Genomic DNA, 55939 nt, shown 5'->3' on the forward strand with positions numbered 1-55939 from the left:
CGGCAGGGGCCTGCGCGGCGGCACGCCCGGGGCGCCGCGGTCCTCGTCAGGAGGCATAGGCCTCCAGGCCGATCGTCACGACGGTGGCGATGTCGTCGCCCACGCTGGCGCGGAATTCGGCCTCGGCCTGTGCCACGGCCTTGCGGAAGGCTTCCAGCCAGGCCAGGCCGTCGGCGGTGAACAGCACCCGGCGCGCCCGCGCGTCGAGCGGGTCGGGACCGCGCGTGACCAGGCCCCAGGCCTCGCACTGGTCGACCAGCGTGCCCATCGCCTGCTTGGTCATGCCCGCGCGCGCGGCCAGCTCGGTCAGGCGCGAGCCACCACGTTCGAGGTGTCGCGTGATGTGGATGTGGGCGGCGCTGACCTGCGAGCGCGCGGCGAGGTTGGACAGCGCCAGCGGCACGTCGACGTCGTGCGCCATGAGCGTCAGCACGCGCTCGTCGAAGCGACGCATCGCATGGCCGAGCAGGCGGCCCAGGTGGGTCTGGCGCCAGTCGTCGGCGGCGTCGAAAAGCGGCGTTTCGGTCATCGGAAAATGGTCATCCAAACTGACCAAAAAACGCTCTTGTTCTTTGGCACACCGTCTTAAACTACTGTTCAAGCATCCAGCCAGCCACCTGCAGACACCGGATGCGAACATCACAACCCGTTGATTTTAAAGGATTTCTCATGGACGCACTCGTCAAGGGCACCAGCATCTCCGTCGCCGGCAGCGAAAAGGCCAAGGCCCTCCAGGCCGCGCTCGCACAGATCGAAAAGCAGTTCGGCAAGGGCACGATCATGCGTCTGGGAGAAGGCGAGGCGCTGGAGGACATCCAGGTGGTGTCGACCGGCTCGCTCGGCCTGGACATCGCATTGGGTGTCGGCGGCCTGCCGCGCGGCCGCGTGATCGAGATCTACGGCCCGGAATCGTCGGGCAAGACCACGCTCACGCTGCAGGTCATCGCCGAAATGCAGAAGCAGGCCGGCACCTGCGCCTTCGTCGACGCCGAGCACGCGCTCGACGTGCAATACGCCCAGAAGCTCGGCGTCAACCTGTCCGACCTGCTCATCAGCCAGCCCGACACCGGCGAACAGGCCCTGGAGATCGTCGACTCCCTGGTGCGCTCGGGCGCCGTGGACCTGATCGTGGTCGACTCGGTCGCCGCGCTCACGCCCAAGGCCGAGATCGAGGGCGAGATGGGCGATTCGCTGCCCGGCCTGCAGGCCCGCCTGATGAGCCAGGCGCTGCGCAAGCTGACCGCCACGATCAAGAAGACCAACTGCATGGTCATCTTCATCAACCAGATCCGCATGAAGATCGGCGTGATGTTCGGCTCGCCCGAGACCACCACCGGCGGCAACGCGCTGAAGTTCTACGCCTCCGTGCGCCTGGACATCCGCCGCATCGGCACCATCAAGAAGGGCGACGAGGCGATCGGCAACGAGACCAAGGTCAAGGTCGTGAAGAACAAGGTCAGCCCGCCGTTCAAGACGGCCGAGTTCGACATCCTGTTCGGCGAGGGCATCAGCCGCGAGGGCGAGATCATCGACATGGGCGTGACGGCCAAGATCGTCGACAAGTCCGGCGCCTGGTACGCCTACATGGGCGAGAAGATCGGGCAGGGCCGCGACAACGCGCGCGAGTTCCTGCGCGAGAACCCGTCGCTGTCGCGCGAGATCGAGAACAAGGTGCGCGAGTCGCTGGGCATCCCGATGCTGGCGGCGGATGCGGGCGCGGCCGACGCCGCGGTCGCCTCGAAGGCGGACAAGGCCGACAAGGCCGACAAGGCGGAAGCGAAGGCCGACAAGGCCGCCAAGCAGCCGCAGTCCCAGCCGCAGCCGCAGCAGCCGCCACTGGCGTCCTGATCGCCCCTCCCCGGTGCCGCCAAGGCGCCCGCGCTTCTGGCGGCGGGCGCCTTTTTTCTTTCATCGCCGCCCCCGCGCCGCGTCTTCCCGAGGATCGATCCCGCCATGGCCTTCGCCGCTCCGTCCCTCAAGGGCCGCGCCCTGCGCCTGCTGAGCCAGCGCGAGCACTCGCGCGCCGAACTCGCGCGCAAGCTGGCGAAGTACGAAGAAGTGCCCGGCACGCTGGCCCTGGCCCTGGACGAGCTCGAGGCCAAGGACTTCATCAGCGAGGCGAGGGTGGTGCAGTCGGTGGTCCACCAGCGCGCGCCGCGCATGGGCGCGATGCGGGTGCGCCAGGAACTGCAGAAGAAGGGCATCGCGCCCGAGGCGATCGGCGAGGCCGTGGCCGGCCTCAAGGACACCGAACTCGCCCGCGCCCTCGACGTGTGGCGGCGCCGCTTCGACGCACCGGGCGCCGATCAGAAGGCGCGTGCCCGGCAGGCGCGCTTCCTGATGGCGCGCGGCTTCTCGGGCGCGGTGGTCGCGAAGGTACTGCGCGGCGCGGCCGACCCGAAGACCGAACCGGCGCCCGATTTCGACGCCTGAGCAGGTGCCGTGCTTCGCCGATGCGCTGGCCCAGCGTGCCCAGCGCTGGCCCGGACGGGGGCCCTATGCGCTCACGTTGTCGGACGCGGCTTCGGCCCGATGCGAGCCGGTGTCGCGTATGTTCTTCTGCACCGCGACCGAGCCGAACAAGGCCAACAGGAAAGCCATGGCATAGAAACCCTTCTCACTGCTGGCAAGCGTGGCGTTGAACAGCCCGATGGCCAGCAACGCCACGGCCAGCACGAGCGACAACCAGCACAGGCCGTAGTAGATGCCGGTCACGGCGATGCCCTCGAGCCGGTCGCGCACGGATTTCTGCAGCGAGACAGCGGCGAAGAGGCCGTATGCCAGCACCACGAAGTAGTAGCCCTTTTCGTTGAGCTGCATCGAGGCGTTCCACAAGCCGAGCATGTACACGGTGCCGCCCGCCAGGAGCGCGACCCACGATGCTGCGGTGAACGCACCCGTGGGTTTCTGGATTGAGACTGACATGACTTCTCCCTGGTTAAAAGGGTTCGGATCATGGTCATCTCGAACACATCGAATGTGGCGAAAAGACGCGCTGTGCTTGAGGACCTTGCTATCAAATCTGAAGCAAATCTGAACTCGGCGACGGGCGTGCGTCGAGCCAGCGCGTTGGGCTCAGAGCTTGAGCATCAGCTTCAGGTTCTGCACCGCGGCGCCGCTCGCGCCTTTGCCCAGGTTGTCCAGCCGCGCGATCACGACCGCGTGCCGGTGATCCTCGTTGGGGTACACGCGCAGTTCGAGTTCGTTGGTGTCGTTGAGCGCGGTGGGTTCGAGCTTGCCGTCGGCCGTGGGCGGCAGCACCTTCACGAAGCGCCCGGGGGTGTTGCTCTTGTCGTAATGCGCCGCCAGCGCCTCGTGCAGGTCGGCCGCGCGGGGCTTGCCCGGCAGGTCGTCGAGGTGCAGCGGCAACTGCACCAGCATGCCCTGCCTGAAGTTGCCCACCGACGGCACGAACATCGGCCGGCGCGCGAGACCGGTGTATTTCATGATCTCGGGAATGTGCTTGTGCTTCAGGCCGAGCGCATAGACCTCGTGGGGCGGCGCTTCGCCCTTCTCGTAGGCCTCGATCATGGGCCGCCCGCCGCCCGAATAACCGCTGACCGAGGGCAGGGCCAGCGGAAAATCCTTCGGGATCAGCCCCGCGTCGATCAATGGCCGCACGATGGCGATGGCGCCGGTCGCGTAGCAGCCCGGGTTGGCCACCCGGTCGGCCGCGGACACCGCCTCCCAGTGTCCCGCCACCAGTTCCGGAAAGCCGAAGACCCAGCGCGCGTCGGTGCGGTGCGCCGTCGAGGCGTCGATGATCTTCGGCCTGGCGCCAGGCAGCTGGTCGATCAGCGCCACCGACTCGATGGCCGCGTCGTCGTGCAGGCACAGCACGACGAGGTCGACGCCGGCCATCAGGTCGCGCTTGGCGTTCGTGTCCTTGCGCAGTTCCGGTGCGATGCTCACCAGCTCGATCTGCGGCATGGACTGGAGCCGTTCGCGGATCTGCAGGCCGGTGGTACCGGCTTCGCCATCGATGAAGACTTTGGGCATGATTGAAATGGGTAAATCCGTTAAAACCAAAGATCTAACGTCAAGCCACGGGCTCGCGTTGGTGCAGCGCACCATGATACATTTCCACGGTTAATCGCCGCCCCCGTCCCCGAGGCGCCGCGGCCCGCGATCGACATCCTTTTCATCGCCTGTTCTCAACCTCCGTCCCGAGAGACCCCTCATGAAGATTCACGAGTACCAAGGCAAGGAAATCCTTGCCAAATTTGGCGTGCCCGTGCCGCGCGGCATCGCGGCCTACACGGTCCAGGAGGCGGTCGAGGCCGCCCAGAAACTCGGCGGCCCCGTCTGGGTCGTCAAGGCGCAGATCCACGCGGGTGGCCGCGGCAAGGGCGGCGGCGTCAAGGTCGCCAAGACCATCGAGGACGTCAAGCGCATCGCCGGCGAGATCCTGGGCATGCAGCTCAAGACGCACCAGACCGGCCCCGAGGGCCAGAAGGTCCGTCGCCTCTACATCGAGGACGGCGCCGACATCAACAAGGAATACTACGTCTCGGCCGTGACCGACCGCGCGACGCAGAAGATCGCTTTCATCGCCTCCAGCGAAGGCGGCATGGACATCGAGGAAGTGGCCCATTCCTCGCCCGAGAAGATCATCACCGTCTACGCCGATCCCAAGGAAGGCCTGACCGACGCGCAGGCCAAGGAGATCGCCGACGGCATCGGCATGCCGGCGGACTCCACCGCGCAGACGGTCGACATCCTGAAGAAGCTCTACACCTGCTACATGGAGACGGATGCCGCGCTGGTCGAGATCAATCCGCTCAACCGCGACAGCAAGGGCAACGTGATGGCGCTGGACGCCAAGTTCAACTTCGACAGCAACGCGCTGTTCCGCCACCCCGAGATCGTCGCCCTGCGCGACCTCGACGAGGAAGACGCGGCCGAGGTCGAGGCCTCCAAGTTCGACCTGGCCTACATCAGCCTGGACGGCAACATCGGCTGCCTGGTCAACGGCGCCGGCCTGGCCATGGCCACCATGGACACCATCAAGCTGTTCGGCGGCGAGCCGGCCAACTTCCTCGACGTGGGCGGCGGCGCCACCCCCGAGAAGGTGACCGAGGCCTTCAAGATCATGCTGAAGAACAAGAACGTGGAAGCCATCCTCGTGAACATCTTCGGCGGCATCATGAAGTGCGACACCATCGCCACCGGCGTCATCGCCGCGTGCAAGGCGGTGAACCTGCAGGTGCCGCTGGTCGTGCGCATGAAGGGCACCAACGAGGTCGAAGGCAAGCAGTTGCTGGCCGATTCGGGCTTGCCCATCATCAGCGCCGACACCATGGCGGACGCGGCCCAGAAGGTCGTCGCAGCGGTCAAGAAGGCCTAAGGAACACAGTCATGTCGATCTACATCAACAAAGACACCAAAGTCATCACCCAAGGCATCACCGGCAAGACTGGCCAGTTCCACACGGAAAAGTGCCAGGAATACGCGAACGGCAAGAACTGCTTCGTCGCCGGCGTGAACCCGAAGAAGGCCGGCGAGTCGATCTTCGGCATCCCGATCTTCGGCTCGGTCAAGGAAGCGGCCAAGGACACCGGCGCGACCGTCTCGGTGATCTACGTGCCGCCGGCCGGCGCCGCCGCCGCGATCTGGGAAGCCGTCGAGGCCGACCTCGACCTGGCGATCTGCATCACCGAAGGCATCCCCGTGCGCGACATGCTCGAAGTGCGCAACAAGATGAAGGCCAAGGAAGCCGCCGGCGGCAAGAAGACCCTGCTGCTGGGTCCCAACTGCCCCGGCCTGATCACGCCCGACGAGATCAAGATCGGCATCATGCCCGGCCACATCCACCGCAAGGGACGCATCGGCGTGGTCTCGCGCTCGGGCACGCTGACCTATGAAGCGGTCGCGCAGCTCACCGAGATCGGCCTGGGCCAGTCGAGCGCCGTGGGCATCGGCGGCGACCCGATCAACGGCCTCAAGCACATCGACGTGATGAAGGCCTTCAACGACGATCCCGAGACCGACGCCGTCATCATGATCGGCGAGATCGGCGGCCCCGACGAAGCCGACGCGGCGCGCTGGTGCAAGGAACACATGAAGAAGCCGGTCGTGGGCTTCATCGCCGGCGTCACGGCGCCTCCGGGCAAGCGCATGGGCCACGCCGGCGCGCTGATCTCGGGCGGTGCCGACACGGCCGACGCCAAGCTCTCCATCATGGAAGAGTGCGGCTTCACCGTGACGCGCAACTTCTCCGAACTGGCCAAGCTGCTCAAGGCGCGCATCTAAGGCGCCTCGAGCGCAGGTCGCACCCAGGATTCGCGCACGTCAGAGTCAGACACGCCGACCGCGCGTCCTTCCAAACAGCCCAAAAACGAAAAGCGCTCGCAACCTCCATTGCGAGCGCTTTTTCAATACATAACAACGGGACACCCCATGGAATTCGTCAACAACTCCACCTTCTGGATCGGTCTGCTCGAGATCGTCTGGATCAACATCATCCTGTCGGGCGACAACGCGGTCGTGATCGCGCTGGCGGCCCGCTCGCTGCCGCCCGAACAGCAGCGCAAGGCCGTCCTGATCGGCTCGGGCGCGGCCGTCGTGCTGCGCATCGTGCTGACGATCGTCGCGGCCAAGCTGCTCGCGCTGCCCTACCTCCAGATCATCGGCGGCCTGCTGCTGCTGTGGATCGGCTTGCAACTGCTGGGCGAGGAAGAGGAAGGCGAGGGCCACGGCAAGCACCACGGCACCATGTTCTCGGCCGTGCGCACGATCCTGATCGCCGACCTGGTCATGAGCCTGGACAACGTGATCGCCGTCGCCGCCGCCGCCCACGGCAACTCCCTGCTGCTCATCCTCGGCCTCGCGATCAGCATCCCGCTGGTGATCTTCGGCAGCACCATCATGATCAAGATGATGGAGCGCTTCCCGATCATCGTGGTCCTCGGCGCGACGCTCATCGGCTGGGTCGCCGGCGAGACCATCATGAACGACGTGGCACTGCACGGCGTGCTGGAATCGCGGCCCTGGCTGCATTACGTCGGCCCCGCCGCCGGCGCGGCGTTCGTGCTGCTGGTGGGCAACTGGCTCAGGCACCGCACGCGCCGCAGCACCGCCGGCTAGTCCGGCGCACCGGCCGGCACGGCGTGCCGTTATAAACACGTCCCATGACGCACTTCGCACCTTCGAACGATGATGCAGCCGGCAAGGTGCCGTCATGGACCTTCGCGACGCTCACCGACCGGGGCCGCGTGCGCGCCAACAACGAGGACGCCGTCTTCGCCGATCCACGCCATCGCCTGGCGATCCTGGCCGACGGCATGGGCGGCTACAACGGCGGCGAAGTCGCCAGCGGGATGGCCATCGCCCTGCTGTCGGCCAGCTTCGGCCGATGGCTCGCCCACACCGACCTGTGCGACCAGACGCGCGCCGTCCGCCGGGCGCTGCAGGTCGGCACCGACGAGGCCAACCGCGCCATCCTCGAAGCCGGCGCCATCGACACGCAGCTCATGGGCATGGGCACCACGCTCGTGCTGGCGTTCTGCGGCACGCGGCGCATCGTCGTGGGCCACATCGGCGATTCGCGCTGCTACCGCCTGCGCAACCGTCGCCTGGAGCAGCTTACCCGCGACCATTCGCTGCTGCAGGACCAGCTCGACGCCGGCCTCATCACGCCCGCCGAGGCGGCGACGTCGCCGCACCGCAACCTGGTCACGCGCGCCCTGGGCATCGAGGCCCGCGTCACGCTGGAGACCAACGACTACGCCGTGGAACCCGGCGACCTCTACCTGCTGTGTTCGGACGGACTCAGCGAGATGGTGTCGGATGCGGATATCTGCACAGTTTTGTTACAAAAGAACGGACTTTCGGAGAAAGCAATACTTTTGGTTGCAATGGCGAATGACAATGGCGGCCGTGACAACATTTCAGTGATATTGGCCAAGGCCGAAGCGGCATCCTGATGCCGGCAAACGCACTGGAGCGCGGGCGAGGATTCCGGGAAAAGCAACGTTCCCGAGGAGCCCGTCGAATTCAACCTCGCAGATTCAGGAGTCGGCCATGCCGAAAATGATCGTTTCGATCGACGGTGTCGTCATCAAGGAAGTCGTGCTGGTCAAGGACCGCACGACGCTCGGGCGGCGGCCCTACAACGACATCGTGATCGACAACCTCGCCATCAGCGGCGAGCACGCCGTGCTGCACATGATCGACGGCGCCGTCTACCTGGAAGACCTGAACAGCACCAACGGCACCTACGTCAACGCCCGCGCCGTGCGGCGCCACATGCTCGAGCACAACGACGTGGTGGAGGTCGGCAAGTACAAGATCCGCTTCCTGGCCGGTCACCAGCCCTACGCCGCCTCGCGGCCCATGTCGATGCCGATGCCGCTCCAGGCGGCAACGCCGGCGCAGCCCCCGGCGGCGGCGCCGGCGGGCTACGCGGTCTCGGCCCCGATGGGCGGCGGCGTCGCGCCCGCGGCCATCCGCGTCCTCTCGGGCGCGGGCGCCGGCCGCGAACTCACCCTGGCCAAGGTCGTCACCACCATCGGCCGTCCCGGCGTGGCCGTGGCCGCGGTCACGCGGCGCCTGCACGGCTACGTCGTCGCGCCCATCGACGGCGGCACGCTCCTCAACGGCGAACAGCTCGGCCAGGAGGCCGTCGCGCTGCAGGATGGCGACGTCCTGGAACTGGGCGGAACGAAGATGCAGTTCATCCGCGTCTGAAACGCGCCGTCGCATAGTGCCAAAAAAGCCCTTGGATCGATCCGCGTCCAGCGTTTAGCCTCGACGCTGGTGCAACCCGCGATCCGGACGGGACACGATGTCGTCATCCGATCCGCCCGAGTCCATGCCAATCCAAGGATCCCCCCCGTCAATGCAGGTGCGTGTCCTGGGATGCTCCGGCGCCATCGCCAGGGACTGCCGCACCACCGCCTTCCTGATCGACGACGACCTGCTGGTGGACGCCGGCACCGGCGTCGGCGACCTCACCCTCGACGAGATGGCCGGCATCGACGACGTGGTGCTCACGCATTCCCACCTCGATCACATCGCCGCGCTGCCCCTGATGATCGACGCGGTGGCCAGCCGCCGCCGCCAGCCGTTGCGCGTGCACGCGCTCGCGCCCACCAACGACGCCTTGCGCGCGCACGTCTTCAACGACGTCGTCTGGCCGGACTTCGCGCGCATTCCGAGCCCGGAGCGGCCGTTCGTGAGCTTCCACGACATCGAGGTCGGCGCCACCCTGACGCTGGGCAGCCGGCGGCCCAAGGTGATCGAGGTGCTGCCCGCCGTCCACACGGTGCCGGCCTGCGGGTTCGCCGTGCGCACCGCCGCCGGCGGTCCGCACTGGGCGTTCAGCGGCGACACCGAGCGCAATCCCGCGTTCTGGGACTGCCTGAACGCGCTCGACGTCGCCATGCTGGTCATCGAGACGGCGTTCAGCGACCGCGACCAAGCGCTCGCGCAACGCAGCCTGCACCTGTCGCCCACTTCACTGGCCCGCGAGATCGCCTGCATCGCGCCGGACCGCCACTACCCGATCTACATCACGCACACCAAGCCGGCCGAAACCGGCGAGATCATGAGCGAGATCGCGTCCCTGGTTTCGGGCCGGACGATCGATCCGCTGCGGGCGCGGGACATCCGCTGGCTGCGAGCGGCCGAGATACTGACGTTTTGACTGACACTTTCGACCTGTTGACAAATTTGTCATAAGTCTTTTGTTTACGACGCGTCAATTTTGTCAGGCAATGTAAGACGATGTGATCTATCGATTTACACGCCTTCCCACGGCGGGCACGGTTCGGCGGTTGGCACGCCAGATGCAAGAAGAGAAGGCGCCGGGCTCGATTCCCGGGGTTTTCCAACCGCAATCTCTGGAGTTTTCAATGAACCGTCGTTCCATCGCACGCAATGTGCAAAAGGGTTTCACCCTGATCGAATTGATGATCGTCGTGGCGATCATCGGTATTCTGGCGGCCGTGGCGCTGCCGGCTTATCAGGATTACACGGTGCGTGCAAAGGTCACAGAAGGTTTAACTCTGGCGGCTTCGGCTAAAACCGCAGTTGCTGAAAATGCTGCAAATGGCTCACCTTTTAAGTCGGGATGGGTAGCTCCTGGCGCCACCAAAAATGTGGCGAGCGTTGGCATTGACGATACAACCGGTAAAATCACCATTACTTATGATTCCACTATTGATAGTGGTGCCACGCTTGTTCTGGTTCCTGTGGATGGGACAACTGCGGCTGGTACCGCACTTGCGGCCGGTACTGTACCTACCACTGGATCCATTACTTGGATCTGCGCCTCAACTGGCACCACAACTGCAAATGCAGTTGCGAAAGCTGCAAAGGGAAGTATCAAGGACAAATATGTTCCAGCATCTTGCCGCACTTAATTTTTGAGATAATAAAAAGCCGCCTTTTTGGCGGTTTTTTTTTAACTACTTTTTCATGAAAATTCTCCACGTCATCCCCAGCATGGACCCCGCCCAGGGCGGCGTCGCCCAGGCCGTTCGCAACATGGTCCCGGCGCTGGCGCAGATCGACGTGCACAACGAGGTCCTGAGCTTCGACGCGGCCGATGCGGGCTTCCTCGGCCGTGACGGATTTCCCGTCCACGCCATCGGTCCGGCCAAGGGCGGCTACGGGTACTGCGCGGCGCTCGGGCCCTGGCTCGCCGCCAACCTGCAGCGCTTCGACGTGGTGATCGCGCACGGCCTGTGGCAGCACCATTGCGCCGGCACCTGGCGCGCCGTCGTGAAGCATCGACGCGCCCACGCCGCGTCGGCCGGATCGCCGCGCTTCTACGTCATGCCGCACGGCATGCTTGATCCCTACTTCCAGAAGGCGCCCGGCCGCCGCCTGAAGGCATTGCGCAACACGGTGTTCTGGAAGTTCATCGAGGCGAAGCCGGTGAACGGCGCCGACGGCGTGCTGTTCACGTGCGCCGAGGAACTGACGCTGGCGCGCGAGCCCTTCACGCCCTACCGGCCACGGCGCGAACTCGAGGTCGGCCTGGGCATCGAGGCGCCGCCGCCGCGCCGCCCCGCCATGGCGCCCGCCTTCGCCGAGCGCTGTCCGCAGGTCGCGGGCCGCCCCTACCTGCTGTTCCTGAGCCGGCTGCACGAGAAGAAGGGCACCGACCTGCTGATCCGCGCCTACGTCGAACTGCAGGCGCGGTGGCACCGCGACGGCAAGGGCCCCGCACTGCCCGCGCTGGTCGTGGCCGGGCCCGGCCTGGACACCGAGTACGGCCGTTCGCTGCAGCAACTGGCCGCGCCGCAGCCGGGCGGCCCAGGCCCGGCCCCCGACGTCCATTTCCCCGGCATGCTCAGTGGCGATGCCAAGTGGGGCGCGCTGTACGGGTGCGAGGCCTTCGTGCTGCCGAGCCACCAGGAGAACTTCGGCATCGCGGTGGTCGAGGCGATGGCCTGCGGCCGGCCGGTGCTGATCAGCCGGCAGGTCAACATCTGGCGCGAATGCGAACCCGGCGGCATCGTCGCCGACGACACGCAGGCGGGCACGCTGGAATTGCTCACGCGATGGCTGGCATTGACCCCACAACAGCAGGCGATGCTCGGTGATGAGGCCCACGCGGCATATCAGCGACACTTCGAGGTTGACCAAGCCGCCAGACGCCTGAAGGAAGCACTCCAACCCGGAACATCCCCCGTTTCAGTGAGGCTGCCGACAGCATCGACAGTCCCATGAAACTCGTATTCTTCACGCACCCCCCCTTCCTGGCGATCTCCAGCATGACGCGCTATGCGTCGTGGCTCGTCGACGACATGCGGCGGCGTGGCCACGAGGTGCGGATCTGGACGCCCGACGCCGTCTTCCACCGGCTGCCGGTGCCCGAGCGCCTGAAGAAATGGATGGGCTACCTCGACCAGTTCCTGGTGTTCCCGGCGCAGGTGAAATGGCGTTTGCTGCGCCAGCCGCGCGACACGCTGTACGTCTTCGCCGACCACGCGCTCGGCCCCTGGGTGCCACTGGTCGCGAAGCGGCCCCACGTCGTGCACTGCCACGACTTCCTGGCCCAGGACTCGGCCCTCGGACGCATCCCCCACAACCCCGTGAGCCAGACCGGCCGGCTCTACCAGCGCTACATCCGCAACGGCTTCCGCCAGGCGCACGCCTTCATCGCCATCTCGCGGAAGACGCGGGACGACCTGATGGACGTGGTCGATCCGACGAGCCGCTGCGACGTGGTCTACAACGGCGTCAATCCGCGCTTCCGGCCCGCCGCCGACGTGCCGGCGCAGCGCGAGGCACTGGGGCGGGCGCTGGGCATCGACCTGTCGCGCGGCTTCGTGATGCACGTGGGCGTGAACACCTGGTACAAGAACCGCCAGGGCGTGCTGGCCGCCTACGGGGCCTGGCGCGGCGCCCTGGAAGCCCGGGCCGCCGGCGACGCGGCGCCCACGACCGACGCCATCCCGCTGCTGATGATCGGCCCGCCGGCCACCGACTCGCTGGAGGCCCTGCGCCTGCGGCTTCCGGGCACCGCCGACGTCCACTTCCTCTCCAGCGTGTCGGACGATCAACTGGCCGCGCTCTACGGCGCGGCCACGGTGTTCCTGTTCCCGTCCATCGCCGAGGGCTTCGGCTGGCCGATCGTCGAGGCGATGGCCTCGGGCTGCCCGGTCATCACCACTGGCGAGGCGCCGATGACCGAGGTCGCCGGCAGCGCAGCGGTGCTGATCCCGGTCTCCACGCTGCAGGACACCGACGCGCCCGCGCCGTGGACCACGCCGTGGGCGACCCGTGCCGGCGCGGCGCTGGCGCAGGTGGCGGGCCTGTCGGCGCCGGAGCGCCAGGCGATGGTCGCGCGCGGCCTCGCGCAGGCGAAGCATTTCGACTCGGCCAAGGCGCTCGACCGGATCGAGGCCATCTACGCGTCGCTGCTGAAGAAGGTCTCGGCGCGCTAGGCGCCGGCCGCCGCCTCCGGCTCAATCGGTGGCGGTGAGGGTGCAGGTGGTGTCGGTCGAGGGCTTGCAGACACGGGCGCGGCCCGTGCGGGCGACGATGACGCGCCGCGTCTCCTCGCCGACGCTGGCGCCCGACAGGTCGCTGCGGGCGATGCTCAGCGTGAGCGGGCCGAAGCCGCCGGCCTTCGTCTTGCTGTAGCCCGAGGCGTCGAACATCATGTAGGGCACCGCTTCGGCGGCCGTTCCGCTGGCGCTGACGGCGAAGTAGCCCGCCAGCGCGGGCTGCTGCTGCACGACGATGTCGCTCGCGTCCAGGGTGCCGTTGCGCGCCGTGCCGGTGTCGACGAAGACGGTCCAGCCGTTGCGCCAGCTGGCCGCGTCGGTGGGCACCACCACCGCGTTCAGCCCGCGCTTCATGGCCTCGCCGCGCGCCGCGTTGATGCCCGCCACCAGCGCGTTGGCCGCCGCCGTGAGTTCGGAATTGCGCTGCATCGTGACGAAGCTGGGCGCCGCCACCATCAGCAGGATCGCCGCGATGGCGATGGTCACCATCAGTTCGATGAGGGTGAAGCCATCGGCCCGTGAGGACCGGCCAGGGCGGCGATGGCGGGTCATGGCCAGCAGAGCTTTTTGTTGGTGATGGTGCCAGTGCAATCCTTGACGCCGGTGCTGGTGAGGGTCAGTGCGTTGACCGCGGGGTCGGCCGTCACAGGCTGCGGTGTCGCCACGACCTGGATGCAATCGGTCAGAGGCTGTGCCGAGCCGCCGGACGTGGTGGCAGGGCACAACGTGGCAGACAACAGGTATTTGGCATCGGCCCTGGAATCACCTGAAAAGACCTTGAAGGTCGTGCCGGCCGTCGCGTCGCCGGGCGTGTCGAAACGCAGGTAGGCCCCGCGCTGCGTCATGAACCGCTCCTGCTGCTGCATCAGTTCGAGCAGTGCGGTGCGGGCCTCGGCGCGCCGGCCCTTGAGGACGGAATCGCGGTACGACGGGTAGGCGATGGTCGCGAGGATGCCGACGATCGCCACCACGATCATCAGTTCGATCAGGGTGAAGCCGCGTTGCCGCGCGACGCGTCCGGCGGGGCGGTGGGGGGTCATGGCGTGCTGCCTTTCAGGTCCTGGTAGTTGTTGATCTGGCGCCAGCTCAGGCGCCCGGCGTAGAACTGCTGCTTGATCGCGGTGGTCTGGCCGGTGCCCTTGTCGCCCACGGAGATGACCGGGTTGGTGATGCTGCGCAGGCGCCGGCCCGTGCCGGTGCTGATCTGGTCAACGGCGGGCAGGCTCAGCACGATGGACGGCCCGAGGATGCCGACCTTGGAGATGAACGTGTTGGCGTCCCCGGTGTCGACGTTGAAGAAATAGCTGGTGCCGGTGCCCCCGCCCACGCCGCAGACGGCGGCGGTGCCCGCGCTGCCGGGCACGAGGCTGGGCACGATCAGGGTGTCGCCCCGGAGCTGCGCGCCGCTGACCTGGCGCTCGCCGCCGGTCGGGTAGTTGAAATACCAGCCCGAGCGCTGCGTCGTGTCGCCGTCGCTGGTCGCGCGGCCGGGCACGAAGGGCGGGGCCTGGACGGTGTTCTCGCCCGCCGTGGTGGTGATCTGGTCGTTGTAGGCCCCGGCGGCGGTGAAGACGCCCTGCGCCAGGCGCGCGCGGCCGCTGACGGCCGCGGTGCCGCCGGGGGTGTCGAGCGTGGCGGTCGTGTTGTCGTAGATGGCGTAGAAGCTCTGCTGCTGCACCGAGACGCGGTCGTCGGACTCCAGGAACTTGCCGGTGCCGAACGCCACGTAGGCCGACGCGCTGCCGCGCAGGGCGGCCACGATGGAAGGCGACATGGTGATGGGCTGGACGTTGTTCGACGCGTCGCGGGCGATGAACAGCGGCAACGGCGTGGTGCCCGAGACGAAGGCCGACAGCTTGCCGATCGTCCAGTCGGCCGTGCCCCAGGGCCGGAAGTCGAGCTTCCACAGGTTGCCGTGCAGGTCGCCGGCGTAGAGCAGCGTGACCTGGCCCTGGGCGCCGTTGACGGCCTCGAAGTTGATGATGCCCGGTGCCGTCGTGGCCGCGAGCACCGTGTTCACCGGAAACTCGATCTTGTAGTAGTTGGCGTTCAGCGTCCAGGCCGTGGAGGCCGGCTTGGCCAGGTCGAGCAGGAACAGCGAGGGCCGGCCGGTGGCGCTGAACACGCCGCCCTGGCTGACGTAGTTGTTGACGCCGCTGGCCACCACGGCGAACCACTTGTAGGTGGCGGTGGTGGCGTTCGCCGCGCTCGTGCGCAGCTTCAGGACCTGCGGGCGGCCGACGACGAAGCCCATGTCGCGGTCGTCGTTCTGCGTAAACTCCCACAGCACCTTGGAGGCGTCGAAGGTGCCGGGCTGCGTCACGTCGAGGGCGAACACGCCGCGCCCGCCCGCCCCGGTGCCCGAGACCAGCACCGTGCGCCAGTCGGCCTTGGTGTTGGCGGTGCCGACCTCGGCCTGCGCCACCACCGGCGTGCCGTCCACGTAGCTCTGGTGCGCGCTCAAGTAGGTTGGACTCGTCAGCGCCGCCAGCTTCGGTCCCATCCAGCTCGGGATGTAGGCGAAGACTTCGCCGCCGGTGGTGGCGTCGAAGGCGTGCAGCATGCCGTCGTTGGCGCCGGCGAAGACGACCGGCGTGCGGGCGAGGTTGTCGCTGCGGAAGCCGGCGTAGGTGGTCGAGGTGAGGGTGGGCGGGGGCGGACCCGAATACACGGCGCCCGAATTGAGCACGTCGCCCAGGAACTTGTTGTTGCGCGCCCGGAAGACGGTGCCTTCCCGGACGGCCGAGCCGCGCAGGTAGTTCAGGCGGTCGTTCGCCAGGGCGTCGGTGGTGATCGGGGTGGGGCGGCCGAGCTGGGCCTTGAGGTCGGCGGAGATGGCGTCCCAGGTGAACGGCGTGGCCGTCGACGTGGCGGTGGCGCCCACGCTCCCCACGACGATGTTGCGCGGGACGTTCGACGCGATGCGCGCCGCCAGCTGCGTGGTGGCGCTCCAGACCGGGGCCGTCGAATTGACGCTGGCGTTGCCGGTGGCGTCCACCACGATCGGCAGGGCCTTGACGTCGCCGCTCCAGTCGGAGGTGTCGAACGAGCCCTGGTAGACGAAATTGCCCTGCGTCGTGGAACTGCCCGCGAGCGCGGTGCCGGCGATGTTGCTCGCGCGCGTGACGGCGTTGCTGAAGATGCTCTCGAACGCCGCGAGCACCCCGCGTGCGTCGCTCTGCAGGAAATAGCTGCCGGCCTCGCCGGGCGTGTTGGTGTTCTGCCAGACGTTGTTGTCGGGCGTGCCGTCGGTGCGGCGGAACGGATTGCCGTAGGTGTTGAAGGACTGGGAGGTGTTGGAGATCGACTCGAAGCCGCCGTACTTGGCGGCGGTGAAGAACTGGTTGTTGTAGCGCCGCTGGTTGGCGTCGTTGCCGGCCCCGTACTCGTTAACGTCGAACACGAAGGTCTTCACGCGCAGGCCGGGACGCTGCAACGCCTCTCCCCCCGTCCACGCCTTGCCGCGGATGTCCTGGGTGTGGGCCCAGTAGGCGTAGCCGACGATGGCGTCGCCGCGCGGCGAGGTGTCGATGTAGCCGCTGGGATTGCTCGTCGTGCGCGCCACGCCCTGGCCGTCGGTGTAGCCGCGCGCACCGCCGTTCTCGAAGCTCTGGACCACGCTGGTCCAGGCGGCGCGGTCGGGGATGTTGGCCGCCGGGTTGGCGGCCGGGAAGGCGTTGATGTTGTCGTGCGTGTTGATGTCGCCCACCACCACCACGTTGCTCTTGAGGCAGGAATAGTCGCTCTCCCTGGAGCGTCCCGCGTAGGGGTCAAGGGTGGCCCAGTTGGTGAAGACGGGAAAGCCGTCGTACATCGTCTCGGTGATGTTGTTCACGGCCGCGGCGCTGGGCGGCAGGCCCTGCATGTAGCGCAGCGTCTCGTAGTAGAGCTCGCTGACCGGGTCGTAGATCTTGTAGAGGCCCTTGGTGCCGGTGCGGCCGAACTTGTTGAGGTAGTTGATGACGCCGCTGATGCCGCGCTGATTGGCATCCGGGTTGGGATTGAAGACGCCGGTGTCGGCGTTCCATTCGGCGTTGGGGTTGCCGGTGACGGGGGTGTTGTCCTGGCCGAAGACGTCGAAGGTCTTGTTGCCGACGTACTTCATGGGCGCGCGCAGCACGCCGCCGTAGCGGCCGCCGTCGGGGCTGCGGGTCTGGTCGAGCAGGTAGCCGAAGGCGGCCAGGCGCAACTGGTCGCTGTACTTCTGGATCACGCCGGTGGGCTTGAAGTTGCCGCTCGCGTAGCGGGTGCAGAACGTGCTGCCGTTGAGATAGACACGGGTGTCGGCGAGGTCGGTGCCGGTCTTGTTGCAGACCTGGACGCGGGCGTAGAAGAAGCCGTCGGGGTTGAGCTGGGTGGTGGACGCCGGCGGTTGCCAAGTGCCGCTGTAGGGTCGGATGTAGCAATTCTTGACGATTCCTGGAATCGGATCGCCGAGAACGGCGTTCGTGCAGGCCGTGCCATTGCTCGCCGGCGCGACCCTCCAGAACGTGCCGGCGCCATACCAGACCTCGCGCACACCGCCAAAACTGCAGGTTCCGCCTTCACCGGCACACAGTGTTGCGTCCGCGGGCAGTACGGTCAGCAGCCGGGTGCCGATGGGACCCAACGCCGGTGCCGCAGAGGTCAGCGTGTAGGCACCGGTGTTGCCGCAGCCGCCGGTCCTGGACGTGCCGAAATAGATCCGGTCGAGCGTGTTGGCCACCCAGATGTCGCTGGTGCCGGCCGCCGTGGCCATCGCGTTGGGCACGGCACCCCAGTAGGTGCCCGCGCCGCCGCCGTTGCGCGTGAGCTGCTTGGCGGGGAAGTTGCTGCTGTTCCACATGCACGTCGGGTCGCCGTTGGGGATCACGGCGCGCTGCAGGACGGTGAGCTGGGGGGTGTCGATGTAGCGGTCGCCGCCCGACAGGGCCAGGCGCAGCATGTCGATGGCGGAGCTGCTCGCCCAGTTCAGGAAGTTGCCGCTGAAGGCGTTGCTGCACGACCGCACGGTCGTCGACGTGGTGGCGCCGACGCGGTCGAAGCGCCGGTAGTCCGACGCGGTCAGTCCGGCCGCCGGCGCCTCCGTCGGGTTCTGGTTGTAGGTGTAGCAGCTGTTGGCGTCGTAGTAGCCGAGGTACTCGTTGGTGTTGCTGTAGGTGCTGTCGGTGTCGCCGCCGGGCGTGTACTGCGCGCCCACGGTCGGGTACTCGACCGACAGCGACAGCGCCATCGCCGGCTTGTCCCCGGTGGTGGTGGCGTAGAGCGGATCGCTCGCCAGGGCGACCGCCCTGAACGCCGGCGCCGCGCTCTGGCCGATGGCGCCGAAGGAGGCCAGCAGGACGAGCGCGGTGACGGGAAGCGCCACCCAGGCCCAGGCGCGGCGGGGAAGTCGGCGGAGGAGGTTCGTCGTCATGGCGGTCGGGGAAGGGGCGAGGGCTCGGTGCGGTGGCGTGGCTGCGCGCGTGCCGCGCTCAGTCACGGTAGAGGATCTGGTTGATGGCCTGGATGTCCGCGCGCGGACCGAAGCCCATGGCGGTGACGCGGTAGATGAACGTCGGCGCCTTGTTGGCGCCGGCCTTGCCGCCGACCCCGAGTTCGCGGTCCAGCGGATCGGGGATGGGCTCGATGATGTAGCGCGGCGCCTTGGCGGGCTGCACGCCCGCCGCCTGGCCCCCGGCGGCCGACGCGAAGCTCCGGCCCGTGAACGTGCCGAAGGCCGTGGTGGGCGCGTTCGCCGTGTCGAGCGTGAAGTCGACGCTCAGCCAGGCCGGCTTGCCGGTGGTCGCCAGCTGGCACAGGCCCCGGTTCTTATCGGTGACGCTGGTGCCGCAGCCGGACAGGAAGGCGTTGGTGTCGTGCTGGTCGCCGAACACCGCGCGCCGGTTGACCGCGGCGTTGTTGGGGCCGTGGATGTCGAACTCGGCGTCCATCAGCGCCGCCTCGGACGACTGCCACGCGACCTGCATGTCGCGGTCGTTGCGCGAGCCGCGCTCGGCCATCAGGGCGATCTGCGCGCCGCCCACGCCCAGCACCGACACCACCACCAGGATCAGCAGGACGACGATCAGCGAGACGCCGCGCTCGGAGGGGTCAGAGGGTCTGGTCATTGCGCAGGTGAAACGTGAACGTGACGCTCTGGCGCAGCCGGCCGTCGGGCGTCGGCGTGAAGTTGGTGCCGGTGTCGCGGTTTTCCGGGGGGGCGAGGGCGGCGCTCACGTTGCCCGAGGCATCCTTCACCCCGCCGAACGGAAAGAAGGTCTGCGTGTTGCGGTCCTGCGCCGCGCCGGGCGGCGTGCGCAGCACCATGCCGATGCGCACGCTGCGCACGCGCCGCCAGTTGGCGCGGGTGTCGTTGGCCGCGCCGGCCACGTCCATCTGGCCGGCGCGCAGGTAGCGGTCCGGCACGTCCGGCGCGCTGGCGGCGACGGCCGGCGGCAGGACCGCGTTGGCGACGACGCCGTCGGCGCCGTAGAGCACCTGGAAGTTCTCCACGCCCTGCACCAGCGGCACCGTGGTCCAGGTGCCCGCCGCGCCCGTGGGCGAGTAGGTGCACATCAGCGTCGGCTCGCCGTTGTTCAGGGCGACGTGGAAGATGCTGACGATGCGGCTGTCGGTCGCCGCGTCGGCGGTGCGGGGATCGGCCACGGTGGCGACGTTGTTGCCCGCGCAGTCGATCATCGACTTGTCCGACACCGTCGCCAGCAGCGGGTCCTCGGTGTTGGGGTAGAGCTGCGAGGCCTGGTAGCGCAGGATCAGGATGTCGCTGCCGTAGCCGGCCACGCCGGCGGTGCGGGTGGTCGCCGCGGTCGTGGGCGTCGCCGCGTTGAGCAGCGAATTGTCGAATCCCGCGATGCTCGGCTCGCGCGTGGCGTCGGTGGAGACGAAGCCGGCGGCGATGCCGAAGTCGCGGTAGCCGGCCTGCTCGCCGATGCGCTGGATCAGGTCGGCGGCGAAGCGGCCGTTGTCGCGCAACTGGGAGGCGGCGTCCACGGTGGTGAAGCCGCGCCGCGCCACGGTCAGCGCCGCGACCGAGGCCAGCACGATCACCAGGCCGATGACCATCGCCACCATCAGTTCGATCAGCGTCAGGCCCGAGGCGGACCGGCGCGCGCCGGGGCGCTGGCGGGGGGTCATTTCGTGCTGCCCGGCGTCACGGGAATGACCACCGACGGCACGTCGGCGTACTTGAGCGCTCCGGCCGCGTCGTCGACCGAGGTCGCCCGCCGGAACGAGGGGCGCGTCCAGCCGATCTTGATGACCACCCCGGCGGGGGGCGCGGTGGCGGCGGCGGCGGCCGGAGCGACACAAGGCCAGACCGGCAGGCCGGTCGGGCCGAAAGGCGTGCCGTCGGCGCAGATCGACACGCGCGCGCCGGGCAGTTGCTCGTTGACGCGGCCGAGCCACTCGGTCAGCTGGGCGCGGGCGACATCCTCCTTGGTCGGGCACGGCGCCGCGCCGACGTTCAGGCAATAGGACGTCGTGGGCGGTACCAATGCATTGACGGCGAATTCGCCGAGGTAAGGATTGTTGGCACTCCGAAGCGACACTTCCTTGTTGCCTCGCATCATCTCCGCCAGTTCCCGCGCCAGGAGAATGGCGGTCGACTGCAGCCGTGCGTCGCGGTTGGCCTGCAGCGACGCCGCCTGCAGGCCCACCATGCCGAGCAACCCGAAGGACAGCACCACGATCGCGACCAGCACCTCGATCAGAGTGAATCCCGAGTGCCGGGGCCGGGACCGGAGCCTCGACTGGCCGGATCGTGTGCTCATCGTCGAACGCGCCCAAATATTGCCAAACGTTAAGAGTGTGGATACTAACCTTCGACGTACCTCATCGCTGACCGCTTATCGCAACATGAATACCGTCAGGCTACAGACTTCACTCCACGACTCCGAGACCGAACTTTCGACTGACAGGGAAAGCGCGTACGGGGTCGACCGGAGGGCGTTCGGGGTCGCGCCCGCCGCCGTGCTGGTCGCCTTTCCGTTCCTGTCGCCCTTCGTCGCCGGGCCATCGGTCAATGTCTGGCAGCTGCTGGGCGCCTGGGTCTGCGTGGCGGCGCTGGTGCTGTCGGCCGGGCCGCGGCGTCCCGGCCTGCCGGGGGGGGCGCTGCTGTGCTGGCTCGGCGTGGCGCTGGCGGCGATCGCGTGGCGCCCCGGACGCGACCCGGCGCTGTTCCTGGGCGCGGGGGGCGCGGTCGTGGCGGTCGCGCTCGCCGCCTGCGTGGGCGCGGGCTGGGCCCGGGCGCCGCGCACGCGGCCGGCGGCGCTGGCCTGGGGCCTGATCGCGGCCGGCCTCGCGAGCGCGGTGCTGGGACTGTGCCAGTACTACGGCGCCGCCGCCGCCCTGACGCCCTGGACCACCGCGCCGGAGGTCGGCCAGGCCTATGGCAACCTGCGCCAGCGCAACCAGTTCGCCACCCTGATCGCCATGGCGCTGGCGGCGGCCCTGTGGCTGCACGCCGGGCGCGCCGCGCGCGGCACGCCGGGCCGCGCGGCCGCGCTGGCGACCACGGCGGCGATCGTCCTGCTGACGCTGGCGGCGGCGGCGTCGACCTCGCGCACCGGCCTTCTGCAGTGGGTGTCGATCAGCCTCGCCGCCGCCGCGCTGGCCTGGGGCGAGCGGCGTGGTCCCGGTCCGCGCCGCCTGCCGCACCCGGGCCTGCTGCTGGCCCTGATCCCGGCCTACTTCGTGGCCGCCTGGGCCCTGCCGCTGGCCGCCGGCCCGGACGTCGAGGGCATGCTGCGGCGCCTGCGCGACGGCCTGCCCGAAGGCCACGGCCGGATGCTGCTGTGGCGCAACGTGGTCGAACTCATCGCGCGCCATCCGTGGGCGGGATGGGGCTGGGGCGAGCTGAGCTTCGCGCACTTCGACACGCGCTACGCCGGCGCGCGCTTCGTCGAGATCCTGGACAACGCGCACAACCTGCCGCTGCACCTGGCCGTGGAACTGGGCGTGCCGGCCTCGCTGGCGATCTGCGGCGGCTTCGCGATGCTGGCGCTGGCGGCACGGCCCTGGCGCGAGCGCGAACCGGCGCGCCTGCTGGCCTGGGCCGCGCTGGGCGCGATCGTGCTGCACAGCCTGCTCGAATACCCGCTCTGGTACGGCCCGTTCCAGCTGGTCTTCGGCCTGTGCCTGGGGTTGCTGTGGCCGGGTGCCGCCGGCGCGGGCGCCAGCGCCGAAGCCGACACGGGTGCCGAAGCCGGTGCCGGCCGGGCGCCGCGCCGCACGTCCGTGGCGACGGCGCTGCCGCGCGCGGCGGCGGTGCTGCTGCTCGCGGGGGTCGCCTACGCCGCCTGGGACTACACCCGCATCAGCCAGCTCTACCTCGCGCGCGCCGATCGTCTGGCGCCCTGGCGCGACGACACGCCGGACAAGCTGCGCGCGTCGTGGCTGTTCGCGAGCCAGGTGCGCTTCGCCGAACTCTCGATGACGGCGGTGACCCCGGCCGACGCGGCGGCGGTGCACGCCCTGGCGCAGCGCATGCTGCACTTCTCGCCCGAGCCGCGCGTCATCGCCCGGCTGATCGACAGCGCCCGGCTGCTGGGCCGCGACGACGAGGCCGCCGCGCTCGCGGCGCGTTTCGAGGCCGCCTTCCCGGTCGAACACGCCCGCTGGCGACGCGACCGGTCCCCGCCGCCGGCGCCGTGAGCCGTCACGCGCGCCGTGCGAAGGCCCGGCTGAGGAAGCGCGAGCCCCGTTCGCCGAAGCGCCAGGGCACGTCGACGGCCTTGGAGATGCCGATGCGGGGACCGACCTCGACCACGACCTCGGGATGGTCGTGCGGCGCGGCGATCAGCGCGAAGGGCGGCGCGTCCAGCCGCAGGCCGTTGAAGCTCGCGTCCACCGCCAGCGCCTGACCGACGCGACCCGGCCCGGCGCACAGCAGGCGCGCCTCCTGCAGACCGCGCCGTTCGCGCATCCGCGCCAGTCCCAGGGTCGGCTCGATGGCGCGGATCAGCACCCCCGCGCCGTGCCCGGCCTCGCGGCAGACGACGTTCAGGCACCAGTGGATGCCGTAGGAGCGGTACACGTAGGCCCGCCCGGGCGGGCCGAACATGGCGGCGTTGCGCGGCGTCGGGCCGTTGAAGCTGTGCGAGGCCGGATCGTCGCGGTCGTAGGCCTCCGTCTCCACGATCCGGCCGCCGACGCCGTCGACCAGCAGCGTCACGCCGATCAGCCGGCGCGCCACCTCGTGGGACGGCGCGTCGAAGTCGATGCCGCCGATCACGGTGGTGGTTGTCGTGGCCGCAGTGGTGGGCGTGGTCGGCGGTGGCGTCGCCGGATCGGGGGAAGGGCGCGCGGCGGCGTGGCGGTGGGGGGATCGTGAAGCCATGGCCGCCACGCTAGCGCCGAACGCGGCGCGTCCGCGCCGGACGACGCCGCCCGATCCGGCGCGAGGCACGGCATCAGGTCGGGTGCCGGCGAGGTGCGGCGCCCATCGTCCCGCCAGCGCGACACCGTGTCCCCGGCGCGCGTCTTTTGCGCCCCGGCATCGGCCCCATGTGAAGACGATGCCGTGCCGGGCCTTCCGCGCGGCCGGCCCTCACCGCGAAGGACAGCTCCATGGTCGACCCCCTCCACGCCACCCCGCCCGCCGGCACGCCGGACGCCCCGGACGCCATCGTCGCCGTCCGGCCGCTGGGATTTCCCTGGCCGACGATCGATCCGTTCCTGTTCTGCGCCTACCACGACGACGGCTATCCGCAGGCCAATGCCGACCTGGGGCCGGCCGCCCCGCTCGCCGGCCGCGCGATCGGCCAGGACTTCAGCCGCAAGGACGGCTGGAGCATGTACCACGGCGAGACCGTGCCGGGCTTTCCCGGCCATCCGCACCGTGGCTTCGAGACCGTGACGATCGTGCGCAAGGGCCTGATCGACCATGCCGATTCGCTCGGCGCGGCGGCGCGCTTCGGCGGCGGCGACGTGCAGTGGGTGACCGCCGGGCGCGGCATCGTGCATTCGGAGATGTTCCCGCTGCTCGACGCCGACGCCGGCAACCCGCTGGAGCTGTTCCAGATCTGGCTCAACCTGCCCGCGCGCAACAAGCTGGCGGAGCCGCACTTCACGATGTTCTGGTCCGGGGACATCCCGCGCGTCACGACGACCGACGGCGCGGGCCGCACGACCGAGGTGGCCTGCGTGGCCGGGCGCCTGGGGCCGGCGACGGCGTCCGGCGCGGCACCGGACGGGCCGGCCGCCACGCGCCCGGCCGCCGCCGAGCCCCTGGCCCCGCCCCCGGACTCGTGGGCCGCGCAGGCCGACGCCGACGTCGCCATCTGGACGCTGAAGCTCGCGCCGGGCGCGCGCTTCGCGCTGCCCGCCGCCACGGGCGCCGGCACGCGCCGCAGCCTGTACTTCTTCAAGGGCACGCGCGCGTCGATCGGCGGGCGGACCGTGGCCGACCATGCCGCCATCGAGCTGCGCGCCGGCCAGCCGGTGGAACTGGTCAACGCGGGCGACGGGCCGGCCGAGTTCCTGCTGCTGCAGGGCCGCCCGATCGGCGAGCCGGTGGCGCAGTACGGGCCGTTCGTGATGAACACCCAGGCCGAGATCGCCCAGGCGATGCAGGACTACCGCCGCACCGGCTTCGGCGGCTGGCCGTGGGCGGACGAGGCGCCGGTGCACGGCCGCGACCCGGCGCGCTTCGCCCGGCACCCGGACGGCCGCGAGGAACGGCCGGCGGCTTTGGCGGTGGCGGCCGGGACGGCGCCGGCGGCCCGGTGACGATCGGGCCGTGGGTGGCCGTGCGGGGCGGCGGCGGCCGGACCGGGCGGCCCGCCTTGTCGCTGATCGGACGCGCCGACCCACGTCGCTGGCCGTAGATTCGGGCCTTCCTTCCACTCCCGAGCGTTCCACCCATGATCCACGTCGTCGCCGTCATCACCGCCAAGCCCGGCCTGCGCGCCCAGGTGCTCGCGCATTTCGCCGCCAACCGCCCGACCGTGCTGGCCGAGGACGGCTGCATCGAGTACGTCGCCACCGTCGACGCCCAGGGCATGCCGGCCTCGAAGGGCACCTTCGGCGACGACACCTTCGTCGTCGTCGAGAAGTGGGCCAGCCTGGCCGCCCTGCAGGCCCACGCCGCCGCCGCGCACATGGCGGCCTACGGCGCGAAGACCAAGGACCTGCTCGCCAGCCGCGTGATCCACGTGCTGGAACCGGTGGGCTGAAGGACCGGGCCCGGTCCGGCGTCACGCGGTCGTGTTGCGCGGGAACACCTCCTCCGCGGCGTTCCAGGGCGGTCGCGACGCCGGACGACTTCCTCGGTGCTCAGGTTCGATGCCATGCGCCGATTCTGGAAGTTCGAGCGCGCTCGAAGTCGAGGTTTTTCCACTGGCCGCGTCGACCCCGTCGAGGTCCGCTCGCGCGGGTTCGCGGCGATGTCCTCACCCCCGCCGGGCCGGCGCCTCGACATGGATGGCGAAGCCCGACGCGCCCGGATCGAGGTCGTCGCGCAACGTCAGTTCGGGCATCCGGTAGTCGCCGGCGTTCTGCTTCCGGAACGCGATCGGCGGGGTGGTCCAGAGCGTGTCCAGGCGCTTGCCCAGGGCCTCGCAGGCCTGCTCGAACCCCGCCGCGTCGACCTTGCCGGTGCGGTGGATCACGTGCGGCGGCAGCACGTCGAAGCCGGGATAGAACAGGATGCCGTGCTGGATCGGGAACAGCAGGTCGTCGATCGGGCCGTTGATGCCCCGGGGGGCGTAGTGCGAGGCCCAGCCCCCCGTCGTCACCACCAGCATGGCGCGCTTGCCGGCCAGGGTGCCTTCGCCGTAGCGGTCGCCCCAGTGCGTGTCGGAATGCGCGCCGACGCCATAGGCGAAGCCGCAGGCGTACACGCGGTCGACCCAGCCCTTGAGGATGGCGGGCATCGAGAACCACCACAGCGGGAACTGCAGGATGACGGCGTCGGCGCGGCGCAGCTTGTCCTGCTCGCGCGCGATGTCGTCGCCCTGCGTGCCGCCGTCGAAGGCGGCCTTCGAATGCACGGACGGATCGAACCGCGCCGATGGCGCCAGCGCGGGAGCGTCGTCGGCGTCCAGCGCGGACTTCCAGCGCATGGCGTACAGATCGGACACCTCGACGGCGTGGCCGGCCGCCGCCAGGCGGCGGACGGTGAAATCCTTGAGCGAGCCGTTCAGGGAGCGCGGCTCGGGGTGGGCGTGGACGAGAAGGACGTTCATGGAAGATCGATGCGGAGCACGGAGGGAAGCGGAGAGGACCGCACGATAGGTCTCGAGCGGCCATGTGGAAAATGAATTCCCCGCATGCCAGGTATTGCCATGAATGATTTCCTGCGCCGTCTCGACCTCAACCTGCTGGTCACGCTCGATGCCCTGTTGACCGAGCATCACGTGACCCGCGCCGCCGGGCGCCTGCACCTGTCGCAGCCGACGGTGAGCGTGCAGCTCGCGCGGCTGCGCGAGGTCTTCGGCGATCCGCTGCTGCTGCCGGGCCCGCGCGGCATGCGCCCCACGGCCCGGGCCGACGCGTTGCGCGAACCGCTGCGGCAGGCGCTGGAGACGCTGCGGCGGGCCGTCGCGCCATCCGCCGCGTTCGACCCCGCCCGGGCGACGCGGACGTGGCGCGTCATGGCGTCGGACTACGGCGCCTCGACGGTCGTGCTGCCGGCGCTCGCCGGACTGCGCTCGGCGGCTCCCGCCACGCGGCTGGCGGTCGTCGAGCTGAGCCCGCGCACCCTGGCGCGCCAGGCCGAACAGGGCGGCATCGACCTGGCCTTCCACATCGCCACCGACGCGCCGCCGGACCTGCGACGGCGCTCCCTGTTCACCGAGCGCTACGTGCTGGCCGGGCGCGCGGACCATCCCCGGCTGCGGCGCCGCCCGACGCTGGCGCAGTTCTGCCGGCTCGACCATGCGATCGTCTCGCCCGACGGCGGCGGCTTCCACGGCGCGGCCGACACGGCGCTGGCCGCGCGCGGCCTGACGCGGCACGTCGCGCTGTCGGTGCCGCATTTCCTGTTCCTCGAAGCGGCGCTCGCGGGCACGGACCTGGTCGCGCTGGTGCCGTCGCGGCTGGTGCGCGATCGCGCCGCGCTGCGGGTGATCGACCCGCCGCTGGAGGTGCCGGGCTTCGAGCTGCTCATGCTGTGGCACGAACGCGTGCATCGCGACCCGGCGCACCGCTGGCTGCGCGAGCACGTCGCGACGGCGGTCGGCGCGAACACCGCGGGCGATGCGGCGGCCCCATGAAAAAACGCGCCCGAAGGCGCGTTTCCTGTGCCGGGCCGGGCGAGGCGATCGCCCGGCGGGGACGTCGGGTTACTTCGAGACGACGCGGACCATCTCCAGGCACTTGTTCGAGTAGCCCCACTCGTTGTCGTACCAGGACACGAGCTTGACGAAGGTGCTGTCGAGCGCCAGGCCGGCCTCGGCGTCGAAGATCGAGGTGCGCGGGTCGCCGCGGAAGTCGGTGGCCACCACCTTGTCCTCCGTGTAGCCCAGCACGCCCTTGAGGGCGCCTTCGGACTGGGCCTTCATCTCGGCGCAGATCTCCTTGTAGCTGGCTTCCTTCTCCAGCTCGACCGTCAGGTCGACCACCGACACGTCGGAGGTCGGCACGCGGAAGCTCATGCCGGTGAGCTTCTTGTTGAGCTCGGGGATCACCACGCCGACGGCCTTGGCCGCGCCGGTCGACGACGGGATGATGTTCTCCAGGATGCCGCGGCCGCCGCGCCAGTCCTTGTTGCTCGGGCCGTCGACGGTCTTCTGCGTCGCCGTGGTGGCGTGCACGGTGGTCATCAGGCCGCGCTTGATGCCCCACTTGTCGTTGAGCACCTTGGCCAGCGGCGCGAGGGCGTTGGTGGTGCAGCTGGCGTTGCTGATGATGGCCTCGCCGGCGTACTTGGCGTCGTTCACGCCGTAGACGAACATCGGCGTGTCGTCCTTGCAGGGGGCCGACATGATGACCTTCTTGGCGCCCGCGTCGATGTGCTTCTGGCAGGTTTCCTTGGTGAGGAACAGGCCGGTGGCCTCGAGCACGATGTCCGCGCCGACCTCGTTCCACTTCAGGGCCGCCGGGTCGCGTTCCTGCGTCAGGCGGATCTTCTTGCCGTTGACGATCAGGGTGTTACCCTCGACCGAGACCTCGCCCTTGAAGCGGCCGTGCACCGAGTCGTACTGCAGCATGTAGGCCAGGTAGTCGGGCTCGAGCAGGTCGTTGATGGCGACGATCTCGATGTCGTTCTTGAAGTTCTGGACGGCGGCGCGCAGGACGTTGCGACCGATGCGGCCGAAGCCGTTGATACCGAGTTTGATAGCCATGTGAACTGAGCTCCTGGAGGTTGAAAGGAAAGGGGAGTGAGAAACCGGCCGGTTCAGCGCTCGAGCGCCTTCTCGACCGTCGCGGCGACGTTCTCCGGCGTGAAGCCGAAGTGCTTGAACAGCACGCCCGCGGGCGCCGATTCGCCGAAGGTGTCGAGGCCCACGACCGCGGCGCAGCCGTACTTCCACCAGCCGTCGGTCGAACCCATCTCCACCGCGATGCGCGGCAGGCCCTTGGGCAGCACGCGCTTCTTGTACGCCAGGTCCTGGCGGTCGAAGGTGGTGGTGGACGGCATCGAGACCACGCGCACGCCGATCTTGCGCGTCGCCAGCAGTTCCTGCGCGCGCAGCGCGAGCTGCACCTCGGAGCCGGTGGCGATGAGGACGGCCTTGGCCTTCTTGTTCTTGATGCCGACGCGCTCGGGCTCGGCCAGCACGTAGGCGCCCCGGGCGATGTCGCCGAGTTCGTTCTTGGCGGAGTAGGGCAGGTTCTGGCGCGACAGCAGCAGCGCGGTCGGGCGCGACGCGTTCTGCAGCGCGACCGCCCAGGCCACCGCCGTCTCGGCCGTGTCGCCCGGACGCCAGACGTCCAGGTTGGGGATCAGGCGCAGGCTGGCCGCGTGCTCGACCGACTGGTGCGTCGGGCCGTCCTCGCCCAGGCCGATGGAGTCGTGCGTGAAGACGTGGATCACGCGGCGCTTCATCAGCGCGGCCATGCGGATGGCGTTGCGGCTGTAGTCGCTGAAGGTCAGGAACGTGCCGCCGTAGGGGATGAACCCGCCGTGCAGCGCGACGCCGTTCATGATCGCGGCCATGCCGAACTCGCGCACGCCGTAGTTGATGTGGCGCCCGATCAGGCCGTGCGGCGCGGGAGCGGCATCGGCGCTGCTGGCGGGCTTCTTCTCGTCCTCGGCGCCCTGCGCGGCGGCCTTGGGCGCGTCGAGCGCGACGGCGCCGGTGGCGGCGTCGAAGCGCAGCGCGGGCGTGCTCTTGGTGTTGGTGAGGTTCGAGCCGGTCAGGTCGGCGCTGCCGCCGAGCAGTTCGGGCAGGGCGGCGGTGAAGGCTTCCAGGGCGATCTGCGAGGCCTTGCGGCTGGCCACGGTCTCGGCCTTGGCGTGCGCGGCGACGACGGCGTCGAACGCGGTCTGGTGGAAGTTCTTCGGCAGCTCGCCCTTCATGCGGCGCGTGAACTCGGCGGCCAGCTCCGGGAAGGCGCCGGCATAGGCGGCGAAGCGCTCCTTCCACTCGGCCTCGGTCCTCGCGCCGGCGGCCTTGGCGTCCCACGCGTCGTAGACCGCCTGGGGCAGCTCGAAGGGCGCATGCGTCCACTGGAGCGCGTCGCGCGTGAGGGCGATCTCGTCGGCGCCCAGCGGCTCGCCGTGGGCCTTGGCGGTGTTGGCGCGGTTGGGGCTGCCCTTGCCGATGTGCGTCTTGCACACGACGAGGGTCGGGCGGTTGCCCGCGACGCCCTGCAGCTTGGCCTCGCCGATGGCGCGCGAGACGGCCCCGGCGTCGTGGCCGTCGACCGGGCCGATCACGTTCCAGCCGCAGGCCTTGAAGCGCGCCGGCGTGTCGTCGATGAACCAGGGGTTCACCGGGCCGTCGATGCTGATGCCGTTGTCGTCGTACAGGGCGATCAGCTTGCCCAGGCGCCAGGCGCCGGCGAGCGCGGCGGCCTCGTGGCTGATGCCCTCCATCAGGCAACCGTCGCCCAGGAAGGCGTAGGTGTGGTGGTCGACCACGGCATGGCCGTCGCGGTTGAATTCCGCCGCCAGCAGCTTCTCGGCCAGCGCGAAGCCCACCGCGTTGGTGATGCCCTGGCCGAGCGGGCCGGTGGTGGTCTCCACGCCGGGGGTGACGTCGACTTCCGGGTGGCCGGCGGTCTTGCTGTGGAGCTGGCGGAAGTTCTTCAGTTCTTCGACCGGCAGGTCGTACCCCGAGAGGTGCAGCACCGCGTAGAGCAGCATCGAGGCATGGCCGTTGGAGAGCACGAAGCGGTCGCGATCGGCCCAGTGCGGGTTCGCCGGGTTGTGGCGCAGGTGGTCGCCCCAGAGCGCCGCGGCCATGTCGGCCATGCCCATGGGGGCGCCCGGATGACCGGAATTGGCGAGTTGAACGGCATCCATCGCCAGCGCGCGGATCGCGTTGGCCATCAAGGCTTGGTTGGCCATCTGTACAGGGCTTTCGGGGGAGGTGTAGGGGAAAAGCCCACAATTTTAACGGCCGGGTCCCGCCGGCGTGCGGTCGCGGGGGCGCTGCTAGAGTCGCGGCCCATGCACGGACCGTCCGACCGCCGCCATCCTCCACCGCCCTCCGGGCGCCGTGCCCGCGCCATGATCCTGGCGGCCGGCCGCGGCGAGCGCATGCGACCGCTCACCGACCATGCGCCCAAGCCGCTGCTCGAGGTGCGCGGCAAGCCCCTCATGCAATGGCCCCTCGAAGCGCTGGCCCGGGGCGGTTTCACGGACGTGGTGGTCAACACGGCCTGGCTCGGCGACCGGATCGAGGCGCGCTTCGGCGCCACGCACCGCACCGACGACGACGGCGCCGCGGCGGCGCCCGTCGCGACCTCCATCACCTACTCGCACGAGGGCCGCGACTTCGGCGGCGCGCTGGAGACCGCCGGCGGCATCGCGCGCGCGCTGCCGCTGCTCGACGACGTGTTCTGGGTCGTGGCGGGCGACGTGCACGCACCGGACTTCGCCTTCCCGCGCGCCGCCTTCGAACGCTTCGCCGCCGGCGACCGCCTCGCGCACCTGTGGCTGGTGCCCAACCCGGCGCACCATCCGCGTGGCGATTTCGGCCTGGCCGAACCCGGCGACGACGGCGTGGCCCTGGCGCTGGGCGACGCGCGCCCCGGTAGCGAACGCTTCACCTTCTCCACCATCGCGCTCTACCGGCGAGCCTTCTTCGAGGCGCCCCAGGGCGCGATCCCGCCGGGCAACGCGCAGGGCGTCGCCGCGCCGCTGGCGCCGATGCTGCGCGCGGCCATCGCCGCGGGCCGGGTGAGCGCCGAACTCCACGCCGGCGCCTGGACCGACGTCGGCACGCCCGAGCGGCTGGCCGCCCTCAACGCCTGAGGCCGCGACGGCCGCGCCACGCGCGGCGCCGCGAGCTGTGGCATCGTGGCGGCATGACCCCCAGCACCTCCCTCCACGCGCAGCGCCGCGCGCGACTCGCGGCGCAACTCGGTGCCGACGGCATCGCCCTGGTGCCGACCGCGCCGGAGCGCCAGCGCAATCGCGACAGCGACTTCCCCTACCGCCACGACAGCTATTTCTTCTACCTCACCGGTTTCAGCGAGCCCAACGCCTGGCTGGCGATCACGGGCGACGGGCGCTCGACGCTGTTCTGCGCGCCCAAGGACCTGGAGCGCGAGATCTGGGACGGCTACCGCCTCGGCCCGGAAGCCGCGCCCGAGGCGCTCGGCGTCGACGAGGCGCATTCGGTCGACGAACTCGACCGGCGCCTGCCACGCCTGCTGGAGGACCGCGACGCCGTCTGGTACCCGTTCGCCACGCACAAGGGCCTGGAGACGCGCGTCGACGGCTGGCTCGCGACCGTGCGCGCCCGCGTGCGCATGGGCGCGCTGTGCCCCGAGCAGCAGCGCGACCTGTGCGGCCCGCTCGACGAGATGCGGCTGTTCAAGGACGCCCACGAGCAGGACACGATGCGCCGCGCCGCGCGGATCAGCGCCGCCGCCCACGCGCGCGCCATGCGCACCAGCGCGCGGATGCTGCGCGAGGGCCGGGACGTGCGCGAATACCACCTCGAGGCCGAGCTGCTGCACGAATTCCGCCAGGGCGGCTCGCAGTTCCCGGCCTACGGCTCGATCGTCGCGGCCGGCGCCAACGCCTGCGTGCTGCACTACCGCGCCGACGCCGCGCCGGTGCGCGCCGGCGACCTGGTGCTGATCGACGCGGGCTGCGAACTCGACGGCTATGCGAGCGACATCACGCGCACCTTCCCGGCCGACGGCAGATTCACGGGGCCGCAGCGCGCGCTCTACGACCTGGTGCTCGCGAGCCAGTACGCCGCCGTCGCGGCCACGCGTCCCGGCGCGCGCTTCAGCGATCCGCACGACGCCACCGTGCGCGTGCTCTCGCAGGGCCTGCTCGACCTCGGCCTGCTCGACGCCGCCCGGGTCGGCGGGGTCGACGACGTGATCGAGCAGCGCGCGTACGTCCCGTTCTACATGCATCGCACGGGCCACTGGCTGGGCATGGACGTGCACGATTGCGGCAGCTATGTCGAGCCCACGCAGCGCGACGAGGTCAGCGAGCGCCGAGATCCGCTCTCGGGCGAGACCGTCAGGGACCGCCCGAGCCGCCTCCTGCGCCCGGGCATGGTGCTGACCATCGAGCCCGGCCTCTACGTGCGGCCGGGCGAGGGCGTGCCCGAGGCCTTCCACCACATCGGCATCCGCATCGAGGACGACGCCATCGTCGACGCCACCGGGTGCGAGCTGATCACGCGCGACGTGCCGGTGGACGGCGACGAGATCGAGGCACTCATGCGCGGCTGAACCGCCGGGGCGACGAACGCCGGTGCCGCGCGACGGCGAGGCGGGTTTCCCCGGGGCCGCGGGGCCGTGCGCACGGCCCGGCGCGGGCTTCCCCCGACCGGAGCGAGGTCTACAATCGCGCCCCCTACAACCCCCGTCGCACAGGCGCCGCCCCGAGTGCCCCGAGACGGCAGGAGCCCGCCGCCCATGTCCGATTCCGCCTCCCTGAGTACCTCCACACTGGCCACGCCGAGCGTCGAGGACAAGCGCGCCGAACTGCGCCGCGCCGCGCTCGCCTATCACGAGTTCCCGACGCCCGGCAAGATCGCCATCGCGGCCACCAAGCAGATGATCAACCAGCGCGACCTGGCGCTGGCCTACTCGCCGGGCGTCGCCGCGCCGTGCGAGGAAATCGTCAAGGACCCGGTCAACGCCTTCAAGTACACCGCGCGCGGCAACCTGGTGGGCGTCATCACCAACGGCACGGCCGTGCTCGGCCTGGGCGACATCGGCGCGCTGGCGTCCAAGCCGGTGATGGAGGGCAAGGGCGTCCTGTTCAAGAAGTTCGCCGGGGTCGACGTCTTCGACATCGAGATCGACGAGAAGGACCCGGCCAAGCTCGTCGAGATCATCGCCGCGCTGGAGCCGACCTTCGGCGCCATCAACCTCGAGGACATCAAGGCACCGGACTGCTTCTACGTGGAGCGCGAACTGCGCAAGCGCATGAAGATCCCGGTCTTCCACGACGACCAGCACGGCACGGCCATCACGGTCGCGGCGGCGTTGCTCAACGGCCTGAAGGTCGCGGGCAAGGACATCGGCGAGGTCAAGCTCGTGACCTCCGGCGCGGGCGCCGCGGCGCTGGCCTGCCTGAACCTGCTGCTCAAGGTCGGCCTGAAGCGCGAGAACGTGTTCGTCACCGACCTGGCCGGCGTGGTCTACGAAGGCCGCACCGAACTCATGGACGACGACAAGCGCCAGTACATGCAGAACACCGAGGCGCGCACCCTCACCGACGTCATGGAAGGCGCCGACGTGTTCCTGGGCCTGTCGGCCGGCGGCGTGCTCAAGCCGGCGATGGTGGCCAAGATGGCCGCGCGCCCGGTGATCTTCGCCCTGGCCAACCCCAACCCCGAGATCGCTCCCGAGGACGCCCACGCGGTGCGCGGCGACGTGATCATGGCCACGGGCCGCACCGACTACCCGAACCAGGTCAACAACGTCCTGTGTTTCCCCTACATCTTCCGCGGCGCGCTCGACTCCGGCGCGACGACCATCACCGACGAGATGGAGATCGCGGCGGTGCGCGCCATTGCCGAGCTGGCGCAGGCCGAGCAGAGCGAGGTCGTCGCGGCCGCCTACGTGGGCGAGAAGCTCACCTTCGGGCCGGAGTACCTGATCCCCAAGCCGTTCGATCCGCGCCTGATGATGAAGATCGCGCCGGCCGTGGCCAAGGCCGCCTTCGAGAGCGGCGTCGCGCTGCGTCCGATCGCCGACCTCGACGCCTACCGTGACCGGCTCCAGAGCTTCGTCTACGCCTCCGGCACGATCATGAAGCCCATCTTCGACGCCGCCAAGCGCGCGACCAAGAAGCGCGTGGCGTACGCCGAGGGCGAGGAGGAACGCGTGCTGCGCGCCGCGCAGATCGTGGTCGACGAGGGCCTGGCGCGTCCGACCCTCATCGGCCGCCCGGCCATCATCGCGCAGCGCATCGAGAAGTTCGGCCTGCGCCTGAAGGAGGAACTCGACTACGACATCGTCAACGTCGAGCAGGACCACCGCTACCGCGATTTCTGGCAGACCTACCACCGCATGACCGAACGCAAGGGCACGACGGTGCAGACGGCCAAGATCGAGATGCGCCGGCGCCTGACGCTGATCGGCTCGATGCTGCTGCACAAGGGCGAGGTCGACGGCCTGATCTGCGGCACCTGGGGCACGACCGCCATCCACCTGCACCACATCGACCAGGTGATCGGCAAGCGGCCGGGCGGCTGCGCGAGCACGCCGCAGGACCTGCCCATCTATGCCTGCATGAACGGCCTGCTGCTGCCGGGACGCCAGGTGTTCCTGGTCGACACCCACGTCAACTACGACCCGACGCCGGAACAGCTCACCGAGATCACCACCCTGGCCGCCGAGGAGATGGTGCGCTTCGGCCTGAAGCCGAAGGTGGCGCTGCTGTCGCACTCCAACTTCGGCAGCAGCAACGAGGCGAGCGCGCTCAAGATGCGGCGCACGCTCGAACTGCTGCGCGAACAGTCTCCCTGGCTGGAGGTGGACGGCGAGATGCACGGCGACGTGGCCCTCGACGGAAAGGAACGCGCGGCGGTCATGCCGCACAGCGCGCTCGCCGGCGATGCCAACCTGCTGGTGTTCCCCAACCTGGATTCGGCCAACATCGCCTACAACCTGCTGAAGACCGCCGCCGGCGGCAACATCGCCATCGGCCCGGTGCTGCTGGGCTCGGCCAAGCCGGTCCACATCCTGACGGCCAGCGCGACCGTGCGACGCATCGTCAACATGACGGCGTTGACCGTGGCCGACGCCAACGCCGACCGCTGAAGCCGGCAGCGCCGGCGGACGCCTTTCCGCCGACGTCCCAGAGGTCCTTGGAAGTCCCTTCGCGCCTGCCCAAAATTTGGGCAGGCGCTTGCTATTTGCGCGCCTCTGATGCACACTGCCCGGCTCGAATTCGAGGGTTAACCCTCCAGCCCAGCCCGGTTCGAGCCCCCGCTTCCTTCCTTCTGGTGCCTCATGGCGGCTTACGCCTTTATCACGTCTTTCTCATCCCGATTCGTCATGGCCGGCCTGGTGCTGGCAGGCATAGGGATTGGAACGGCAGGCCCGAGCGTCGCGCAGTTCCGCGACACCGACCGTCCGGCGCGGACCGCCCCCACGGCCATGCCATCGATCCCGCTGGCCGAGCTGCCAGCACAGGGCCAGCGCACCTACCGCGCCATTTTTCAGGGCGGCCCGTTCCGACATGACAAGGACGGCACGGTGTTCGGGAACCGCGAACGCCTGCTGCCATCCCAGAAGAGGGGCCATTACCGCGAATACACGGTCGACACCCCGGGCACATCCAATCGGGGTGCCCGGCGCATCGTCTGCGGTGGGGAACCCAGGACGGCACCGGACCTGTGCTGGTACACCGCGGACCACTACGCGAGTTTCAGGCAGATCGTGCCATGAACATTGGCGGTTCATCCTGCCGGATCGAGACAGCACGCTCCCGTGTACCGATCGAATGACGACGAAGACAACGACGACAACAACCATGGAAAGACCAGCGGAGATGACCTTATCCCTTCGTGCCGTGCGCCCCAATATCGTGCAGTCGATCCGCGCCTTCCGCGTGAACGACCTGCAGGAAGCGGCGCAAGAGGCAGGACAGCATTTCCTGTATGCGAACCTGGCCCAGGCCCAGAGCAAGCAGGATGTGCTGGACCTGATCGCACAGCAATTCACCTTTCCGGCGCATTTCGGCAAGAACTTCGACGCGCTCTACGACTGCATGACCGATCCCCTGCACAAGTCGGGACCCCAACCAGGCTTCGTCGTCGTGCTCGAGCAGATCCCGGCCAATGGCAAGTTCGACAAGGAAGCGCGCGAGCAGCTGCTCGACATCTTCCGCGACGCCTCGGACTACTGGGGGGACCGGAAGATACCGTTCAGGTGCTTCTATTCTTTTCTGTAGCCCGTTCTGCAAACACCAGCCAAGCAGAACGGGCGAACGAGGCTCAGCAGGGCGCAGGCCCCGCCACGGCGATTTCCGCCACCCCCGCCGGCATCGAGATCGCGACGGCCAACGAGGCCGGCGAGAAGATGCCGACGGACAAGCTCCTGGACGTTTCGCCCCTGGCGTTGCGCATGAGCAGTCCCTTCAACGCGGAATACTGGCTGGCCACCGCCTGAATTGCGCCGACCGGACCGAGGTCCGGCCGTCGAGGACCGCGAGAAGCCCGTTCCCTTTCCGGACGGGCTTCTTGCATTTCAGGCCGGTCGTCGCGTCGTCCCGTCCGGCGCTTCCAGGGGCGCCACGGCCTGCGCCAACGCCACGTACTCGGCCACCGGCACCTCCTCGGCACGACGCTGGATGTCGAACGTGCCGTCGAAACCGTGCTCGACGAGCCAGCGGCCCAGGGTATGGCGCAGGATCTTGCGGCGCTGGCTGAAGGCCACCTGCACGATCTCTCCGAGGCGCGCGGCGTCGAGCCTCGGCGGCTCGGCCAGCGGCACCATCCGCACGACCGCGCTGTCCACGCGGGGCGGTGGCGAGAAGCTCTCGGGCGGCACGAACAGGATGTCCTCCATGTCGTAGCGCCACTGCAGCATCACGCTCAGGCGGCTGTAGTCGGAGGTGGCCGGTCGCGCCACCATGCGGTCGACCACTTCCTTCTGCAGCATGAAGTGCTGGTCGGCCACCAGGGGCGCGAAGCCCAGCAGGTGGAACAGGATCGGCGTCGAGATGTTGTAGGGCAGGTTGCCGACCACGCGCAGACGCTTCGGGGCCTGGGCTCCCAGGGTGCGGGCCAGGGCCGCGAAGTCCACCTTCAGCACGTCCGATTCGACGACATCGAGCTGGCCGTGCCCGCGCAGCCGATGGGCCAGGTCGCGGTCGAGTTCGATGACGCAGAGGCGGCCGAGCCGCTCGACCAGCGGCTGCGTCAGCGCGGCGAGTCCGGGACCGATCTCGACCATCGCATCGCCCGGCTGCGGCGCGATGGCGTCCACGATCGCATCGATGATGCCGCCGTCGCACAGGAAATGCTGACCGAAGCGCTTGCGCGCGACGTGGTGGTGCGCTGCCATCAGGCCGGCGGCTGGCGGAATTCCACGTAGGCCCGGGCACGCACTTCCTGCGCCCAGGTCTCGTAGGCCTCGTCCATGCGCTTCTCGCGCAGGGCGGCACGGGCCGCCTCGCGCTGTTCGGCCGGTGTCAGCGCGGCCTCGCGCCGTCCGGTCACCTCGATCAGGTGGACCCCGAAGCGCGAGACCACCGGGTCGCTGATCTGGCCCGGCTGCAGCCGGTTCACCATCTCCTCGAATTCCGGGACGAACTGGCCGGCGCGGGTCCAGCCGAGGTCACCGCCGTCCTTGGCGCTGCCATCCTGCGAGTTGTCGCGCGCGAGGCCGGCGAAATCGGCCGTGCCGGCCTGCAGGCGGCGCTTGAATTCGGCGAGCTGGGCCACGGCCTGCGCCGTGCTGCGCTGGGCATCGGTGCGCAGCAGGATGTGGCGGACCTGCGTCTGCGTGGCGGCGACATCGGCGGCACCGGCCTGGTTGCGGGCCAGCACCTTGAGGACGTGGAAGCCGGCGCTCGAACGCACGGGCCCGGCGATGCCGTCGACGGGCGTCGACTGCGTGGCTTCCACGAAGAGCGTGGGGTAGCGCTGCGTGCTGCGCAGCCCCAGCGCGCCACCGCCCGCGCGGTCGGCCGCGTCGGAGTTGTCGCGTGCGAGGGCGGCGAAATTCTCGCCGGCGCGGGCGCGCCGGGCGAGCGCCTCGGCCTTCTGGGACAGGGTGGCGACCTGCGCGTCGCTCGCGTTCTCGGGCACCGCCACCAGCACCTGGGCCAGGTTGAGCTGCGTGGGCGCGGCGGTGCCGGCGCTGCCCTGGTCGCGCAGGTACTGCTCGACCTCGACGTCGCTGACCTTCACGCGGGCGTTGACCTCGCGCTCGCGCAACCGGGTCAGCAGCAGCTGGTTGCGCAGGTCGCTGCGGAACTCGCGCGCCGACATGCCCTCGGCGGCCACGCGGCGGCGCAGTTCCTCGCGGCTCACCTGGTTCTGGCGGGCCACCGTCTCCTCGGCCTGGTCGATCGTCACTTCGTCGACCCGGATGCCGTTCTCCTTGGCCAGTTGCAGCTGCGCGCGCTCCAGGATGATGCGCTCGAGCACCAGGCGCACGAGTTCGTCGCCCGGTGCGCGCCGGGCCTCGGCGTTCTCGGCCAAGATGCGGTTGACGCGCGTCTGCACCTCGGTGTTGGTGATCGGCTCGGAGTTGACCAGGGCGACGATGAACTCGGCCGCGCGCTGGCTCTGCGCCGGCGCGGCGGCGGACGCGGACGCGGGCGCGGGCGCGGGCGCGATGCCGCGTTGCGGGCTGCTCATGATGTCGGTGATGCCGCTGCTGCGCGCATTGCCGGGCCGCAGCCCGAGGCCCTGCGCCTGCGCGGCGCCGTGAGCGGCACCTAGCGCGAGAAGACAGGCCAGGGTGAGGGCGGAGGGGGTCGATGTGTTCATGGCGATGGGGGCGGGGCGGCCATGCGGCCGCAAACCCGGAATTCAATCGTATTGCGTGTAGCGGCTCGGTGTTTCCATCAGCCCCGGCTGGCGCAGGGGCTGGTAGCGCTGGATGTTCTGCGTCAGGGTCCGGATCGGGCTCGAACCGACGCTGGCGAAGCCGACGAATTCGAGCTGGAACATGATGCGGGTGTTGGCTGTGACCCGTCCCGTGGTCAGACGTTCCAGCACGACGCGGCCGATGTAGCAGCAACCGTCGTATTCGAAGCCGATCACGCCGTCGGTGAGCTTGCTGTCCTGCAGGTTGTAGTTCATGCGGCCCACGGCGTACCAGCGACCGCCGCCCTGGCCCCGGCCCGGACCGAGGTCGCGGCCCTGGTCGCCCCACAGGTCGTTGAGCGGCCACTGGAAGCCCACGTCGAGCGACTTGTTGCCGATCAGCGTCGGGGAGGCCGACTGGTAGCGGAACGCCGCATTGAGCGTGTGGTAGGGCGCCGGATGGTAGCGGGTGCTCAGCGCGATGCGCTCGGAGCGCTGCGTGTCGGGGTTGTACTGGACGGTGGTGTCCACGCTCAGGCGCGGCGTCCAGTTGACCTGCGCGCCCAGCAGCACGTCGCTCAGGCGGTCGGTCACGGGCAGTCCGCCCGGCAGCGTGACGTTCTGGTCGGCGAACCTCAGGCGCTGGGCGATGCCGAAGCGCGCCGCCTCGACACCGCTGTCGGGGTCGATCAGGCGCGTGCTGACGCCCAGCGTGAGCAGGTTGCTGTCGGAGACGCGGTCGTTGCCCGAGAACGCGTTCTCGGTGTAGACGGTGGCGAAGTTGAAGTCGTTGGCCGCACTGTCGTACACCGGCAGCCGGCTCTGGTCGCGATAGGGCGTGCGCACGTAGAAGGCGCGCGGCTCCAGCGTCTGGCGGAAGGCACGGCCGAAGTAGCTCGCGTCGCGCTCGAACACCATGCCGCTGTCCAGGCTCAGGGTCGGCACGGTGCGGCTCGCCGAGGTCTCGCCGCCGGCCAGGGGCGAGGCGAACTGGTAGGACGTGGCGTTGAGCATCAGCTTGGGGATCACGAAGGTGCCGGGCGTGAGCCAGGGCCGGCTGACCTGCAGGATGCCGAAGGCGCGCTCGCCGTTGGGCTGGACGATGCCGTTGAGGTTGGGCGCGTACTGCCGATCGGCGCTGAAGCGCGTGTAGTCCAGTGCGGTGACGACGTCGAAGCCGGCGACGTCGTACTTGGTGTTGTTGGCGGTGATCTGCGGCAGGCGGTCGTAGGGCGGCGTGATCGGCGAGAGGTCGTACTGCAGCGTCTGATAGGACAGCGCGCGCACCTGGCCGGTCCAGTCGTTCTTGCCCCAGTAGAGCGCCGCCTGGCTCTCCAGCAGGCGCGTGGAGAGCGTCGGCGTGCGCGAGAAGTCGCGCCAGTAGTTGCTGTCGCTCACGCGGTTGACGTTGAGCATTCCGGTGAGCGAATTCAGTCCGAAGGGCTGGGGGTCGAAGACCTGACGGTGCGTCGTCCAGAGGCCCCAGCGGTCGCGCTCGCGCAACTGGTCGGAGGGCATGAGGTCGGCGCGCACCATGCCGTTGTAGGTGTTCTCCAGGTAGCGGAATTCGCTGCCCACGTTGATGCCGCGCTTGCTCATGAGCGTCGGGTAGAGCGTCGCGTCCCGGTTGGGGGCGATGTTCCAGTAGTAGGGCTGGGTCAGCTCGATGCCGTTGACGCTGTCCACGCCGAAGAAGGGCGACAGCAGGCCGCTCTTCCTCTTCTCGTCGAGCGGGAAGCTGAACGACGGAAAGGCCGGCGTGCTCACGCCCATGAACTTCACGCGCGCGTTCGTCGCGATGCCCACGCCTTCGTCGGTGTCGGTGGTGAGGGTGGCCGCGCTCAGCAGCCACGCCGGCATCCAGCCGGGGTAGTCCTCGATGCGGCAGGTGGTGTAGGTGACGTTGCGGGCGACCGAGACGTTGGCGTCCACGAAGTCGATGCGCTCGGCCTCGCCGTGGCCGCCGTTGATGAGGAAGCGGTAGCGCACGCTGCGGAAGAAGCCCTCGAAGGTCTCCAGCTTGAGCTGCAGTTCCGGTCCTTCGTAGACGTTGCCCGCCTGGTTCACGCGCACGTTGCCCGTGGCGGTGGTCAGGTCGTCGGGCTGGTAGTACTCCAGCCGGTCGGCGTTGATGACGGTGTCGCCACGACGCACCGAGGCGTTGCCCACGATCACCGTCTCCAGGTCGGGGCGGCCCGTGATGCTGTCGCCGGCGACGAAGTTCGGCCGTTGCGAGCGCTCGGACGACGGGATCGCCTCCAGCAACTGGGCCGAGCGCCGCAGCACCAGCGGCGCGTCGGCCCAGGCGGCCGATTCCTGCCGCTGCGCCCAGGCGCCCTGGGCCTGGAGCAACGCCAGCGACAGCACGGCCAGGGGCAGCGGCGGACGGTGCCGCGACCTGCGGGATCGAGGGCGATTGGGTTCAGACATGGGCGGGAGACGTCACGGATCGGCGGGAGGGGAACACCGGCCGCTGCGGCGGGCGGTGGGCTGCGCGGCATCCGCGCGCGGCGGATTTGTAGAATCGATTATCCATGACCGCATCCCCGCCCACGCCCTCCGGCGGCGCCGCCATCGCACGGGCCGCCGCCGTTTCCCCCACCGATGCCGTCGCCCCGGCCACCCTCGTGACCTGGGCCGACCCGGCGCGCGAAGCCGCCTTCGCTGCCTGGCTGGCGCGTGTCGCGCCGGCCCACGACCTCGTCCCCGGCACGGTCCGCCTGGCCTCGGCCGATGCCAGCTTCCGCCGCTATTTCCGCGTCGACGCCACCGCCGCCGCGCCGACCCGCATCGTGATGGACGCCCCGCCGGCGCAGGAGGACAGCGAGCCCTTCGTGCGCATCGCGCAACTCCTGCACGATGCCAACGTGCGCGCGCCGCAGGTGCTCGACTGGGATCGCGAGCACGGCTTCCTGCTGCTCGACGACCTGGGCCGGCGCACGATGCTCGACGCCATCGATCCGGCCGACTCCGCGGCGGCGCTGCCGCTCTACGAGGCCGCGATCGACGAGCTGATCCGCTGGCAGCTGGCGTCCAGACCCGGCGTGCTGCCGCCCTGCGACCGCGCGCTGCTCGAGCGCGAGCTCGCGCTCTTTCCCGAGTGGTACATCGGGCGGCATCGCGGCGTGGCGATCGAGGGCCGGCTGCAGGAGCGGCTGGAACGCAGCTTCCGGCTGATCGTGGAGAACAACCTGTCGGTGCCCGCCGTCTACGTCCACCGCGACTTCATGCCGCGCAACCTGATGCTGCCCGACGCGCCCGGCGCGGCGCGCGACCGCCTGGGCGTGCTGGACTTCCAGGACGCCGTCCACGGCCCGATCACCTACGACATCGCCAGCCTGATGCGCGACGCCTTCCTCACCTGGGAGGAGGACTTCGTGATCGACGTGACGGTGCGCTACTGGCAGGCCGCGCGCAAGGCGGGACTGCCGGTCGACGCCGACTTCGGCACCTTCTACCGCACCGTCGAGTGGATGGGCCTGCAGCGCCATCTGAAGGTCGCGGGCATCTTCGCGCGCCTGACCCTGCGCGACGGCAAGCCGAAGTACCTGGCGGACGCGCCACGCTTCATCGCCTACATCCGCGCCACCGCGAGCCGCTACATGGAACTCACGCCGCTGCTGCGGGTGATCGACGAGGTGGAGGGCACGCAGGCGCGCTCGGGCTTCGCCTACGGCCGGGTCTGACGGCGTGCCGCGTTTCCACTGCGCCACCGCGCTGCATCCCGCCACCGAGCTGCTGCTGCCGGCCGGCGCCGCGCGCCACGTCCAGGTGCTGCGGCTGCAGCCGGGCGACGCCATCACCGTGTTCGACGGCGCGGGCGGCGAGTACGCCGCCGTCATCGAGCGCATGGGCCGCAGCGAGGTGGCGGTGCGCATCGGCGCGCACGATCGCGTCGAGCGCGAAGCCCCGCGCGCGGTGCACCTGGCCGCCGGCATGCCGGCCAACGAGCGCATGGACTGGCTCGTCGAGAAGGCGACCGAACTGGGCGTGGCCAGCATCCAGCCGCTGATGAGCGCCCACGGCGTGCTGCGGCTGGCCGGCGAGCGCGCCGACAAGAAGCGCGCGCACTGGGAAGCGATCGCCATCGCGGCCTGCGAGCAGTGCGGGCGCAACCGCGTGCCGGTGATCCATCCGGTCGTCGGCTTCGGCGACTGGATCGCGCGGCCCGACGACGACGCGGCGGCGCGGCGCCTGGTGCTGAGTCTGGCGGCGGGCACGCGCGACATCGCCGGCATCGCGGCCGGCGACGCCGGCCCGGACGCGCCCGGGGCGCCCGGCGCCTGGCGCGTCCTCAGCGGCCCCGAGGGGGGCCTGAGCGCGGCCGAGGAGCAGCAGGCGCTGCGGGCGGGTTTCGCGCCCGTCACGCTCGGCCCGCGCGTCCTGCGCGCCGAGACCGCCGCCCTCGCGGCGCTCGTGGCGCTGGCGGGGGCGCCGCCCGCATGAGGTGCCGCCGCCGCGCCCCGGCGGTGCTGGCCGGTCTCGCCGGCCTGTGCCTCGTGGGCGCGATGCGCATGGCGCAGGCGCAGGGCGCCGGCCTGGGGTCGTCGCCGTGGCCGGTCAGCCCGCAGGTCGAGCGCACCTACGTGCGGCTGCTGGCGGCGCCGGCGGTGCAGGCGGTGCTCGACGCCGTCGCCGCCGACCACGCGCGCTCCATCGACGACCTGCGCCGCCTGACCGAGATCGAGGCGCCGCCCTTCGGCGAGCAGGCCCGGGCCGCCGCCTTCCTGGCGCGCCTGAAGGCGCTCGGCCTGCCCGACGCCTACATCGACGCTGAGGGCAACGTCGTCGGCCTGCGCCGGGGCCGGCCCACGGCCACGGGCCACGAGGTGCCCCGGCTGGTGGTCACGGCGCACCTGGACACGGTCTTCCCGGCCGGCACCGACGTGCGCGTGAAGGCGCGTGGCGACCGGCTCTACGCACCGGGCATCTCCGACGACGCGCGTGGCCTGGCGGTGCTGCTGTCGTGGCTCAAGGTGCTGGAGGAGCGGCGACTGCGCACGGTGGGCGACCTGCTGTTCGTGGGCAGCGTGGGCGAGGAGGAGTTGGGCAACCTGCGCGGCATGAAGCACCTCTTCGCCACCCACCGCGACATCGACGGCTTGGTCGGACTCGAGCCCGCGCCCGACCAGCACGTGGTCGTCGCCGGCACCGCCAGCCGGCGTCACGAGGCCGTCTTCGAGGGTCCCGGCGGCCACAGTTCCAGCGCCTTCGGACGGGTGCCCAGCGCGGTGCACGGCATGGGACGCGCCATCGCGCGCATCGCCGACATCCGCACGCCGACCTATCCGCGCACCACGTTCACCGTCGGCACGGCCTCGGGCGGCAGCGCGGTCAACGCCATCGCCGCCGAGGCCCGCATGGCGGTCGACATCCGCTCGGACGACGCGGCGGTGCTCGACCAGGCCGAGCGCCGGGTGCTGGGCGCCGTGAAGGCGGCCGTCGCGGCGGAGAACCGGCGCTGGGGCGTCGACACGCTGACCGCCTCGGTGCGGCTGATCGGCGACCGTCCGGGCGGTCGCACGCCCGCCGACGCGCCCGTGGTGGAGGCCGCCGTGCGCGCCAACACCGCGTACGGCCTGCGCAGCGTGCTGCAGGCCGCGAGCACCGACGCCAACGTGCCGATGTCGCTGGGCATCCCGGCGGTGGTGCTGGGCAGCGGAGGACGCACCGGCGGCTTCCACACCACCGGCGAATGGATCGAGCTCGACGGCGCCTGGCTCGGCGCGCAGCGTTCGCTGCTGGCGGTGCTGGCGCTCGTGGGCGTCGAGGGCACGAGCGAGCCGCTGCTGACCCGGCGTGCGCCCAGGACGCCGTGATTGCTTACGCGCGCGCGCGTCCGGTTGCAAAGCCGTCGCACGGGAAACACCGCCGCGTCGGACAATGAGGACCGGCCGGGCATCGCGCGGCCGCATCTCGATCCACGGATCGCCACCTCGAAGGGAAGGAACACATCATGGGATTGCTCGATTCGGTACTCGGTCAGGTGCTCGGCGGCGGTCAGGGCGCGTCGGCAGGACCGGGGGAGGCGGGTCACCCGGGCGGTGGTCCGGGCGGGCTGGGCGGCCTCGGGGGACTGGCGGGCCTGGGCGGGGCGGGCGGCGGACTCGGCGCCATCTTGGGCAGCCTGCTGGCCAACGACGGCGGCCAGGGCGGACTGGGCGGGCTGGTCTCGAAGTTCGAGCGTGCCGGCATGGGCGACGTGATCGGCTCGTGGATCGGCAAGGGCGACAACCGGCCGGTCTCCGAGGGCCAGCTCGGCAACGTGCTCGGCGGCGACGTGGTGTCGGGCCTGGGCCAGAAGCTGGGCATGAGCGCCGCCACCCTGCTGCCGCTGCTCGCTTCGCTGCTGCCGATGCTGATCGACCGCCTCACGCCGAACGGCCAGATGCCGGCGAACGGCCTGGGCGACCTGAGCGAGCTCGGCGGATCGGGCGGTTTCGGCGGCTTCGGTCGTGGCGACGAGCCGACCGAGGCGGCAGCGGGCGCGCCGGCCCAGGGTACGCCGACTTCCGAGAGCGAACTGCTCGCCTCGCTCAGCGCGCTGCTGCAGAAGCGCTGAGCCGCAGGCGGCCGGACGCGCTTCGCCCTCAGGCCGAAGCGGGCGTCTGCTGCCCGGCGCGATGTGCCGCCGGCAGGGCTGCGATCACCTCGGCCACGGCGGCCGTCAGCTTCTTCGCGTACGGCACGTGCAGGAACTCGTTGGGACCGTGGGCGTTGCTCTTCGGGCCCAGCACGCCGCACACCATCATCTGCGCCTTGGGGAAGCCTTCGCTGAGCATGTTCATCAGCGGGATCGTGCCGCCCTGGCCGATGTAGCCGCAGGGCGCGCCGAAGTGCGCGAGCGACGCGGCGTCCAGCGCGCGTTCGAACCATGGCGTGATCGTCGGCGCGTTCCAGCCGGTGGCGCCGCCACCGCCCTCGAAGGTCACCTTGGCCCGGTAGGGCGCGTTGTCCTCCAGCAGCGTCTTAAGTTCCTGGACCGCCTGGCCGGCATCGACCAGCGGCGGCAGGCGCAGGGACAGCTTGAACGCGGTGTAGGGGCGCAGCACGTTGCCGGCGTCCTTCAGGGCCGGGAAACCGTCGGCGCCGGTCACCGACAGCGTCGGCTTCCAGGTGCGGTTGAGCAGTCCCTCGACCGGGTCGGTGGTGGTGGGCAGGGTGAAGGCGGTCGACCCCTCGCAGTCGTAGTGCGCCCAGGGAAAGCGCTTGTGGATCTCGTCGCCGAGGATCGCGGCCGTGACCCGGGCCTGCGCCAGGCGGTCGGGGGGCACCTCGCAATGGAAGCTCGCGGGCAGCAGGCGGCCGGTGGCGCTGTCCTCCAGGCGGTCGAGCACCTGTCGCATGATGCGAAAGCTCGACGGCACCAGGCCCGACGCGTCGCCCGAATGCACGCCCTCGGTCAGCACCTCGACCTTGAGCAAACCGCCGGCCATGCCGCGCAGCGAGGTCGTCAGCCAGAGCTGGTCGTAGTTGCCGGCGCCCGAATCCAGGCAGATCACCAGGCCGACCTCGCCCAGACGGTCGCGCAGGGCGTTCACGTAGGGCAGCAGGTCGTAGGAGCCGCTTTCCTCGCAGGTCTCGATCAGGCCGACGATGCGCGGGTGCGCCGCGCCCTGGGCCTTGAGGGCCTGCACGGCGGCGATGCTGGCGTAGACCGCATAGCCGTCGTCGGCGCCGCCGCGGCCGTAGAGCTTGCCGTCCTCGTACTTCGGCGTCCAGGGACCGAGGTCGGAGCGCCAGCCGGTGAACTCGGGCTGCTTGTCGAGGTGGCCGTACATCAGCACCGTGTCGGTCATCGGCGTGCCGGTGGCGGCGATCTCGAAGAACAGGACCGGCGTGCGGCCCTCGAGCCGGACGACTTCCAGCGTCAGCCCCTCGACCTTCTGCGCCTCGACCCAGGCCGCGGCGTTGCGCAGCACGGTGTCGATGTGGCCGTGGGTGGCCCAGTCCTTGTCGAAGCCGGGCGACTTGGCGGGGATGGCGATGTAGTCGGTGATCTGGCGCACGATGTCGCCGTCCCACCGGGCGGTGACATCGGACAGGGCGCGGCCGGCGTCGAGCAGGCCGGCGGGCATTTCGCGGTGCAGTGGAGCGTTCATGGGGAGGTTCTCCGCGGAGAGGGGTGCATGGGGTGCGTTTCATTCTGCGCCCCAAAGAAAAAGCACCCGGATCGCGGGTGCTTGTTCGAAGCCGGCGCCCGGAGGCCCGGGTGGCGCCGGTTCAGGCGGCCTGCAGCGAAGGCTTGCGGCCTTCGGACGTGCCGAAGGAGATCTCGCCGGAGAGCTGGCCGCCTTCCTCGATCACGATCTTGCCGTAGCGGATCTTGCCGGTCACGCGGCCGGTGGCGTGGATCACGAGCTTGTCGCGCACGATCAGGTTGCCGTCGAACACGCCGCGGATCTCGGCGATGTCGATGTGGGCCGAGCCCTTGAATTCGCCCTGTTCGGAGATCTGGATCACGCGCGAGTCCATCGTCGCCTCGACCAGTCCCTCGACCACGAGCGTGTCGCAATCGGTGATCTCCACGCCCTTGAGCTTGATGTTCGGTCCGACCGTGAGCTTGCTGCCTTCCTTGGGCGCGGGCGTGGTCGCCGCGGCCGTGGCGCCACCGCTCGAGAGAGGGGAAGCGGAGGGTTGCACCGACGTCGCACCGAGGCCGCTGCCGCCGCCCACCAGGGGCGCGGGACGGGAGGAGTTGAAGTTGTCGGGTTCGCGTTCGCGCTTGCCGAAGAAGGGGGACTGTGAAGCCAAGAGATTGCTCCTCTGAAAAACGCCTATGGTATGAACGCCCGGCGTTGCCCGGCAACCGGCCAGGCAGAAATTCGTAACCAAATCGGTCGGGACGCCGCCGGCGGGATCGCCTTTTCGGAGCATCCCGGTCTTTCGGCCGCATCGTCGGGCCCGCCAAGGGCCGGCGATGTCCGCGCACCCGAGAATGTGCAGCGCCACTCCCGCGGACCCGCCCGTCCGAATCCGCCATGCTCTTATCGCCGCCCGCCGATCCCGCTTCCGGCTCCCACCCCGCCGTGGAGGACGTGACCCGCGTCGAGGAGCGCTTCGGCAAGCCCTCGGGCGGCTGGCGGCTGGCCCTCTACGCGGTGATCTTCGAGTCGGAGACGCGCGCCGGGCGCGCCTTCGACCTGTCGCTGATCGCGGTCATCCTGCTGAGCGTGGCGGTGGTGGTGCTCGACAGCGTGCAGGCCATCCACGTGCGCTGGGGCCCGGTCTTCGGCGTCATGGAGTGGGGCTTCACGCTCGTCTTCACCATCGAGTACGTGGCGCGCCTGGCCTGCCTGCGCCGCCCGTGGCGCTATGCGCGCAGCTTCTACGGCGTGATCGACCTGCTGGCGCTGCTGCCGACCTTCATCGCCATCCTGGTGCCGGGCCTGGCGGTGCTGATCGACGTGCGGATCCTGCGGCTGCTGCGGGTGTTCCGCATCTTCAAGATGTCGCGCTATGCCCAGGAATACCGCACGCTGGCCACGGCGCTGGCGGCGAGCCGGCGCAAGATCATGGTCTTCGTCGGCTTCGTGATGATGGTGGTGCTGGTGATGGGCACGCTGATGTACGTCGTGGAAGGGCCGGAGCACGGCTTCACCAGCATCCCGGTGGCGGTGTACTGGGCGGTCTCGACCATGACCACGGTCGGCTTCGGCGACCTGGTGCCCAAGACCGGCCTCGGCCGCGCGATCGCCTCGGCCATGATGCTGCTGGGCTGGGGCGTGCTGGCGGTGCCGACGGGCATCGTGTCGGCCGAGATGGTCAGGCACGGGCGGGAGGCCGGCGGTGTCGGCGAGGCGCCATCCGGCACGGCCGCGACGCCGGACCGCACGGAAGCGTCCGGCGCCGTCGCATGCGCCGCCTGCGGCAGCGGGGCGCACGCGGCCGACGCGCGGTTCTGCCGGCGCTGCGGCGCCGCCCTGCCGCCGCGCTGACGCCGGAGGCGGGCCGGACGGCGCGTCGCCCGGTCCGCGATAGCGGCCTGGGACGGGCCGGCCGGCGGCCTTCAGTCGACCCAGCCGGCCCGGCCCTGCGTGGCGTCGTCGATGCGCGCGCGCAGCGCCTCGGCGGCGGTGTCCTCGATGTCGAACGCCAGGCGCACCAGCGAGCCATGCTCCACCGTCAGCAGCAGGGCCCCGGCGGCGGCGAGCTCGCGCCGCAGCGAGCCTTCGAGCGCATAGGGCACGGCGCAGGCGAGCGACCGCAGGCGGCGCAGCGGTCGCTTGTCGGCGCCCAACAGGGCCTGCGCCACGGCGTCGGTATAGGCCCGCACCAGCCCGCCGGCGCCCAGCTTCACGCCCCCGAAGTAGCGCACCACGGTGGCCAGCACGCCTTCGAGGTCCTGGTGGCGCAGCACCTCCAGCATCGGCCGGCCGGCGGTGCCGCCGGGCTCGCCGTCGTCGTTGGCGGCCGACTGGCCCCCGGCCATCAGGGCCCAGCACACGTGCGCGGCGCCGGGATGCGCGCGACGCAGGCCCTCGACGACCATGAGCGCCACGGCACGGTCGGCCACGGGTTGCACGCAGCCGACGAAGCGGCTCCTGCGGATGACGAGCTCGCTGTGGACGGCACCGGCCAGCGTCCACGCCACGACGTCAGCCCCGCTCCAGCCTGAAGACCGCCGTGCCCGCGCGCGCGTTGGGCAGCCAACGCACCTCGCGACCCTGCTGCACGCCGAAGGCATCGAGCACGCGCAGTCGGTTCTTGTGCGCCAGCGCCTCGAAATCCTTGAAGGTGCCCACGCGGATGTTGGGCGTGTCGTACCACTCGTAGGGCAGGCGCCGCGTCACGGGCATGCGCCCGCGCGCGACGCTCAGGCGATTGGGCCAGTGCGCGAAGTTGGGAAAGGCGACGATGCCCAGGCGACCGACGCGCGCGGTCTCGCGCAACATGACCTCGGCATTGCGCAGGTGCTGGAGCGTGTCGATCTGCAGCACGACGTCGAACGAGGCGTCGTCGAACATCGCCAGGCCCTCGTCGAGGTTGAGCTGCAGCACGTCGACGCCGCGGCGCACGCACTGCAGCACGTTGCCGTCGGCGATCTCCACGCCGTAGCCGGTGCAGCCGCGCTCGCGCTGCAGCAGGTCGAGCAGGGCGCCGTCGCCGCAGCCCAGGTCGAGCACGCGCGCGCCCTCGGGCACCAGACGGGCGACGAGGCGCTGGAGGCCGGCATCGCTCATCGTCTGGCTCCCGCGTCGAGTTCCAGGGCCACGCGCTCGAAGTAGGAGCGCACCACGCCCAGGTAGCGCACGTCGTCGAGCAGGAAGGCGTCGTGGCCGTGCGGTGCGTCGATCTCGGCATAGCTGACGCGGCGCCGGTTGTCGACCAGCGCCTTCGCGATCTCCCGGCTGCGCGCCGGCGAGAAGCGCCAGTCGGTGGTGAAGCTCACCAGCAGGAACTGCGCGGTGGCACGCGCGAAGGCGGCCGCGAGGCTGCCGCCGTAGGCCAGCGCGGGGTCGAAATAGTCCAGCGCACGGGTGATCAGGAGGTAGGTGTTGGCATCGAAGTACTCGCTGAACTTGTCGCCCTGGTGGCGCAGGTAGCTCTCGATCTGGAACTCCACGTCCTGCGTCGAGTAGCGGTAGCCCCCACCCACGATCTCGCCCTCGACGGCGCCGCGCAGCTCGCGGCCGAACTTCTCGTTCATGACGTCGTCGCTCAGGTAGGTGATGTGGCCGATCATGCGGGCGATGCGCAGGCCGCGCTTGGGCACCACGCCGTGCGCGTAGAAGTGGCCGCCGTGGAAGTCCGGGTCGGTCACGATGGCGCGCCGCGCGACCTCGTTGAAGGCGATGTTCTCGGCCGTGAGATTGGGTGCGCTCGCCACCACGACGGCATGGCGCACGCGCTGCGGGTACTGCAGCGTCCACGACAGCGCCTGCATGCCGCCCAGGCTGCCGCCCATGACGGCGGCCAGCGTGCGGATGCCCAGTGCATCGAGCAGACCGGCCTGGGCGTCGACCCAGTCCTCCACGGTGACGACGGGGAAGTCGGCGCCATAGACGCGGCCGGTCGCCGGATCGACGTGCATGGGTCCGGTCGAGCCGAAGCACGAGCCCAGGTTGTTCACGCCGATGACGAAGAAGCGGTCGGTGTCCAGCGGCTTGCCCGGCCCGATCATGTTGTCCCACCAACCCTCGGACTTCGGCTGGCCCGCGTAGACACCGGCCAGGTGGTGGGAGGCATTGAGCGCATGGCACACCAGCACCGCGTTGGCGCCGTCGGCGTCGAGCGTGCCGTAGGTCTCGTAGGCCAGCACGTAGTCGCGCAGCGCCGCGCCGCTGCGCAGGGCCAGCGGACCGGCGAAGGACATCGACTGGGAAACGACCTCGAAGGAAGACACGGGCGGCGACGGCGATGGTGGGTGGATCGAAGGTCGGCCGGGCACCAATGAAAAAAACCCGGCCTCGCCAAAGAAACGAGCCGGGTTGAGCGGAGACGTCTTTAGCTGGATTTGTAGAGCGCCCGCAAGCTGAAGCAAATCGGCGCCGGGGCAGTATATCGCCCGCTTACCGCCACGCCCCGCGAGCGCGCCCGGGCGGATTTTTTCGACGGCGCCCACCGCCACGATGATTTCATCCCCATGCGCGCATCGTTTCACCCATAATTCACGAGCCTCCCTTCAAATTTCCGGGAGTCAACTCGGTGATTGGACAGTTTCGCGCAGCCCGGCGGATCCGCCGTCATTGTGCTTTCGGGACTCCATCGCTTTTATTGATGTTTATAGGAGTCCCTCGATGGGCAACAAACTGTACGTCGGCAACCTGCCGTATTCGGTGCGCGATGGCGACCTCGAACAGGCCTTCGGTCAATTCGGCTCGGTCACCAGCGCCAAGGTCATGATGGAACGCGACACCGGTCGCTCCAAGGGCTTCGGCTTCGTCGAGATGGGCAGCGATGCCGAGGCGCAGGCCGCCATCGGCGGCATGAACGGCCAGCCACTCGGCGGCCGCAGCGTGGTGGTCAACGAGGCGCGGCCGATGGAAGCACGTCCGCCGCGCAGCGGTGGCGGCGGTGGCTATGGCGGCGGCGGCGGCGGATACGGCGGCAGCGGTGGTGGGGGAGGTTACGGCGGCGGTGGCAGCGGCGGCGGTGGTTATGGCGGCGGCAACAGCGGCGGCGGCGGCTACGGCGGCGGTGGCCGCAGCGGCGGCGGTGGCGGTGGTGGCTATGGCGGCGGCGGCGGTGGTGGGTACGGCGGTCGCGGCGGTGGCGGCGGTGGTGGCGACGGCGGTTTCCGCAGCCCCTACGGCTCCGGTCCCCGTGGCGGCGGTCGCAGCGGTGGCGGAAATGGCGGCGGCGGCGGCGGTTACGGCGGCAACGGCGGCGGCGGCTACTGATCTTTCCGTCGATCCGGCCGCGTTCCGGTGGCACCGGGATCGGCGGCCCGCGAGGCGCCTCCGGGAGCCTTTTTCTCGACTCACTCCCCCAGGCGTCGCTTTCGGCCGCGACCCTGTGCCAAGCGATCGAACACGGCGTTCGGCAGCCCGCGCATCAAACGGGCGACCACGCCCATCTGCCAGGGAATGACGCGGTAGCTCGCGCCGGCCTCGATCGTGCGGAAGGCCTGCTCGGCGAAGGCGTCCACCGGCATCAGGAAAGGCATGGCGTAGCGGTTGCGGCGCGTGAGCGGGGTGTCAATGTAGCCCGGGCAGATCGTCACGACCCGCACCCCCGAGCCACGCAGCTCGCCACGCAGGCTCTCGCAATAGGCGACCACCGCGGCCTTGCTGGCGCAGTAGGCGCCATGACCGGGCAACCCGCGGATGGCGGCCACGCTGCCGATGCCCACCAGCCGCCCGCTGCCGCGTGCCGTCATGGCCGCCACGAACGGGTGGAAGGTCGCGATCAGGCCGGTGTTGTTGACGGCCAGGACGCGCGCGAAGACATCGATGTCGCCGCGCTCGGCGGTGTCGACGCCGATGCTGATGCCGGCGTTGGCGATCACGACGTCGGGCACGCCCTGGCGCGCGATGCAGGTGGCGCCGGCCGCGACGATGGCGTCGACGTCGGCCACGTCCGCGCCGTAGATGCCGCAATCGACGATGCCCTGAGCCGTCGCCCAGGCCTCGATCTCGCCGGTGCGCCGCGCCGTCAGCGCGAGCCGCCAGCCCGCGTCGTGGTAGCGCCGCGCCAACGCCTGGCCGATGCCGCTGGACGCACCCGTGATGAAGACCAGCGGAGCGGCGCCCGGCATGTCAGCGCCGTGCCGCGGCCAGCGCGGCCGGAGACGGCATGAGGACACCCTGCACGCGGCCCTGCAGGTTCGCGACGCCGCTGAGGTTGTCGTAATCCATCGTGTCGGAGGTGAAGCGGTCGGCGCCACGGATGAGCGTGACCGGCTTGTGCGATCGCACGCGTTCGGTGTTGACGAAGGCGTGCAGGAATTCACCCCGGAACTCCAGGCGTGGCAACGCCTGGCCGCTCGGTCCGGTGGCGGCGTCGCGCACGACGATGGCGTTGCCGAAGAGCTGGATCTCGCTGCCGTCGCCGTTGGACAGGCTGCGGTCGGCCGTGGCGCGGGTGACCAGGCCCAGCGGCGACACCGAGCGCATGCGCATCTGGTCGACCTCCAGCGTGTCGTTGTCGGGATAGTGCCGGCCTTCCTTGCCGAACAGCTCGCTGCGCAGTTCACCGGTCGGCAGGAAATTCTTCACGACGAAGTCGCGCATGAAGTAGTCGGGCTCGTGCGTGACGGGACGCGCGACGGTGGGTTCGAGCAGCTTGGGGGCGTTGCGCGCCAACCAGTAGGTGCCCAGCGCGAGGCAGGCGGTCAGGATGACCGGCAGGTAGAGCGTGCCGCGGTCGAGCGCGTCCCGCGCCACCTTGCCGATCGGTCGGCGCGGTTTCATGCGACCGGGCCGCGCGCCGCGTCGAGCAGTCGCCGGTAGTGGCCGCCGGCGGTCAGCAGCAGGTCGCAGAACTCGCGCGCCGCGCCTTCGCCGCCGCGCGCGGTGGTCACGTGGTGCGCGATGGCGCGCACCTCGGCGTGCGCGTTGGCCGGCGCGGCGGCGAAGGCGACGCGGCCCAGCACCGGCAGGTCGGGCCAGTCGTCGCCGATGGCGGCCGCCTCGCCCCAGCCGAAGCCCAGTTGCGCCAGCATGGCCTCGGCCGCGGGCAGCTTGTCCTCGGTGCCGTAGCGCACGTGCTCGATGCCCAGGGCGGCGAGGCGCACGCGCAGCGGCTTGGAGTCGCGCCCGGTGATCACCGCCGGCACGATGCCGGCTGTTCGCAGCAGCTTCAGGCCGTAGCCGTCGAGGATGCTGAAGCGCTTGAGCGTCTCGCCGTGCTCGCTGAAGAACACGCCCCCGTCGGTGAGGACGCCGTCGATGTCGAAGAAGGCGATGCGCACGTCCTGCGCGACGAGCAGGGTCTCGGGAGGAAAGGAGATCGCGGGCATCAGATGACCTTCGCGCGCATCAGGTCGTTGATGGTCAGCGCGCCGGCCAGACGGCCGTCGGCATCCACCACCAGCAGGCTGTTGACGCGGTGCTGCTCCATGAGTTCGGCCGCCTCCACCCCCAGCGCGTCGGCGCGCACGGTGCGCGGGTCGCGGTGCATGACCTCGGCGGCGGTCAGCGCGCGCAGGTCGGCGCCGGTTTCCACCAGCCGGCGCAGGTCGCCGTCGGTGAAGATGCCCAGCGCCCGGCCCTCGTCCGAGACGACGGCCGCGGCGCCCAGGCCCTTGGCGCTCATCTCGCGCATCAGGACGCTGAAGGTGGCGCCGGGGGCGATGCGCGGCACCTCGTCGCCCGTGCGCATGAGGTCGCCCACCAGCGTGAGCAGCTTGCGCCCGAGGGCGCCGCCGGGATGCGAGCGCGCGAAATCCTCGGCGCCGAAGCCGCGCGCGTCCAGCAGCGCGACGGCCAGCGCGTCGCCCATGGCCATCTGCGCGGTGGTGCTGGCGGTCGGGGCGAGGTTGAGCGGGCAGGCTTCCTTCTCGACGCCGCTGTCGAGCACGACGTCGGCGTGGCGCGCGAGCATGGAATCGGCGCCGCCGGTGATGGCGATCAGCGGCACGCCCTGGCGCTTGACCACCGGCAGGATGGCGGCGAGCTCGTTGCTCTCGCCGCTGTTGGAGATGGCGATCACCAAGTCGACCGCCTGGATCATGCCGAGGTCGCCGTGGCTGGCCTCGGCCGGGTGGACGAACATCGCCGGCGTGCCGGTCGAGGCCAGGGTGGCGGCGATCTTGCGCCCGACGTGGCCGCTCTTGCCCATGCCCATCACGACCACCCGGCCGCGCACCGCGAGGATGCGGCCCACCGCCTCGACGAAGCCCGCGCCGATGCGCGACTTCAGACCCCGCACGGCGTCCGCCTCGATGTCGAAGGTCGCCCGCGCGCGGGCGAGCAGGGTCTCGGGATCGGGCGGCGCGGTGGCCGGAACGGGGCGGGAAGTCATCGAAAGATTCTAGGGGTGCCCAGGCCGTAGCATCGGGCGATGTCCTCCCTCGACCTCACGCTGCTCTACCTGCTCGCCGCGGTGATCGGCGTGGTGGCGTGCCGCTTCCTGCGCCTGCCGCCGATGCTCGGCTATCTGTCGGCCGGCATCCTGATCGGGCCCCACGCGCTGGCGCTGGCGCAGAACACCGAGGGCATCCGCCACCTGGGTGAATTCGGCGTGGTGTTCCTGATGTTCGTGATCGGGCTGGAATTCAGCCTGCCCAAGCTGCGCGCGATGCGCCGCCACGTCTTCGGGCTGGGACTGCTGCAGGTGCTGCTGACCATGGGCCTGGCGACGGCGGGGGCGCTGCTGGTCGCCACGCACCTGCCGCCGGCCTGGAACCTCGGCTGGCAGACCGCGCTGGCGCTCTCGGGCGCGCTCACCATGAGCAGCACCGCCATCGTCGTCAAGCTGATGGCCGAGCGCCTGGAGCTCGAGAGCGAGCACGGTCGCCGCGTGATGGGCGTGCTG

Annotated in this window: 54 protein-coding genes (2 of these 54 running past the window's edge); 28 read left to right on the plus strand and 26 right to left on the minus strand. The window is 70.1% G+C overall.

Translation table 11 applies throughout. The features are described from left to right. Positions 1-57, minus strand: partial view of a YbaN family protein gene (locus NF681_18605; protein UST54244.1) — the start only. The gene continues 363 nt to the left of window position 1, outside the view; 57 of the gene's 420 nt are visible here — the first part of the coding sequence; the start codon lies at positions 55-57; its stop codon lies off the left edge, out of view. Beyond that, positions 47-529 (minus strand): MarR family transcriptional regulator, encoded by a 483-nt coding sequence (locus NF681_18610; GenBank protein ID UST54245.1) that lies wholly within the window; start codon positions 527-529, stop codon positions 47-49. Before NF681_18610 ends, NF681_18605 begins: the two co-directional genes overlap by 11 nt. A 140-nt stretch (positions 530-669) precedes the next feature. Between NF681_18610 and recA the strand changes: the two genes are divergently transcribed. Then, positions 670-1848, plus strand: a complete 1179-nt coding sequence (gene recA, locus NF681_18615; protein UST54246.1) for a recombinase RecA — start codon at positions 670-672, stop codon at positions 1846-1848. 105 nt (positions 1849-1953) lie between these two features. Next, complete coding sequence (gene recX, locus NF681_18620; protein UST54247.1) at positions 1954-2433, plus strand: recombination regulator RecX; 480 nt, start codon at positions 1954-1956, stop codon at positions 2431-2433. A gap of 63 nt (positions 2434-2496) precedes the next feature. Here the strand turns inward: recX and NF681_18625 are convergent, their stop codons facing one another. Then, entirely contained in the window at positions 2497-2925 is a 429-nt protein-coding gene (locus tag NF681_18625; GenBank protein UST54248.1) for a YiaA/YiaB family protein, read from the minus strand. 150 nt (positions 2926-3075) lie between these two features. Next, positions 3076-3999: an N-acetyl-gamma-glutamyl-phosphate reductase gene (gene argC, locus NF681_18630; GenBank protein UST54249.1), complete on the minus strand. Its 924-nt coding sequence runs from the start codon at positions 3997-3999 to the stop codon at positions 3076-3078. Positions 4000-4180: 181 nt separating this feature from the next. Between argC and sucC the strand changes: the two genes are divergently transcribed. The 9 genes from sucC to NF681_18675 all read left to right on the plus strand — a co-directional run bounded on the left by sucC (position 4181) and on the right by NF681_18675 (position 12899). Next, positions 4181-5347 carry an ADP-forming succinate--CoA ligase subunit beta gene (gene sucC / locus NF681_18635; protein UST54250.1) on the plus strand — a complete coding sequence of 389 codons (1167 nt, stop codon included), beginning with the start codon at positions 4181-4183 and terminating at the stop codon, positions 5345-5347. Between the two features lie 11 nt (positions 5348-5358). Continuing rightward, positions 5359-6252, plus strand: a complete 894-nt coding sequence (gene sucD / locus NF681_18640) for a succinate--CoA ligase subunit alpha (protein UST54251.1) — start codon at positions 5359-5361, stop codon at positions 6250-6252. A gap of 147 nt (positions 6253-6399) precedes the next feature. Further along, positions 6400-7086 carry a TerC family protein gene (locus tag NF681_18645; protein ID UST54252.1) on the plus strand — a complete coding sequence of 229 codons (687 nt, stop codon included), beginning with the start codon at positions 6400-6402 and terminating at the stop codon, positions 7084-7086. A 44-nt stretch (positions 7087-7130) separates the two neighbouring features. Then, positions 7131-7925 carry a Stp1/IreP family PP2C-type Ser/Thr phosphatase gene (locus tag NF681_18650; protein ID UST54253.1) on the plus strand — a complete coding sequence of 265 codons (795 nt, stop codon included), beginning with the start codon at positions 7131-7133 and terminating at the stop codon, positions 7923-7925. Positions 7926-8022: 97 nt separating this feature from the next. After that, positions 8023-8688: an FHA domain-containing protein gene (locus tag NF681_18655; GenBank protein ID UST54254.1), complete on the plus strand. Its 666-nt coding sequence runs from the start codon at positions 8023-8025 to the stop codon at positions 8686-8688. Positions 8689-8839: 151 nt separating this feature from the next. After that, on the plus strand, positions 8840-9646 hold the full coding sequence (locus tag NF681_18660) for a 3',5'-cyclic-nucleotide phosphodiesterase (GenBank protein UST54255.1): 807 nt from the start codon (positions 8840-8842) through the stop codon (positions 9644-9646). A 208-nt stretch (positions 9647-9854) separates the two neighbouring features. Continuing rightward, positions 9855-10364, plus strand: coding sequence for a pilin (locus tag NF681_18665; protein ID UST54256.1), 510 nt, complete (start codon positions 9855-9857; stop codon positions 10362-10364). Positions 10365-10419: 55 nt separating this feature from the next. Continuing rightward, complete coding sequence (locus NF681_18670; GenBank protein UST54257.1) at positions 10420-11679, plus strand: glycosyltransferase; 1260 nt, start codon at positions 10420-10422, stop codon at positions 11677-11679. Further along, positions 11676-12899, plus strand: coding sequence for a glycosyltransferase family 4 protein (locus tag NF681_18675; GenBank protein UST54258.1), 1224 nt, complete (start codon positions 11676-11678; stop codon positions 12897-12899). Before NF681_18670 ends, NF681_18675 begins: the two co-directional genes overlap by 4 nt. Before the next feature lie 21 nt (positions 12900-12920). On the opposite strand, the gene NF681_18680 is transcribed toward NF681_18675, so the two are convergent. From NF681_18680 to pilV, 6 genes are read right to left on the minus strand one after another with little or no spacing between them, the layout of a single operon-like run. Then, positions 12921-13514 carry a GspH/FimT family pseudopilin gene (locus tag NF681_18680; protein UST54259.1) on the minus strand — a complete coding sequence of 198 codons (594 nt, stop codon included), beginning with the start codon at positions 13512-13514 and terminating at the stop codon, positions 12921-12923. Further along, positions 13511-14002, minus strand: coding sequence for a type IV pilin protein (locus tag NF681_18685; protein UST54260.1), 492 nt, complete (start codon positions 14000-14002; stop codon positions 13511-13513). Before NF681_18685 ends, NF681_18680 begins: the two co-directional genes overlap by 4 nt. Further along, on the minus strand, positions 13999-18357 hold the full coding sequence (locus tag NF681_18690; protein ID UST54261.1) for a PilC/PilY family type IV pilus protein: 4359 nt from the start codon (positions 18355-18357) through the stop codon (positions 13999-14001). Before NF681_18690 ends, NF681_18685 begins: the two co-directional genes overlap by 4 nt. A 58-nt stretch (positions 18358-18415) precedes the next feature. Continuing rightward, the gene (locus NF681_18695; GenBank protein UST54262.1) at positions 18416-19051 is read right to left on the minus strand and encodes a pilus assembly protein; all 636 of its coding nucleotides are present in this window, start codon (positions 19049-19051) and stop codon (positions 18416-18418) included. After that, positions 19035-20078, minus strand: coding sequence for a PilW family protein (locus NF681_18700; protein ID UST54263.1), 1044 nt, complete (start codon positions 20076-20078; stop codon positions 19035-19037). The genes NF681_18695 and NF681_18700 overlap by 17 nt, the downstream gene beginning before the upstream one ends. Continuing rightward, positions 20075-20713, minus strand: a complete 639-nt coding sequence (gene pilV, locus NF681_18705) for a type IV pilus modification protein PilV (GenBank protein ID UST54264.1) — start codon at positions 20711-20713, stop codon at positions 20075-20077. The genes NF681_18700 and pilV overlap by 4 nt, the downstream gene beginning before the upstream one ends. 199 nt (positions 20714-20912) lie before the next feature. Here pilV and NF681_18710 point away from each other — a divergent pair, with 199 nt between their 5' ends. Beyond that, positions 20913-22595 carry a Wzy polymerase domain-containing protein gene (locus tag NF681_18710; protein ID UST54265.1) on the plus strand — a complete coding sequence of 561 codons (1683 nt, stop codon included), beginning with the start codon at positions 20913-20915 and terminating at the stop codon, positions 22593-22595. Positions 22596-22599: 4 nt separating this feature from the next. Here NF681_18710 and NF681_18715 read toward each other — a convergent pair whose 3' ends face one another. Next, positions 22600-23175 carry a DNA-3-methyladenine glycosylase gene (locus NF681_18715; protein UST55846.1) on the minus strand — a complete coding sequence of 192 codons (576 nt, stop codon included), beginning with the start codon at positions 23173-23175 and terminating at the stop codon, positions 22600-22602. Positions 23176-23510: 335 nt separating this feature from the next. Between NF681_18715 and NF681_18720 the strand changes: the two genes are divergently transcribed. Together NF681_18720 and NF681_18725 are read left to right on the plus strand one after the other, a co-directional pair. Next, complete coding sequence (locus NF681_18720) at positions 23511-24671, plus strand: pirin family protein (GenBank protein UST54266.1); 1161 nt, start codon at positions 23511-23513, stop codon at positions 24669-24671. Between the two features lie 134 nt (positions 24672-24805). Further along, on the plus strand, positions 24806-25117 hold the full coding sequence (locus NF681_18725; protein UST54267.1) for an antibiotic biosynthesis monooxygenase: 312 nt from the start codon (positions 24806-24808) through the stop codon (positions 25115-25117). A 216-nt stretch (positions 25118-25333) separates the two neighbouring features. On the opposite strand, the gene NF681_18730 is transcribed toward NF681_18725, so the two are convergent. Then, entirely contained in the window at positions 25334-26128 is a 795-nt protein-coding gene (locus NF681_18730) for an NAD(P)H-dependent oxidoreductase (protein ID UST54268.1), read from the minus strand. Between the two features lie 99 nt (positions 26129-26227). On the opposite strand from NF681_18730, the gene NF681_18735 reads away from it, so the two are divergent. Further along, complete coding sequence (locus tag NF681_18735; protein UST54269.1) at positions 26228-27157, plus strand: LysR family transcriptional regulator; 930 nt, start codon at positions 26228-26230, stop codon at positions 27155-27157. Positions 27158-27226: 69 nt separating this feature from the next. Here NF681_18735 and gap read toward each other — a convergent pair whose 3' ends face one another. After that, complete coding sequence (gene gap / locus NF681_18740) at positions 27227-28228, minus strand: type I glyceraldehyde-3-phosphate dehydrogenase (protein ID UST54270.1); 1002 nt, start codon at positions 28226-28228, stop codon at positions 27227-27229. Between the two features lie 53 nt (positions 28229-28281). Next, positions 28282-30399 (minus strand): thiamine pyrophosphate-dependent enzyme, encoded by a 2118-nt coding sequence (locus tag NF681_18745; GenBank protein UST54271.1) that lies wholly within the window; start codon positions 30397-30399, stop codon positions 28282-28284. A 162-nt stretch (positions 30400-30561) separates the two neighbouring features. On the opposite strand from NF681_18745, the gene NF681_18750 reads away from it, so the two are divergent. The 6 genes from NF681_18750 to NF681_18775 all read left to right on the plus strand — a co-directional run bounded on the left by NF681_18750 (position 30562) and on the right by NF681_18775 (position 36650). Next, on the plus strand, positions 30562-31308 hold the full coding sequence (locus NF681_18750) for a nucleotidyltransferase family protein (protein UST55847.1): 747 nt from the start codon (positions 30562-30564) through the stop codon (positions 31306-31308). Between the two features lie 53 nt (positions 31309-31361). Next, on the plus strand, positions 31362-32753 hold the full coding sequence (locus NF681_18755) for an aminopeptidase P N-terminal domain-containing protein (protein UST54272.1): 1392 nt from the start codon (positions 31362-31364) through the stop codon (positions 32751-32753). 186 nt (positions 32754-32939) lie between these two features. Continuing rightward, a complete protein-coding gene (locus NF681_18760) occupies positions 32940-35297 on the plus strand; it encodes an NADP-dependent malic enzyme (protein ID UST54273.1) in 2358 nt (785 codons plus the stop codon). Positions 35298-35489: 192 nt separating this feature from the next. Beyond that, the gene (locus tag NF681_18765; protein UST54274.1) at positions 35490-35927 is read left to right on the plus strand and encodes a guanine-specific ribonuclease N1 and T1; all 438 of its coding nucleotides are present in this window, start codon (positions 35490-35492) and stop codon (positions 35925-35927) included. Between the two features lie 85 nt (positions 35928-36012). Next, entirely contained in the window at positions 36013-36432 is a 420-nt protein-coding gene (locus tag NF681_18770) for a barstar family protein (protein ID UST54275.1), read from the plus strand. Continuing rightward, on the plus strand, positions 36411-36650 hold the full coding sequence (locus NF681_18775) for a hypothetical protein (protein UST54276.1): 240 nt from the start codon (positions 36411-36413) through the stop codon (positions 36648-36650). The genes NF681_18770 and NF681_18775 overlap by 22 nt, the downstream gene beginning before the upstream one ends. 78 nt (positions 36651-36728) lie before the next feature. Here NF681_18775 and rsmA read toward each other — a convergent pair whose 3' ends face one another. From rsmA to lptD, 3 genes are read right to left on the minus strand one after another with little or no spacing between them, the layout of a single operon-like run. Further along, positions 36729-37547: a 16S rRNA (adenine(1518)-N(6)/adenine(1519)-N(6))-dimethyltransferase RsmA gene (gene rsmA / locus NF681_18780; protein UST54277.1), complete on the minus strand. Its 819-nt coding sequence runs from the start codon at positions 37545-37547 to the stop codon at positions 36729-36731. After that, the gene (locus NF681_18785) at positions 37547-38980 is read right to left on the minus strand and encodes a peptidylprolyl isomerase (GenBank protein UST54278.1); all 1434 of its coding nucleotides are present in this window, start codon (positions 38978-38980) and stop codon (positions 37547-37549) included. Before NF681_18785 ends, rsmA begins: the two co-directional genes overlap by 1 nt. A gap of 42 nt (positions 38981-39022) precedes the next feature. After that, on the minus strand, positions 39023-41449 hold the full coding sequence (gene lptD / locus NF681_18790; protein UST54279.1) for an LPS assembly protein LptD: 2427 nt from the start codon (positions 41447-41449) through the stop codon (positions 39023-39025). A 104-nt stretch (positions 41450-41553) separates the two neighbouring features. Here lptD and NF681_18795 point away from each other — a divergent pair, with 104 nt between their 5' ends. The 4 genes from NF681_18795 to NF681_18810 all read left to right on the plus strand — a co-directional run bounded on the left by NF681_18795 (position 41554) and on the right by NF681_18810 (position 45581). Next, positions 41554-42705 carry a phosphotransferase gene (locus NF681_18795; protein ID UST54280.1) on the plus strand — a complete coding sequence of 384 codons (1152 nt, stop codon included), beginning with the start codon at positions 41554-41556 and terminating at the stop codon, positions 42703-42705. A 4-nt stretch (positions 42706-42709) separates the two neighbouring features. Beyond that, positions 42710-43465, plus strand: coding sequence for a 16S rRNA (uracil(1498)-N(3))-methyltransferase (locus NF681_18800; protein ID UST54281.1), 756 nt, complete (start codon positions 42710-42712; stop codon positions 43463-43465). 62 nt (positions 43466-43527) lie between these two features. Then, the gene (locus tag NF681_18805; protein ID UST55848.1) at positions 43528-44838 is read left to right on the plus strand and encodes a M20/M25/M40 family metallo-hydrolase; all 1311 of its coding nucleotides are present in this window, start codon (positions 43528-43530) and stop codon (positions 44836-44838) included. Between the two features lie 137 nt (positions 44839-44975). Then, the gene (locus tag NF681_18810; protein UST54282.1) at positions 44976-45581 is read left to right on the plus strand and encodes a YidB family protein; all 606 of its coding nucleotides are present in this window, start codon (positions 44976-44978) and stop codon (positions 45579-45581) included. Between the two features lie 28 nt (positions 45582-45609). Here NF681_18810 and NF681_18815 read toward each other — a convergent pair whose 3' ends face one another. Both NF681_18815 and NF681_18820 read right to left on the minus strand, forming a co-directional pair. After that, complete coding sequence (locus NF681_18815; protein UST54283.1) at positions 45610-47121, minus strand: M20 family metallopeptidase; 1512 nt, start codon at positions 47119-47121, stop codon at positions 45610-45612. 121 nt (positions 47122-47242) lie between these two features. After that, positions 47243-47773 (minus strand): polymer-forming cytoskeletal protein, encoded by a 531-nt coding sequence (locus NF681_18820; protein ID UST54284.1) that lies wholly within the window; start codon positions 47771-47773, stop codon positions 47243-47245. 227 nt (positions 47774-48000) lie between these two features. On the opposite strand from NF681_18820, the gene NF681_18825 reads away from it, so the two are divergent. Continuing rightward, positions 48001-48957 carry an ion transporter gene (locus NF681_18825; GenBank protein ID UST54285.1) on the plus strand — a complete coding sequence of 319 codons (957 nt, stop codon included), beginning with the start codon at positions 48001-48003 and terminating at the stop codon, positions 48955-48957. A gap of 71 nt (positions 48958-49028) precedes the next feature. On the opposite strand, the gene NF681_18830 is transcribed toward NF681_18825, so the two are convergent. Genes NF681_18830 through NF681_18840 form a run of 3 tightly spaced genes read right to left on the minus strand, consistent with a single transcriptional unit; the run spans position 49029 to position 51335 of the window. Next, positions 49029-49613: a YigZ family protein gene (locus tag NF681_18830; GenBank protein ID UST54286.1), complete on the minus strand. Its 585-nt coding sequence runs from the start codon at positions 49611-49613 to the stop codon at positions 49029-49031. A 4-nt stretch (positions 49614-49617) separates the two neighbouring features. Next, positions 49618-50202 carry a methionine biosynthesis protein MetW gene (metW, locus tag NF681_18835; GenBank protein ID UST54287.1) on the minus strand — a complete coding sequence of 195 codons (585 nt, stop codon included), beginning with the start codon at positions 50200-50202 and terminating at the stop codon, positions 49618-49620. Further along, positions 50199-51335: a homoserine O-acetyltransferase gene (locus tag NF681_18840; GenBank protein UST55849.1), complete on the minus strand. Its 1137-nt coding sequence runs from the start codon at positions 51333-51335 to the stop codon at positions 50199-50201. Before NF681_18840 ends, metW begins: the two co-directional genes overlap by 4 nt. Positions 51336-51759: 424 nt before the next feature. On the opposite strand from NF681_18840, the gene NF681_18845 reads away from it, so the two are divergent. After that, entirely contained in the window at positions 51760-52362 is a 603-nt protein-coding gene (locus NF681_18845) for an RNA-binding protein (protein ID UST54288.1), read from the plus strand. A gap of 80 nt (positions 52363-52442) precedes the next feature. Here the strand turns inward: NF681_18845 and NF681_18850 are convergent, their stop codons facing one another. Genes NF681_18850 through NF681_18865 form a run of 4 tightly spaced genes read right to left on the minus strand, consistent with a single transcriptional unit; the run spans position 52443 to position 55426 of the window. After that, on the minus strand, positions 52443-53219 hold the full coding sequence (locus NF681_18850) for an SDR family oxidoreductase (GenBank protein UST54289.1): 777 nt from the start codon (positions 53217-53219) through the stop codon (positions 52443-52445). Between the two features lies 1 nt (position 53220). Further along, entirely contained in the window at positions 53221-53874 is a 654-nt protein-coding gene (lptC, locus tag NF681_18855; GenBank protein ID UST54290.1) for an LPS export ABC transporter periplasmic protein LptC, read from the minus strand. Continuing rightward, a complete protein-coding gene (locus NF681_18860) occupies positions 53871-54422 on the minus strand; it encodes an HAD hydrolase family protein (GenBank protein UST54291.1) in 552 nt (183 codons plus the stop codon). Before NF681_18860 ends, lptC begins: the two co-directional genes overlap by 4 nt. Continuing rightward, positions 54422-55426, minus strand: a complete 1005-nt coding sequence (locus NF681_18865) for a KpsF/GutQ family sugar-phosphate isomerase (protein UST54292.1) — start codon at positions 55424-55426, stop codon at positions 54422-54424. Before NF681_18865 ends, NF681_18860 begins: the two co-directional genes overlap by 1 nt. Before the next feature lie 39 nt (positions 55427-55465). Here NF681_18865 and NF681_18870 point away from each other — a divergent pair, with 39 nt between their 5' ends. Then, positions 55466-55939, plus strand: the beginning of a protein-coding gene (locus tag NF681_18870) for a cation:proton antiporter (GenBank protein UST54293.1). The gene runs 1512 nt beyond the window's last position; the window shows 474 of its 1986 coding nt (coding positions 1-474); it begins with the start codon at positions 55466-55468; its stop codon lies off the right edge, out of view.

This window comes from Comamonadaceae bacterium OTU4NAUVB1, assembly GCA_024372625.1.
Classification (GTDB): Bacteria; Pseudomonadota; Gammaproteobacteria; order Burkholderiales; family Burkholderiaceae_C; genus Variovorax.

What these genes read in the sequence shown, in the direction of transcription:
- NF681_18610 (UST54245.1), bottom strand. Translation starts at nt 529, where the DNA reads ATGACCGAAACGCCGCTTTTCGACGCCGCCGACGACTGGCGCCAGACC.
- recA (UST54246.1), top strand. Translation starts at nt 670, where the DNA reads ATGGACGCACTCGTCAAGGGCACCAGCATCTCCGTCGCCGGCAGCGAA.
- recX (UST54247.1), top strand. Translation starts at nt 1,954, where the DNA reads ATGGCCTTCGCCGCTCCGTCCCTCAAGGGCCGCGCCCTGCGCCTGCTG.
- NF681_18625 (UST54248.1), bottom strand. Translation starts at nt 2,925, where the DNA reads ATGTCAGTCTCAATCCAGAAACCCACGGGTGCGTTCACCGCAGCATCG.
- argC (UST54249.1), bottom strand. Translation starts at nt 3,999, where the DNA reads ATGCCCAAAGTCTTCATCGATGGCGAAGCCGGTACCACCGGCCTGCAG.
- sucC (UST54250.1), top strand. Translation starts at nt 4,181, where the DNA reads ATGAAGATTCACGAGTACCAAGGCAAGGAAATCCTTGCCAAATTTGGC.
- sucD (UST54251.1), top strand. Translation starts at nt 5,359, where the DNA reads ATGTCGATCTACATCAACAAAGACACCAAAGTCATCACCCAAGGCATC.
- NF681_18645 (UST54252.1), top strand. Translation starts at nt 6,400, where the DNA reads ATGGAATTCGTCAACAACTCCACCTTCTGGATCGGTCTGCTCGAGATC.
- NF681_18650 (UST54253.1), top strand. Translation starts at nt 7,131, where the DNA reads ATGACGCACTTCGCACCTTCGAACGATGATGCAGCCGGCAAGGTGCCG.
- NF681_18655 (UST54254.1), top strand. Translation starts at nt 8,023, where the DNA reads ATGCCGAAAATGATCGTTTCGATCGACGGTGTCGTCATCAAGGAAGTC.
- NF681_18660 (UST54255.1), top strand. Translation starts at nt 8,840, where the DNA reads ATGCAGGTGCGTGTCCTGGGATGCTCCGGCGCCATCGCCAGGGACTGC.
- NF681_18665 (UST54256.1), top strand. Translation starts at nt 9,855, where the DNA reads ATGAACCGTCGTTCCATCGCACGCAATGTGCAAAAGGGTTTCACCCTG.
- NF681_18670 (UST54257.1), top strand. Translation starts at nt 10,420, where the DNA reads ATGAAAATTCTCCACGTCATCCCCAGCATGGACCCCGCCCAGGGCGGC.
- NF681_18675 (UST54258.1), top strand. Translation starts at nt 11,676, where the DNA reads ATGAAACTCGTATTCTTCACGCACCCCCCCTTCCTGGCGATCTCCAGC.
- NF681_18680 (UST54259.1), bottom strand. Translation starts at nt 13,514, where the DNA reads ATGACCCGCCATCGCCGCCCTGGCCGGTCCTCACGGGCCGATGGCTTC.
- NF681_18685 (UST54260.1), bottom strand. Translation starts at nt 14,002, where the DNA reads ATGACCCCCCACCGCCCCGCCGGACGCGTCGCGCGGCAACGCGGCTTC.
- NF681_18690 (UST54261.1), bottom strand. Translation starts at nt 18,357, where the DNA reads ATGACGACGAACCTCCTCCGCCGACTTCCCCGCCGCGCCTGGGCCTGG.
- NF681_18695 (UST54262.1), bottom strand. Translation starts at nt 19,051, where the DNA reads ATGACCAGACCCTCTGACCCCTCCGAGCGCGGCGTCTCGCTGATCGTC.
- NF681_18700 (UST54263.1), bottom strand. Translation starts at nt 20,078, where the DNA reads ATGACCCCCCGCCAGCGCCCCGGCGCGCGCCGGTCCGCCTCGGGCCTG.
- pilV (UST54264.1), bottom strand. Translation starts at nt 20,713, where the DNA reads ATGAGCACACGATCCGGCCAGTCGAGGCTCCGGTCCCGGCCCCGGCAC.
- NF681_18720 (UST54266.1), top strand. Translation starts at nt 23,511, where the DNA reads ATGGTCGACCCCCTCCACGCCACCCCGCCCGCCGGCACGCCGGACGCC.
- NF681_18725 (UST54267.1), top strand. Translation starts at nt 24,806, where the DNA reads ATGATCCACGTCGTCGCCGTCATCACCGCCAAGCCCGGCCTGCGCGCC.
- NF681_18730 (UST54268.1), bottom strand. Translation starts at nt 26,128, where the DNA reads ATGAACGTCCTTCTCGTCCACGCCCACCCCGAGCCGCGCTCCCTGAAC.
- NF681_18735 (UST54269.1), top strand. Translation starts at nt 26,228, where the DNA reads ATGAATGATTTCCTGCGCCGTCTCGACCTCAACCTGCTGGTCACGCTC.
- gap (UST54270.1), bottom strand. Translation starts at nt 28,228, where the DNA reads ATGGCTATCAAACTCGGTATCAACGGCTTCGGCCGCATCGGTCGCAAC.
- NF681_18745 (UST54271.1), bottom strand. Translation starts at nt 30,399, where the DNA reads ATGGCCAACCAAGCCTTGATGGCCAACGCGATCCGCGCGCTGGCGATG.
- NF681_18750 (UST55847.1), top strand. Translation starts at nt 30,562, where the DNA reads ATGATCCTGGCGGCCGGCCGCGGCGAGCGCATGCGACCGCTCACCGAC.
- NF681_18755 (UST54272.1), top strand. Translation starts at nt 31,362, where the DNA reads ATGACCCCCAGCACCTCCCTCCACGCGCAGCGCCGCGCGCGACTCGCG.
- NF681_18760 (UST54273.1), top strand. Translation starts at nt 32,940, where the DNA reads ATGTCCGATTCCGCCTCCCTGAGTACCTCCACACTGGCCACGCCGAGC.
- NF681_18765 (UST54274.1), top strand. Translation starts at nt 35,490, where the DNA reads ATGGCGGCTTACGCCTTTATCACGTCTTTCTCATCCCGATTCGTCATG.
- NF681_18770 (UST54275.1), top strand. Translation starts at nt 36,013, where the DNA reads ATGGAAAGACCAGCGGAGATGACCTTATCCCTTCGTGCCGTGCGCCCC.
- rsmA (UST54277.1), bottom strand. Translation starts at nt 37,547, where the DNA reads ATGGCAGCGCACCACCACGTCGCGCGCAAGCGCTTCGGTCAGCATTTC.
- NF681_18785 (UST54278.1), bottom strand. Translation starts at nt 38,980, where the DNA reads ATGAACACATCGACCCCCTCCGCCCTCACCCTGGCCTGTCTTCTCGCG.
- lptD (UST54279.1), bottom strand. Translation starts at nt 41,449, where the DNA reads ATGTCTGAACCCAATCGCCCTCGATCCCGCAGGTCGCGGCACCGTCCG.
- NF681_18795 (UST54280.1), top strand. Translation starts at nt 41,554, where the DNA reads ATGACCGCATCCCCGCCCACGCCCTCCGGCGGCGCCGCCATCGCACGG.
- NF681_18805 (UST55848.1), top strand. Translation starts at nt 43,528, where the DNA reads ATGCGCATGGCGCAGGCGCAGGGCGCCGGCCTGGGGTCGTCGCCGTGG.
- NF681_18810 (UST54282.1), top strand. Translation starts at nt 44,976, where the DNA reads ATGGGATTGCTCGATTCGGTACTCGGTCAGGTGCTCGGCGGCGGTCAG.
- NF681_18815 (UST54283.1), bottom strand. Translation starts at nt 47,121, where the DNA reads ATGAACGCTCCACTGCACCGCGAAATGCCCGCCGGCCTGCTCGACGCC.
- NF681_18825 (UST54285.1), top strand. Translation starts at nt 48,001, where the DNA reads ATGCTCTTATCGCCGCCCGCCGATCCCGCTTCCGGCTCCCACCCCGCC.
- metW (UST54287.1), bottom strand. Translation starts at nt 50,202, where the DNA reads ATGAGCGATGCCGGCCTCCAGCGCCTCGTCGCCCGTCTGGTGCCCGAG.
- NF681_18840 (UST55849.1), bottom strand. Translation starts at nt 51,335, where the DNA reads ATGTCCTTCGCCGGTCCGCTGGCCCTGCGCAGCGGCGCGGCGCTGCGC.
- NF681_18845 (UST54288.1), top strand. Translation starts at nt 51,760, where the DNA reads ATGGGCAACAAACTGTACGTCGGCAACCTGCCGTATTCGGTGCGCGAT.
- NF681_18850 (UST54289.1), bottom strand. Translation starts at nt 53,219, where the DNA reads ATGCCGGGCGCCGCTCCGCTGGTCTTCATCACGGGTGCGTCCAGCGGC.
- lptC (UST54290.1), bottom strand. Translation starts at nt 53,874, where the DNA reads ATGAAACCGCGCCGACCGATCGGCAAGGTGGCGCGGGACGCGCTCGAC.
- NF681_18860 (UST54291.1), bottom strand. Translation starts at nt 54,422, where the DNA reads ATGCCCGCGATCTCCTTTCCTCCCGAGACCCTGCTCGTCGCGCAGGAC.
- NF681_18865 (UST54292.1), bottom strand. Translation starts at nt 55,426, where the DNA reads ATGACTTCCCGCCCCGTTCCGGCCACCGCGCCGCCCGATCCCGAGACC.